This window comes from Aeromonas oralensis, assembly GCF_049665575.1.
In the GTDB taxonomy this organism is placed as follows: domain Bacteria; phylum Pseudomonadota; class Gammaproteobacteria; order Enterobacterales; family Aeromonadaceae; genus Aeromonas; species Aeromonas hydrophila.
Window position 1 is genome coordinate 4,235,001 of sequence record NZ_CP187186.1, and the last position, 57,303, is coordinate 4,292,303.

The following is a 57,303-nucleotide window of genomic DNA, read 5'->3' on the forward strand; positions in this document are numbered from 1 at the left end:
GGGCTGCCCTTGCCACGCTGTGGCTCACTATGGTGAGCTGGCTGCTGCTGCCCACCCCATGGGCCACCAGCCTCTACTTGCTTCCTCTATATATAGTGGCGGCCGTTTTGCACTTGTGGCGCCAATTGCGTTGGCGGCTGCCTTCCACTCTTGGCCAACCCCTCTTGTGGTCGCTGCACCTCGCCTACCTGTTTATTCCTCTCGGCCTGCTCGCCCTTGGTGCTCTGGCTGCCGGCCTGCCCATCAGCCTGTCGCTGGCCAGCCACCTGCTCAGTGCCGGCTGTCTGGGGACCATGATCCTGGGGATGATAGCCCGGGTCTCCCTTGGTCACAGTGGCCGGGCCTTGCAGGTGGGCCGCAGGATCCAGTGCGCATTCGCGCTGGTGATCATGGCCGCCCTGATCCGGGTCGTGATCCCGCAGCTTTGGCCGGCCTATACCCTGCACGGCTGGAACCTGAGCGGCCTGGCCTGGAGCCTGGCGTATGGCCTGTTTGTCTGGGTCTATGCTCCCATATTGACCAGCCCCCGGACTGATGGGCGCCCAGGCTAACCCGGGGGTCAAGATCTGCTGGCAGGATAGTGGATCAGATTGTGGAAGATGGCAGGGGCCACACCCAGATTGCGATAGCCATGGGGGCGGTCGGCCGCAAAACGCACCGCCTCCCCCTGCGTCAAGGAGCACCACTCCCCTTCCACCAGCACTTCCATCAGGCCACTGATGACGATGACATGTTCGGTCACCCCGGGTTCATGGGGTTCTGATTCTCGCTGATAACCGGGCAACAGGGTCAGCTCAAACAGTTCAAATCCAAAGCGCCCCTCATAAGGGAAGAGAGGGGCGACCTGCATGCCCTCTCCCGCCGGCTGCTGGCGAATCGCATCAGCGGTGCGATAGAGCACCTCCCCCTGCTCTGCCGGGGTCGGCTCGATGAAGCTGGAGAAAGAAACTCGAAAGCCGGTGGCAATCTTCCACAGGGTGGCCACCGTCGGGCTAGACTCCCCCGTTCAATCTGGCCCAGCATGGCCTTGCTCACTCCCGTCTCCCGCGCTGCTACAGCCAGGCTCCAACCCAGTTCGCTGCGCAAGCCCTTCAGACGTTGGGCCAGATGCTGATTCATCTCTTGCATGACTGCCTCTTTGTGGTGCTTGCTTGAATCACCTTGTGCGCTATAACGCACAGCGATATAGTCTGAGGCAATATTGTACGCAATAACGCACAAATCGTCACAGCCCCACAAGGACGTCACCATGCCCTTTGCCCTTCCTCATCTGGTCTCCGGCTTCATCGCCGTGATGGTCGGCTATACCAGTTCGGTCATCCTGATCATTCAGGCAGCCACGGCAGCGGGAGCCGATGCTGCCCAGCTCGCATCCTGGCTATGGACGTTGGGTATTGGCATGGGTATCAGCTGCATCGGCCTCTCCCTCTATTACCGCATCCCCGTCTTGACTGCCTGGTCGACCCCGGGGGCCGCCCTGCTAATCACCAGCCTGGGTAACTTCACCCTGGCCGAGGCCATCGGCGCCTTCGTTATCTCTTCTCTGCTGATCACCCTGTGCGGCATCAGCGGCTGGTTCGATCGGCTGATGCGCCATATCCCGGCCCAACTGGCGGCGGCCATGCTGGCCGGGGTATTGCTCAAGTTCGGGCTGGATCTGTTCAAGGTCGCCCCGGCAGATCCCTTACTGCTCGGCAGCCTGCTGCTGGCGTTCCTGCTCGGCCGCCATCTCTGGCCACGCTATACCATGGTGCTGGTACTGGCGACCGGCATCCTCATCTGCCTGCTGAGAGGCCGGCTGCAGCTTGACACCATCCACTGGCAACTGGCCGGCCCGGTCATGACCTGGCCCGAGTTTTCCCTTGGTGCCCTGTTCGGCATTGCCTTGCCACTGTTCATCGTTACCATGACCTCCCAGAACATGCCGGGCATTACCATTTTGAGGGCCCACGGCTATCAGCCTGCCACCTCATCCCTCATCACCTGGACCGGCCTGACCGGCCTGCTGCTGGCGCCCTTCGGCGGTTATGCCTTCAACCTGGCGGCCATCACTGCGGCTATCTGCATGGGGAAAGAGGTAGATCCGGACACCAACCGACGCTGGCCCGCGGCGGTGTGGGCCGGCAGCTTCTACCTGCTGACCGGCTGTTTCGGGGCCACGGTCGCGGCGCTGTTCACGGCCTTCCCGGCGACACTGGTAACCTGTGTCGCCGGGCTGGCGCTGCTTGGCACCATCGGCAGCAGCCTGCACACCGCATTACAGCACGACGATGCCCGCGAGGCCGCCCTGCTGACCTTCATCATCACCGCCTCCGGCATCAGCCTGCTCGGCATCGGTGCAGCCTGCTGGGGACTGCTCGTCGGCATCATCCTGTATCAAGTCAACCAGCGGAGAAACTGACCTGACCATCTGGGGAGCTCCCCGTGAGACACCGCACATAATTCAGAAAAATTGGTTCACAGCTGAAACTAATTGCCATTAAGTGGTGTCGAGGCACTTCTTCTTCCCCGATGCGTGCCTCATGTCAGACTCATAAACTGGAGAATAATAATGAGGAATCAGGCTGTCATTTTGTTACTGGCACTGCTGGGCGCCACCACCGCCCACGCTGCCGACACCGATCGGGAGCTGGCCCGCCAGCTCGCGCTGCAGCAGAAGAACCTGCTGCCGCTGCTGAGCAATCAGGAGTACCAGAGCCCGCTGCCCAACCTGTTGCAAAAGGCCAGCCCGCGCCTGAAACGCCAGGCCCGGGATGCCAACCAGGCAGCCATCAGCCGGCAAGGACTGGATGGCGAGGTCAAGGAGCTGATGCAGCTGCGACTGGCCAACCCGGAACAGGCCGCCGCGCTGCAGCAGGGTGTCGAACCGCTGGTCGCCTATGTACCGAGCGGAGATGAGAAGAGCTGGAGCGCCATCGAAGCCTTCGACAGCGCCGGCAACCCCGTCTATCTGGATGTGGACAAGGCACCGGCCCGTCCGGTCCTGGTCGTGGAGGCCGACCCAGTCAAGGCCAAGAACGCCGGCCTCAAGGTGATCCGCAAGGCGCTGGCGGCCGCCGACATGCAGGTGGCTCCCCGTGCGGCTGCCAGCACGGCACCGCTCAAGACCAGCATCCTGAAGAAAATTCGGTTGAAGGATGATCAGGAGCCCTGGCTGCTGGGTGCGGCCGAGGTGTATGCGGTGGTCGCAGGGGTCAACCCCAGCCGGGATGAGCCCGTGGTCGACATCGTCGACATGCCCTATCTCGACTATGACAACACCGACTATACCCCCAACCAGATCCTGGTCTACTGGGATCGCTATCGCTGGGGTGCCGTCGACATCGTCATGATGGAGCAGGACGACAACGTCAACTACAAGGAGCTGAGCGGCCTGTTCATCGATGCCCTCAAGCTGGCTTTCACTGCCGGCGGCGTGCCCGAGGCACTACCCTTCCTCGATCTCGGCGGTCGCATCGTCAAGGCACTGCCCGACTCCTGGATGACCAACAACGATGACTATCTGGATACCTTCTATACCCTGGAGCAGGACCAGAGCTATCACCAGTATCCCGGCGCCGCCGGCAATGCGGTGATCGATCTCGAACCCAAAGAGATCGCCCCTACCAGACCCTGATTGGTCGCCATGACAAAAAAGCCAATGAGCGACTCATTGGCTTTTTTTGTGCCCACGATCTGTTACGGCTGGCCTTTCGGCCTCACCCCCAGGGTGTGGCAGATGGCGTAGGTCAACTCGGAGCGGTTCAGGGTATAGAAGTGGAAATCTTTCACCCCTTCCTGACTCAGCACCCGCACCTGATCGATGGCGATGCTGGCCCCCACCATGTTGCGTGTCATCTGATCATCATCCAGCCCCTCAAAACGCTGATGCATCCAGCGCGGGATCTTCACGTTGGTGAAACCGGCAAACTTGGCCAGGGTCTGGTAGTTGGAAACCGGCAGGATCCCCGGCACGATTTCGGCATCGATGCCGATGGCGGCGCAGCGATCCCGAAAGCGCAGGTAGGTCTCGACGTCAAAGAAGAACTGGGTAATGGCGCGATTGGCACCGGCATCGATCTTGCGTTTGAGATTGAGCAGATCCGACTGCGCACTGCGCGCTTCCGGGTGCCCTTCCGGGTAGGCGGCCACCGAAATATCGAAGTCCGCTTCGGCCTTGAGCAGGGCCACCAGATCGGTGGCATACATCTCCGGCTTCTCCAGCCCCTGGGGCAGGTCGCCGCGCAGCGCCACGATATGGCGGATGCCACTGTTCCAGTAGTCACGGGCAATGGTGCGCAGCTCGTCACGGCTGGCGTCGATACAGGTCAGGTGCGGGGCGGCAATCAGACCGGTCCGCTCCTTGATGTCCTTGATCACCTTGTGCGTGCGATCCCGGGTACCCGAGTTGGCACCATAGGTCACCGACACAAACTTGGGCTCCAGCACTTTCAGGCGCTCGATGGATTGCCACAGGGTATTTTCCATCCCTTCGCTGTTGGGCGGAAAAAACTCGAAACTGACCGATATGTCGCCACTCAAATCTGCCAGACTCTGGTTGAGTGCCTCAACCTGACGTGCGCTGTGAAATCCCATCTGCTCTCTCCCTGCCCTGCAATCCATTTCTCTACGTCAAAACGGATGTTTGGACGTCTAAACGTCTTTCTATCTTTATGATAAAATGGCACAAAGTCAACACTGTTTTACAGCGAGAGGAAGGCCGCCGATTTTTATTTGGCAATAAAGCCAAAGTAACGATTGGCACCCCATCCCAAAATCCAGCGAGTCGCGTTATGATGAACGCAGATCGTCCTGGACGTTCTGAATCTGCGTGTGATTGTTTGGCCGGAGGTTTCTCCGGCCCCTTTTCAACCTCTTCCCCTTCCTGCCGATAACCAATTGAACCATTCGCAGGAGCATCATCATGGACACCCACCCCGGCTTTGCCACCGACTTGCTGTTCGATCGTTATCAAGGCAACGTGGTCGACCATGAGCAGTTCTGGGCCGTGCGCACCCCCGATGCTCCCGATTACTACTTCGGCAACTATCTGCTGCTCCCCTTTCCCCCCAGCGATCACGACAAGGGCTGGCTCGAGGCCAGTTTCGACAAGCTGATCGGGCAGGACCCCCGGGTCAGACACCGCACCTTCCAGTGGCCTCTCGCGGCCGGCCAGAACAGCCGGGTAGCCGGCTTCGTGGCGGAGGGATACCAGTACATGGAGTGCGTGGTGCTGGCACTGGAGGCCGCCGACTGGCAACCGCCAGCCGCGACGGTGGCTGCGCGCCCCTTTACCCCGGCCGACTGGGATGAGTGGCTGGCCTTTGAACTGGAGGAGCGGGATCCCGGTCACTCGGAGCAGAGCTACCTGCCCTATCTGCAGTCACGCCGCCAGTTGTACGAGGCGATGATCGGGGACGGGCTGGGTCAGTGGTGGGGGATCTGGCAGCAGGAACAACTGGTCGCCAGTTGCGGCCTCTTCTTCACCGATACTCTGGGCCGCTTCCAGCTGGTGCGCACAAGGCAGGCATGGCGCAATCAGGGGTTGTGCCGTCAGCTGCTGAGCCAGGTTGCCAGGTACGGGCTGACGCGGGTCGACCGGCTCATCATAGTGGCCGACGAGCACTATCACGCCCAGCGCGTCTATCGCTCGCTCGGGTTCACCCCGGTGGCCCGCATCGGCAGCCTCTGCCGTTGGCCCCACCCGGTACAGTGACGTCACTGACTGGCGGCAGCAAAGAAAACGGGAGGCTGATGCCTCCCGTTGTTTATCTGCCGGCAGCTATTGCTGCGGTGTTTCCAGCTCGTTGGAGAGCGCCTGCTCCACCTCGGCCGACGGAGCCGGCAACGGCGCGGCTGCCGCAGATGCTGCTGCGGCAGGCGTTGCTGACGGCGCCGGGGTGGCTGGTGTCTCTGTCACCGCCGGCGTCGCGGCGGATGCAGCGGCAGAAGGCTCGGTGGTCGCAGCGGCGGCCGATACTGCGGGCGCGGCGGCAGGGGCGTCACACTGGCAATCGGCTCCCCTCACCTTGTTGCCCTGATGAGGCGGATACCAGCCCTTCAGGCCCTGCTCCAGCCGATCGGCTGCCGCCTTGGGCTCCATCTTGCCAAGCAGCACGGCCTGACTCACTTCCGCCAATTCATCCCCCAGCTTGGGCGTACCGCGAGAGAGGATCTGGGTAGCTATCCGGATGGTGGAGTCGCACTGATCCCGCCACTCCATCATCTCCTTCGCCGCCGGGTTGGTGACTTCGAAGAAGTGGTTTGAGAGGGAGAAGAAGCCGGGCAGCGAGTTGGTATAGAGCTCGGCGAACTGGGGCGTGGTCAGCCACTGCAGGAAGGCCATGGCCGCCTCCTTGTTTTTGCTGGCCGGGTTCATGCCCATCCCGATGTCGGTGTGATCAGTAAAGAAGCAGCCATCACCCTGCTTCGCCACGGGCGGGCGCATCACGCCAAAGTCCACCTTGCCGGTGAAGGGGGCAATCTCCCAGGAACCCGCCACGTAGAAGGCGGCCTTGCCCGAGGTGAACAGTTCGTTGGTCGCGGCATAGTCGCGGCTCTCGCCGCCTTCGCCGAGGTAGGGGCGCCAGCGCGCCAGCTCCTCGAACACCTTGACGTAGGGCGGGTTGTCAAAACGCTCCTGCCCGCCGATCAACGCCAGCCGACCATCCTCCCCCTTCCAGTAGTTGGGACCTATGTTCTGGAAGCCGAGCTCGGAGGATACCCAGCTTTCCGAGCCGCTCATGGCGAGCGGCACATAGCGGCCATCGGCCTTCACCTTGTCCAGCGCCGCGAAGAAGGCATCCCGGGTTTGCGGCACGCTCAGCCCCAGCTCACTGAAAATCTTCTTGTTGTAGAAGAAACCGTGAATCACCGAGGCCATGGGCACGCAGAAGGTCTGGGCGCCGGAGTCGGTCTGCCAGGGTGACTGGGCAAAACTTGGGAAGTTCTCCATCCCCGACATCTCGGTCAGTTCCGCCAGATGGCCCGCCTTGAACAGGGCCAGGGAGTCGTCGAATGGCCGGCAGGTAATGAGATCCCCCGCTTTGCCCTCTTTCAGACTGGCCCACAGGGTCGGCATGTAGTCGACGTTCTGCACCCCGTTGAACTTCACCTGGATGCCCGGGTGGGAGGCCTCGAAGGCAGGAATGATCTTCTGCTCCCACAAAGCCTTGTCATCAATCCGCCAGCTCTCGATCACCAGCTCGCTGGCCATCAGCTGGCCACACAACAGGAGACTCAGGGCCCCGATCCACTTGTTAGACATAAGCCCTCCTAGACCTTGAAATGTGCGATCAATTGCTGCTGCTTGGCGACCAGATCCGCCAGCACTTCACTGCTGCCGGCCGACTCCCGCGCTTCCCGCTCGGTCTCGTAGGCCACCTCGGCGATGCCGGAGATATGGCGGGCCACCCCCTGGCTGACCGAGATCTGCTCCTGTGCGGCGTGCGCCACCTGATCCGCCATCGCCTTGATGGCGCTCATCCGGTCGGCGATGGATTGCAGGGCCGCATCCATCTCCCGGGTCTGCTCGACACAGTTGTGGGTCTGCTCCTGACTGCGCCCCATCACCTCCACCACCAGCTTGCTCGAGCTCTGCAGGTTCTCGATCATCGCCTGGATCTCTTCGGTCGAGGTCTGGGTCCGGTTGGCCAGTGCCCGCACCTCGTCTGCCACCACGGCAAAGCCACGGCCGGCATCGCCGGCCCGTGCCGCCTCGATGGCGGCGTTCAGCGCCAGCAGGTTGGTCTGCTCGGCGATGCTGCGGATCACGTCGAGGATGCTACCGATGTTGTTGCTGAACTCACCCAGCTTGTAGGTGATGCCAACGGCTTCTTCCATGGCGCCTGCCAGCTGCTCTGTGATGCGACGGGTGGTCGCCACCTTCTGGCGACCGCTGCGCGCTTCATCATCAGCCAGATCCACTTCCCGTTTGGTGCCATCGGTGGAACGGGCTACCTCGGTGGCACTCACCTCCAGCTCGGTGATGGCGGCAGCCACCTGATCGGTCTGACTCTTCTGATCCTGTACCCGGGACACGGCCCTTTCGCTGATCTCTGCGGCGCGGCTCGCCTCCTCCACCAGATGACGGGAGCCGGCATTGATCAGGGAGAGCAGCTCGCCTGTTTTGCCGGCCAGGGTATCGATGGAGCGGGAGAGTGCGCCAAATTCGCAGCTGCTGCGATAGTTGATGCGGCGGGTCATGTCCCCGGCCGCCATGTAGTCCAGCTCCTTGTTGATCATCTGCAGCGGACGCTGAATGCTGCGCGCCGTGGTATAGCCGATGATGAGGGCGGCGGCGGCCGAGATGGCGGCTACCACCAGGATCCAGAAGCTGGCGCTGCTGACCGCATCATCCGCCGTGGTGCGGCTCTGGCTGGCAATCGAGCCGGCCGACTGCCCCATCTCGTCGAGCAGGCCCAGGCTGTTGATCAGGCTGGCATCGAGTTGCTGATTGAGGGTCTGCAGCGAGGCGGCCAGCTGCTGGGCATTGCGCATGGTCGCCAGCAGCCCCTGCTGGCCAAGTGCCAGCTCCTGCATCCGGTCGAGGTTGGAGACGAAGCGCTGCTTCACGTCATCCGGCACCAGCACCCGATCGAGCCGCTTGCGGGCCATCTCGATGTCCTTGCTCAGCACCTTCTCCAGCTCATTGAGATCGGTCTTGGCATCGGCCCGTCGAATGTTCTTCAGATCGCGCGCGATGCCCGAAGTGATCAGCTCAGCCTTGTTGCGCATGGAGCGTTTGCTGGCGGTCTGCTGCAACAGTAGATCGGCAGCCCACTGGTAGGTGTCTTCCAGCCGGATGAAGGCAATTTCCAGCTTGTGGCGCTGATCCTGGGCATTGACCCATTGGCTGTGCTGGGAGAGCACCTGTTCAGCCAGGCCGTAGAACTGCTTGGTGGCGGTATCGACCTGCTGAAAACGAGAGCCGGCCTCGGCCACCCCGCTAAACCTGTCCATCTCCTGGCTCAGCTGACTGAAACGCGCCTGCTGCTCCTTGAACTGGCTGGCCAGCTGCGGCAGCTGGCTTGCATCCTCGTTGGTCCGGTAGACCAGCACCCAGCGGTTGCTGTCCTGCAGGGCGCCTTTCAGGCCGGCCACCGCAATCACCAACGGGGTCGCCCGGTCGGAGACCTGTGACAAGCCGTCGTTGATGCCCCTGATCTTCAGGGTGCTGATCACACCCAGCAGGATCAACAGCAGCAGCATCAACACAAATCCGGCGATGATCCGCTGCACAATAGATAAACCCATGGAGACATCCTCACTCGTGGGGGAAAGGTAACGTGAACATAGACACTATCGGCACAAGGGGCGAATTATAGAGGGGAGACCGAGGGTATTTTATTGATCTATATGGGGTTGGATCACAGTTGACGGGGGACGCTTTGCGCGTAAAAGGGCCCGGACTGTGCCGGGCCAAAGAGACATGCTAGCTGTAACGGCCCGTGGGAGGACCAACCCTGTGTCCTATCAGAAGCGATAGCCGACACCAAACATGAATGCCATGGGATCGATGGAGGTATTGATGGTCCCCACGGCGGTGTGCACGTCGGTATCGATATCCATGATCCAGGCAGAGGCGTTGACGAACCAGCGATCATTGATCGCCATGTCCAGGCCGACCTGACCGGCCATGCCCCAGGAGGAGTCCACGCTCACGTCGGTACCATCCAGCGCGCCGCGGCCCTGCTCATCGAAGAAGGTGGTGTAGTTGATGCCGGCGCCGATATAGGGGCGTACCTTGCTGTTGGCATCACCGAAGTAGTACTGCGCCATCAGGGTCGGCGGCAGGTGCTTGACCTTGGCCACTTCACCCAGGCCGGCGGTGGACACCGAGTGGGAGAAGGGCGTGGCTGCCAGCAGCTCGACACCCCAGTTGTCAGTGATCAGATAAGAGAGCGTCAGACCCAACTGCATATTGCTGTCGATTTCCAGCTCGCCGGTACCCAGTACGTTGTCACTGCTCGTTTGCGGAGAAACAAAGGCCAGACCACCACGCACCAGAATATCACCGGCCTGGTGGGCCATGGCGACGGGAGAAGCGAGAGCGGCCGCGATCATCAGAGGAAGGATCTTTTTCATCACGTTTTCCTTTTAGTTTTCGTTTTATATGTTGCAAGCCTGAAAACTATAAAGGGATGTGAATGCAGAGTTATTGATTTAGCTCAAACGTTACCAAGAAATAGATAGATGTGTACAGCAGCTTAAACACCTCTGTGCATGGCTTGAAACTGGTAAAATAAACAATAAAAACATATCGATACGCCAATTTAAAAGCAAACGACACACATTAAGAAATAATTTAAATGCATCTTATTGAGGCTTTAAACGGCTAAAAACGGTTGTTTCACTCGCTCAACCAGAGTATTTTTGCGAGCCATGTAGCCGGGCTGTAAGAAATTCTTTATGAAACCACAAACCAGAAGGGACAAAATAGTAGCCATACTGGCGGCCATCTGGGGTATTGGCTCCTTCCTGTTTATTTTATTGGGATTCGTTCTCGGCATGGCGCTATTAATTCTGACCCACTAGGCCGACTGGCTGGTGTGAGACGTCTGACACCGCAGCCACTCCCCTGCCACAATCTGCTCCGGGTCCAAATCCCACTGCGCCGGCCCCAGTTCCCCGCTGTATCCGCGCCAGCGATTCCTGCCCTCCTGCTTGGCCCGGTAAAGCGCCATGTCCGCCAGTTTGAAGCTCAGGTTCCAGAACGAATCCTCCAGCTCCCGATGCAGGGGGTAATCGCAGAATCCCAGTGAAACCGTCATCCAGAGCGGCAACTCTTCACGTCCGAACCGGCAGTCGGCAATCTTGCGGCGCAGACGCTCGACCCGCTGCGCAACCCGTGTCGGCTCATCGCCCGTCAGCAGCAGCAAAAACTCCTCGCCACCCAGCCGGATCAGCGGCTCCTCCTCAGCGAGAGCACCCCGCAACAACTCCGCCAGCTGGCATAACAGCAGATCGCCGATGTCGTGGCCGAAGCGATCGTTGACCTGCTTGAAGTGATCCAGATCCAGGATCAGCAACACCCTGCCTGCCGCCAGGTCATCGCCATTGAGCAACCATTCATCGAGGTAGCGCCGGTTGAAGGAGTGGGTCAGCGGATCCGTATAGGCGGCTGTCTCCATCCGGGATGAATAAGCTTGCAAGGCGCTGTGGTGCAAGCTGATCCTGGCCGCCATCTCCCGGAACTTGCGACTGAGCAGCGCCATCTCCTGACTGCTGTCGATGATCGGCAACACGTTCACGTCCTGCTTTTCGGCAAACTTGTGCAGCGCCCCCACCAGCTCGCCGATCGGCCCTAGCACGATGGCGTGCAAGCGGGCCAGCGCCATCAGAATACAGGCGAAGCTAATCAGCAGCATGCCGATGAAGGTCCAGATAGCCCCCTCCATCGCCCCCTGCAGCACGTCACGCTCTTCTTCCACAATCAGGGTCAAGACGGGAGTACCGTCGTTGTCGAGCAGCAGCCCCTCACCCCTGACGCGCTGCAACCCCAGATCCACCAACCGGTAGCTCATGTATGGCTTGAACGGCTTGAAAGAGCCCTTGTGCTCGCCAGATCTGGGCTGGGCAATGGTCAAGGCGAGCGCGGTCCGCGCCGCCAGATCGTTCAGATAGCGCTCATCCAGCCAACGGGTCGCCAGCAGATAGCCATTGGGTTTGGCATCGCTGAGGGTATTGGTCACCGGCTGCAGCGAGAAGATGAGCGGTCCCCATAACGAGCTTCTCACCCCGCTCAGACTATGGATCCCCCCTGCCGCGATTCACGCAGCAGTTGCAGCTTGAGGTCATCCAGAAAGAAGGGAAGCAAGGTGGTGTCCGTATCAGGCGCCTCCGGCAGCAGGGTGCGGGTCCAGATTTCAGAGCCCTGCAAATCCATATAACTCAGCACGTTGAGCTCAAAGTCCCGCATTGGCGTGTCGACCAACAGATTGGAGTGGATGTAGCCCTGATTGGGCCTGGCCAGGAAGTGGTAGCTCTCGTCCCAGATCCCCCAATCCCGAGTGAAGGCATTGATAGCATTGATGTCGCCCTGCACGGCCCTGACCACCCGTTGCAGATGATCCTGCATCCGCCGCTCCTCGACCCGCTGCGCCGCCGGCACCTGGGCCAACGCGATCACGATGAGCAGCATCAGGATGGCGCCGGCCCAGACGGGGAACATGGAGTAGGCCAGCAAATGATCGATGGAGCGGGACGGTTGAGCCATGGACGCCAATATCCTTTGGATGGCAATGCGAAACGGGAAGGGTCTTGCCTCAAGTATGGAGTATCGGCCCGTCTGGACGGTCACTGAATTACCACAATAAAAACAAGGGGCCCAGGGCCCCTTGTCACATTATTGAACGGATTATCGTGCCAGCAGCGGCGCCAGGAAGCGGGCCGTATGGGAGTCCTCGCAACGGCTGATCTGCTCCGGCGTCCCCGTCACCAGAATGCGGCCACCGCCGGCGCCCCCTCCGGACCCAGGTCAACGATCCAGTCGGCAGTTTTGATGACGTCCAAGTTGTGCTCGATGATGACAATGGTGTTACCGCGATCCCGCAACTGGTGCAACACCTTGAGCAGCTGCTGGATATCGTGGAAGTGCAACCCGGTGGTCGGCTCGTCCAGAATATAGAGGGTCTGACCGGTATCCCGCTTGGAGAGCTCCCGCGCCAGCTTGACCCGCTGCGCCTCACCGCCAGACAAGGTAGTGGCCGACTGACCGAGGCGGATATAGGAGAGGCCCACATCCATCAAGGTCTGCAGCTTGCGCGCCACCGCCGGCACCGGATCGAAGAACTCGCGGGCATCTTCCACCGTCATCTCGAGGATTTCGTGGATGTTTTTGCCCTTGTACTTCACCTCCAGGGTCTCGCGGTTGTAGCGCTTGCCCTTGCAGACGTCGCACGGCACGTAGACGTCCGGCAGGAAGTGCATCTCTACCTTGATGACCCCATCCCCCTGACAGGCCTCGCAGCGGCCCCCTTTCACGTTGAAGGAGAAGCGGCCCGGCTGGTAGCCGCGCGAGCGCGCCTCCTGGGTGCCGGAGAGCAACTCGCGGATCGGGGTGAACAGACCGGTGTAGGTGGCCGGGTTGGAGCGCGGGGTACGGCCGATGGGGCTCTGGTCGATATCCACCACCTTGTCCAGATGCTCCAGCCCTTCCACGCTGCGATAAGGCGCCGGGGTGGATTCGGTCGCCTTGTTGAGCTCGCGGTGAGCAATGCGGAACAGAGTGTCGTTGATCAGGGTCGACTTGCCGGAGCCGGAGACGCCGGTGACACAAGTCATCACCCCGATGGGCAGATCCAGGTTGACGTTGCGCAGGTTGTTGCCGCTCGCCCCCTTGAGCTTCAGCCACTTGCCGGTAAGCGGAGTACGCTCGGCAGGAATGGCGATCTGCTTGCGGCCAGAGAGGTAGTCACCGGTGAGTGACTCGGGATTGGCAATGATCTCTTCCGGCGTGCCCTGGGCGACGATGGCACCGCCGTGTACTCCGGCCCCCGGGCCGATATCGAGCACATGGTCGGCGAGGCGAATGGCATCCTCGTCGTGCTCCACCACGATCACCGTGTTGCCAAGATCACGCAGGTGAGTGAGGGTCTTGAGCAATCGCTCGTTGTCGCGCTGATGCAGGCCGATGGAGGGCTCGTCCAGCACGTACATGACCCCCACCAGACCGGCACCGATCTGGCTGGCCAGCCGGATCCGCTGCGCCTCGCCGCCGGAGAGGGTCTCGGCACTGCGGGACAGGCTCAGATAGTTGAGACCGACGTTCACCAGGAAGCCAAGCCGCTCGACGATCTCTTTGAGGATCTTCTCGGCGATCTGGGCGCGCTGGCCGGTCAGATTCAACCCTTCGAAGAAGGCCAGTGCATCACCGATGGACTGCTCGGCGATGGCCGGCAGGTTGCGGTTGTCGACGAAGACATGGCGCGCCTCCTCCCGCAGCCGGCTGCCACCGCAGCTGGTACAAGACTTGTTAGCGATATATTTGGAGAGCTCTTCACGCACCGAGTTGGACTCGGTCTCCCGGTAGCGCCGCTCCATGTTGTGCAGGATCCCCTCGAACGGGTGCTTGCGCACCACCACGTCGCCGCGATCGTTCATGTAGCGGAACTCGATCTCGGTGCGACCGGAGCCGCGCAGGATCACCTCTTGGGTCTTGAGTGGCAGATCCTCCCACGGCGTCTCCAGATCGAACTTGTAGTGCTCGGAGAGGGATTTGAGCATCTGGAAGTAGTAGAAGCTGCGCTTGTCCCAGCCACGGATAGCGCCATTAGCCAGACTGATGGCCGGATCGCCGATCACCTTGGCCGGATCGAAATATTGCTGCACCCCGAGGCCGTCGCAGGTAGGGCAGGCACCGGCCGGGTTGTTGAAGGAGAAGATACGCGGCTCCAACTCCAACATGGAGTAGCCGCACTCCGGGCAGGCGAAGTTGGCGGAGAAGGTCATGGGGGCGACCCCCTCCTCGCCATCCATCGGCACCACCAGCACAATGCCACCGGAGAGGGTCAGCGCCGTTTCGAACGACTCGGCCAGACGCAAGGCAAGGTCATCACGCACCTTGAAGCGATCCACCACCACCTCGATGGTGTGCTTCTTGTGCAGCTCCAACGCGGGCGGGTCGGAGAGATCGCACACCTCGCCGTCGATACGGGCACGGATGTAACCCTGAGCCGCCAGATTCTCCAGCAGCTTGGTGTGTTCCCCCTTGCGATCGCGCACCACCGGGGCCAGCAGCATCAGCTTGCTCCCCTCCGGCTGGGCAAGCACCTGATCAACCATCTGGCTGATGGTCTGGGCGGCGAGCGGAATGGCGTGGGTCGGGCAGCGCGGCTCACCGACCCGGGCGAACAGCAGACGCAGGTAGTCGTAGATCTCGGTGATGGTGCCGACGGTCGAGCGCGGGTTATGGGAAGTGGACTTCTGCTCGATGGAAATGGCGGGCGAGAGCCCCTCGATATGGTCGACGTCCGGCTTCTCCATCAGGGAGAGGAACTGGCGGGCATAGGCGGAGAGTGACTCCACATAGCGGCGCTGCCCCTCGGCATAGAGGGTATCGAACGCCAGAGAGGATTTGCCCGAACCGGAGAGGCCGGTGACCACGATCAGCTTGTCGCGGGGCAGGGTCAGATTGATGTTCTTGAGGTTGTGGGTGCGAGCACCCCGGACCACGATCTTTTCCATCTTGTTGCACGCTCGATACAGAAACCTGAGCGAGTCAGTATGGCATAGAGACTACTGGATGAATAGACAGGTTTTATCCATCATCCCCATCGATTTCAGAGATACTCCTTGGCCCAGCTCACCGCCTGCAGGCGGTTCTTCACGTTCAATTTCTTGAAGACATTGTAGAGGTGGGACTTGATGGTGTGCTCGCTCACGAACAGGCTGTCGGCGATCTCGGTATTGGAGGCACCCGTCATCAGGTAGCGGATGATCTCCTGCTCGCGCACGGTCAGCAGCGTCTGGTTGCGCAGGTAGTGTTCCCCGCCCTTGCGGTAGTAGTTGACCAGATCGCACAGCAGATGGCGCGGGATCCAGTACTCCCCCTCCAGCACCTTGCGAATACCAAGCACCAAGCGATCCAGCGGATCCTGACAGAAGAAGAGCCCGCTGGTATGGGGCCACATCAGCAGCAGCTCCCGATCCGTACTGGTGGGGGCATTGAGCAGTACGGTATTGGCTTCCCCGAAGTGGCTGGAGATCTCCCGTGGCCACCCCGTTTGCTGGCTCGACTTGAGGTAATCCAGATCCACCAGAAACAACGGATGCGGCTCGAGTTCATCCGCTTGAGGCAGGGCTTCCAGTGCACTCACCAGCAGGATGGGCAGAGCCAGCTGTTCGGCCAGGTAGCTCTGAAAGCTGGTCGCCTGCGCATTGTCTTCGGTTACCAATACGATGGGATATGGGGTGATCATGAAGCGCTGGTCCTTGAACATTCCGGCCATGGTGTTTTTTGGCAGCAGAGAGTACCAAGCCCCCCGCAGGCTGCAGCATTAAAAAAGTATTAGACGCTGATGCGCTCCCTTTGAAACTCACCAATTTTCCAAGCAATACAAATAACTAGCCGAGCCCCCCCATTTGGGTGAAATACTGGCACCTGGCCGGACAGGGGCTGTCACACCGGTCTTTGGCCCCCTTCTCGCCTCGACCGTTCGATGATATGACTCCCCGTTGCTGTTCACTTGCTGGCCAAGGCCGGCCTCGTGTAAGTTAATCCTTCGTTCGGTGGACATGGGATGGAGCGTCAGGAAGATGTGCGCTCTTTCTCCCCAACTGTTACTATTGCGGGCAAAATATGAAAACGGGGAAGTGGCCAACTGGCGCGCTGAACCGGACACAGTCATCACATGAGTGGCGGGGCAGCCCTGCAGCGTCGCCTATCTCACAGAAAACAAACGATATGTTGAATTGGCCCGGGCATATGGCCCGGCCGGTATATAAAGGGTGGAAGAGAGATTATGGCCAGTCGAGGCATCAATAAAGTCATTCTGATCGGTAACCTGGGGCAAGACCCGGAAGTGCGCTACATGCCGAGCGGCGGTGCCGTGACCAATATCACCCTGGCCACCTCCGACACCTGGCGCGACAAGCAGACCGGTGAGCAGAAAGAGCGCACCGAGTGGCACCGCGTCGTCTTCATGGGCAAGCTGGCCGAAGTGGCTGGCGAGTACCTGAAGAAAGGCTCCCAAGTCTATGTTGAAGGCAAGCTGCAGACCCGCAAGTGGCAGGATCAAAGCGGCCAGGAGCGTTACACCACCGAAGTGCTGGTCGATGGCTTCAGCGGCGTGATGCAGATGCTGGGTGGCCGTCCGCAAGGCGGCGCCGGCCAGGGCATGGGTGGCCAGTCTCAGGGCAACTGGGGTCAGCAGCAGGGCATGCAGTCCCAGCAGCCGATGAACCAGGCGCGTCCCGCCCAGGCTCCGCAGCAGAACATGCAGCAACAGGGCGGCTACGCTCGTCCGGCCCAGCAGCCGCAGTCTGCACCGCCGGTGTACAATGAGCCGCCGATGGACTTCGACGACGACATTCCGTTCTAAGCAACGTCAGATCCCGGAGGCCCTGTTCATGCAGGGCCTTTTTTTGCCTGATATTGACGCAGACATGGCACGCGATCGAGCCTCCTGGCCGGTCTTGCCAGCCATACGTCCCCATATCATTCGCCTTGGGATTATGATCGGGGCAGTCCAGTTGCCAGAGAGAACGCATGGGGTCTTGGTATCGAATCTTGTTGTTCGTGGTGGCTTGCGCCACCCTGTTGCTGCCATCCCTGCTGCTGGCCGGCGAGCCATTGCGAGTGGGGGTCAGCTTCGCCATCCCGCCCTATGTGATCGAGGAAGAGGGTCGCGGGATCGAGCTCGACCTGATGAGAGAGGCCTTTCGGGACAGCGGGTATGAGCCTCAATTCGAATATCTGCCGCTGGAACGCACCTTCCGCATGCTGGAGTCCGGCAAGCTCGATGCCATCATCAACGTCAAACCCGGCATGTTGCACGACGTCTTCCTGTCGCAGCCGGTGATCGCCTTCCACAACCGGGTGTTCACCCTCGGCAAAACCCACATCAGCACCCTGGACGACATGAAGACACTGAGGGTGAGTGCCTTCCAGCGGGCCCGTCAGGTGCTGGGTGGTGCCTTTGCCAGCATGGCTGACCAGAATCCCCGTTACGAGGAGGTCGCCAAGCAGCAGGGACAGGTGCACAGGTTGATGCTGGGGCGGGTGGATGCGGTGATCCTGGAACAGCGGGTTTTCTATTACTATCTGGCACAGCTGGCCAACAGCAAATATGGTACCGAGCTCTATGCCCCCGGCCGGGTCCGGCAATACGATCTGTTTGCGCCGACTCACTACCATTTTGCCTTTCGCCAGGCGGCGCAGCAGCGCTGGTTCGATCGCCAGCTCGATGCCATGCGGGCCGATGGCCGTTATCAGCAAATATTTACCCGCTACGGGGCTACGCCCTGAGCCTCCTGAAAACATAAAAGCCAGCCCGAAAAGGCTGGCTTTTTGTTACTGGCTCCAAAGGAACTACAGCATGGGGAGCGTTACTTCATCGCGCCGCCATTTTTCAGATCTGCTTTCTGACGTTTGGCTTCGCGCTTCTCTTTCAGTGACATCTGCGGTTTTTTCTTGGCATCTTTGCCGTTGTGATGTTCTTTGTTACTCATCATCAAACTCCAAAAATGTTACCCAGACAGTTGGAACCCAGGTTCCAGCATGCCATCCGAATCGTAGACTACAGTACGCTTTCAGTGACGATCCTGCGATCGCACTCAGTCCAGCATACCCCTAATCTTGCGCAAGAATCCACCCTCATCCCGTCCCCCAGTGGCAGCAGGCGTTCACCGGTTTCCGCTGACCCGCTACGGGCGGGGAATGAACGGCCGGAGAAGCGATATATTCCTTATAAAATAACGCCAAACAGATTTATTTCATGGCGGTATGAAATAAACCGCTGAATACCAAAATCAAATCTCTTTAAATAATGACAGATAATTTAGATAAGCATTCTCACTATCGCCAGAAACAAAAATTTACAACCCAAAGCAGCGCCACCCTGGACAAGCTGATATTATCCAGCCCTATTTGTGAAAATATTCCAGCGAGAATAAGGACATCCCATGACCAGAAAAACCAGAGCGGCCTTGGTCTCAGTTTGCTCCAATATCACCTTGATTATCATGAAGATATTAGCCGGCATACTGAGCGGATCCGTCAGTATTATTTCCGAGGCCATTCACTCGGCCATGGACCTGGTGGCAGCATTGATCGCGCTGGTGGCCGTACGCAAATCGGATATTCCCCCCGACCAACGCCACCCCTATGGTCATGACAAAATTGAAAATGTCTCCGGCGTGATCGAAGCGCTGCTGATCCTGCTGGCAGCCGGCTGGATAATATTCGAGGCCGTCAGCAAATTGATCACGCCAACCCCGATCGAGGGGGTGGGGCTCGGTGTGCTGGTCATGCTGTTCTCGGCGCTGGTCAACAGCGGCGTCTCCGCCTACCTCTACCGGGTGGCCAAGGAGGAAGAGTCCGTGGCCCTGGCCGCCGATGCGCTGCATCTGAAGGCTGACGTCCTGACCTCGCTCGGGGTCGCCGTCGGCCTGCTCGGTATCTGGCTCGCCGCCAGGCTGGGCTACAACCTCTATCTGCTTGACCCCATTGTTGCCATCTGTGTCGCCCTGTTCATCCTCAAGGAGGCGATCGCCATGCTGAAGCAGGCCTTCCAACCCCTGCTGGACCACAGCATGAACGAGGAAGAGCTGGCCATCACCACCAGAGTGATAGAGGAGTGCTGCCCGAAGCATGGCGGTTTTCATGACCTGCGCAGCCGCCAGGCCGGGCGCCGCCGTCACATCGACTTCCACCTGACCTTGCCAAAAGAGATGAGCATCGAGCACTCCCACGCCATCTGCGATCAGATAGAGCAGGGCATCATGCGACATCTGCCCCATGCCGTCGTGCTGATCCATGTTGAACCGAGCGGGCATGCTTAACGGCGCAGAGCCGTGCGAAGGGAATACGACGGTCCATTCCCTTCGGCAACGACCATCCGGTAGGCTGGTATTCGAAAACGGTGTCGATTGTGCAATAAACGGCCGGCAGGTGTGGTAGGGTGGACAATTCCCGCCATCAGGAGCACGCCGTGAAAAAGTTGGAAATGAAGGACCTCACCGACGCCGAAAAGGCCGAGATCACCCTGCTGCTCCAAAAAGCACAGGCCAATGCAGATCATCAATTGAGCAATGCCGAGCGTAACCGCATCCGCGAGGAAGGCAGACTCAAGATAGTCGCAGACCGTGCTGCCGCCGCCAAAGTGGCCGCCAAACTGGCACGGGAAAAGGCCAAGGAGCGTGCCAGCAAGCAGGTGTTGCCAGAGACATTCAGCTGGGTGGACTCCGTCAGCAACAAGTTTCGCAGCAAACGCTGACGGCCAATCCTCCCGCTCAAGCGCCACCTACCTCAACCAGCCGACTCACACCATGGTGGAGAACAGCTCTCTGCCATGGTGTGTCCAGCGACCTGCAACGCCGCAGGATCCTGCGCTGCAGACACCCACACCGGGAGTGGCTGCGTCGATATCCGACCACTCACAGCGAGATAAAATTTGCTTTAAGAAAATGGGCATGTTTTAATCTTTTGCGATGGTTCGGTAGTTCAGACCTGGTTATGTTAGGCAGTCATTTTAGTAAAGCAGCGATTAGTATAAGAATTATCCATGATTCTTCTTATCAAATAATTCTCCTTCTTTAGTGCTCCCCATACGTATTGCTGACGAAAAATCATAGATTGCCATTTGGCACTTTAAACACTATTTAAGGAAATTATCATGTCCAACAAAATGACTGGTACCGTCAAGTTCTTCAACGCCGAGAAAGGTTTTGGCTTCATCTCCCCGACCGACGGCAGCAAAGACGTGTTCGTTCACTTCTCCGCCATCCAGACCCCGGGCTTCAAGACCCTGGACGAAGGTCAGCGCGTTGAGTTCACCATCGAGCAAGGCCAGAAAGGCCCGGCTGCTGCTAACGTAGTAGCTCTGTAATTCAAGCCGGGGATCCGGTCCGCCTGCTCATGCCGGCTGGAACGATCCGCTGCAAGAATTGAAAAAACCCGCTTCGGCGGGTTTTTTGTTGTCTGCCGTTTGCCATTCCCCCTCTGCCGACCCTCTCAACCTTCTCTCTGTCCCGCCCCCGCTTCCTGTCACCTCGCCACAGTATCTGCTGGTGAGAAGATAACCGCACAATATTAATGAGATTAATTATCATTTACACATCATCCAGCGATCACTACAATGCCTGCCGACCGACTTGGTGATTATCCAATTGAACCTTTTCTGGTCATGGTTTCACGCGGGATGCGATGAGACCCCCCATCGATTCACCCAAAGGATGAATGCATCTTCTTACTAAAAGAGTTCAGGCCAACATGATAACAATGCACCGCAACAAGCTGACCACGCTCATTCTCGCCTCCCTCGCATCACACGCCTATGCCGCCGAGCAGGAGGTCATGGTCGTGACCGCCTCCGGCTTCCAGCAGAAGATCGAGGATACCGCCGCCTCCATCTCGGTGGTGACCCGCGAGCAATTGGAGAAACGCGCCTATCGCGACGTGACCGACGCCCTGAAGGATGTGCCCGGGGTGGTGATCACCGGCGGTGGCAGCAGCAGCGATATCAGCATTCGTGGCATGGGCTCTAAGTACACGCTGATGCTGGTCGATGGCAAGCGGGTCGACAGCCGTGGCACCCGTCCCAACAGCGACGGCCCCGGCATCGAGCAGGGCTGGCTGCCACCGCTGCAGGCGATCGAGCGGATCGAAGTGGTGCGTGGCCCCATGTCCTCCCGCTACGGCTCTGACGCCATGGGCGGCGTCATCAACGTCATCACCCGCAAGACCGCCAGCATGACGGCCTGGCAGGGCTCGCTGCATGCCGATTCGACCTTCCAGGAGAACAAGGAGTCCGGCGACATCTTCCAGACCAACGCCTATACCGCCGGCGCCCTGGTGGATGGACTGCTGGGGATGCGGGTGAACGGCCAGCTCTCCCACCGTGGCGAGGATCAGTTCCAGAACGGTTTCGCCGAGCAGGAGATGCGCAGCGGTACGGCCGTCTTCAGCCTGACCCCGGACGAGCACAACCGCTTCGATTTCGAGGCCAGTCGCGGCCTGCAGGATCGCAACCGCACACCGGGTGAATCTCTCTCGGCAAAAGCGAAGCCCAGTATCTATACCTACGAACGCACCAACTTCGCCATCACCCACGACGGCCGCTATGACTTCGGATCCTCCACCAGCTACTTGCAGCGGGAAGAGAACACCAACCCCGGCCGCCAGATGAAGCTCATCAACACCATCGCCGATACCCACACCCAGTTTGAACTGGGGGATCACTATCTGAGCGTGGGCGGCCAGTATCGTTATGAAGATCTTCAAGATCAGCAAAACCAGCTCAACGTGGCCAACCGTGCCAATCAGCTGACCCGCTGGAGCTGGGCCATGTTCGTGGAAGATGAGTGGTCGCTGACCGACACCTTCGCCCTGACCGGCGGCGTGCGGATGGATCAGGACCAGAACTACGGTACCCACTGGAGCCCACGTCTGTACGGGGTCTGGCACCTGGCCGAGTCCTGGACGCTGAAAGGGGGCGTCTCCACCGGCTATCGTTCACCGGATCTGCGCATGTCGGCCGCCAACTGGGGCCAGGCCACCGGTGGCGGCACTCAGGACGGCATGCTGGTCGGCAGCCCTGAACTGAAACCGGAAACCAGCGTGAGCCAGGAGATCGCCCTGCTGTGGGATGGTCAGCAAGGCTTGAACACAGGGCTGACCCTGTTCAATACCGACTTCGAGGACAAGATCTCCGAGATCCGCCGCTGCACCAGCAAGAACGACCCCTCCTGCACCCTGAACGGTCACACCTATGACTTCATCAGCGACCGCATCAACGTCGACAAGGCGAACATGCGCGGGGTGGAAGGCACGGCCAACTGGACCATCAATGACGCCTGGTCGCTGGCCTCCAGCTACACCTTCACCCAGTCCGAACAGAAGAGTGGTGCAATGGAAGGCAAGCCGCTGAACCAGATGCCGCGTCACATGTTCAACACCACGGTCGACTGGCAGACCACCGAAACCGTCAGCCTCTGGTCACGGGTCAACTTCCGCAGCAAGACCTCCGATTACCTGAGCCGGGTCAAGATGGCCGAGGGAACCCCCTCCTACACCTTCTTCGACACAGGTCTGGTCTACAAGGCCAACGAACATCTAGATGTCACCGCCGGTGTCTACAACCTGTTCGACAAGACAGTGGATTACTCCAGCTTCGGTACCGTGCTGGATGGTCGCCGCTACACCCTGGGCATGACCTACAACTTCTGATGACACACCGCCGCCCGCTCTGGGCGGCGGTTTTTTATTTCCCCCCTCGCCAGCCGCCTCTTTCACGTAGCTGGCCGCCCGCCAGGTGTTGCGCCCCTGCGATTTGGCGCCATACATCAGCCGATCCGCCTGCAACAATACCCGGCTACCTTCCGCCCCGCCCCCCGCCGGTACCCACACTGCCCCCGTGCTGATGGAGATGCCGAGCGCCCCGGCGCTGGTTGGCAACTTGTGGCTATTGACCTCCCGCCCGATCCGGGCGGTCCACTGCTGCAGCGTCGCCATGTCCGCCACCAGCAGGCTGATGCAAAACTCCTCCCCACCGATGCGGGCAAACAGGGCGCTGGCAGGCAGCACCCGCTGTACCTGCGCCACCATGGCCGACAACACCTCGTCCCCGACCCCGTGGCCGAAGTGATCGTTGATCCCCTTGAAGCGATCGAGGTCAAACAGCAGCAGGCCCGAGGCCTGACCGCTGGCCAGCCGCTGCTCCAGCAGCGGCAAAAAGGCCCGCCGGTTGAGGATGCCGGTCATGGAGTCAGTGCCGGCAAGGCGCTCCAGCCTGGTGTTGGCCTGGATAAGCTCGGCGGTGCGGCTCGCCACCGCCCGCCGCAACTGGATGATGTAGGCCATCAGCACCAGACCGCCGATGGCCAGCAGCCAGGGCCAGAGATGGACCGGATAGACGGTCTCGATGTGCATCCACTTGCGGATGATCCGTTCCCGATCCGCCTCGCCGATGCGGGAGAAGCCCTGCTCCAGCTCATTCAGCAGTGCCTGGTTGCCCTTGGCGACAGCGAAACGGATCTCGTCGCTGTAGAGGTGGCGTACCGGGATGAAGCGGGTGGGATCCGCCGAGGTATAGATGTAGAAGTTGGCCACCTGCAGATCGGCGATGAAGGCATCCAGCTCGCCGCTGAAGGCTGCGCGCAGCATGGCATCGTTGTCATCAAAGGTACGCAGCCGGGTATTCGGGAAGTACTTGTGGGCGTAGTACTCCTCGTAGCCCCCCGTCACCACCCCCACGCTCTCGTGCAGCAGGTAGTAGTTCACGTCCGAGCCGCGCAGGGAGTTGGCAAAGAAGAGCTGGGAGTCGACATGGGAGAGGGCCTGACCGTAGTCATAGACCAGATTGCGCTCCGGCGACCAGAGCAGGCCACCATGGACATCGGCCTGACCATTGCGAACTAGGTCCAGCGAGGTCTGCCAGTCCACCAGCTTGAACTGGATCGGGCGGCCGGTAACCCTGCCATATTCGCGCCACAAATCGATCAGCAGGCCATCGGGCTGACCCTCTTCATTGAGGTAGGAGAAGGGCTGCCAGGCCTTGGAGTTGGTCACGATGAGCGGCTTGGGCGGCGTATTTGCCAACACGGGCCACGCCTGTGCCAAGAGCAACAACCACACCCCGCACCAGACTCGCCACCGAAAACCAGAATCGCCCGCCATCCCTGCACCAACCTTGCTGTTTGGCCGTCTGTGCGGCCATCGATTATCGCCACCTTCAGCATAGAAGAACAAGCATGAGCGAGTATGAAATAGGCGTGATTTCAGTCAGATAAGTGCAAGATAAAAAACGGGGAGGAGGCTGGTCGCCCCCATCCCCACCCTGCTTCCACCGCTCTTACAGCGGCAGGCTGATGCGCGCTTCCAGCCCGCCCTGTTCCCGGTTTTGCAGGGTCAGCTCGCCGCCGTGCTGGTGCACCAGGGTGCGGGCGATGGCGAGCCCCAACCCCACGCTGCCAGATTCGGTATTGCGGGCCTCGTCGAGCCGTACGAACGGCTTGAATACGTCTTCCAGCCTGGCCGGATCGATGCCGGGCCCCTGATCGCAGACCCGGATCACCAGCTCGCTGTCAGTGCGCTCCAGCGACACCTCGGCACTGCCGGCGTACTTGATGGCGTTGCCGATGAGGTTTTGCAGCACCCGCCGCAAGGTATTGGCGCGGCAGGCATAGACCTGCTTGCCTTCCGCCAGGCAGGTGACCGGCTGGCCGGTGTCGGCATAGTCGTCGCACAGGCTCTCCAGCAGGCTGACCAGATCCAGCTCCCGGGTCGCCTCCTGCAGCCCCTCCTCCCGGGCAAAGCTGAGGGTCGCCGCCAGCATCTGCTCCATCTGTTGCAGGGTCTGCTGGATCCGCTCCTTGTCCTCCCCCTCATCCAGGAATTCGGTGCGCAGCCGCAGGCTGGTGATGGGGGTACGCAGATCGTGGGAGATGGCCGCCAGCATCCGGGTTCTGTCCTGCACGAAGCGATCGAGCCGGGTGTGCATGCGGTTGAAGGCCTGGATGGATTCACGCACCTCGGTCGGCCCCTCTTCTCGCAGCGGCTCTATGTCCTCGCCACGACCGAGCCGATCCGCGTTGGCGGCCAGCTGCTTGAGCGGCAGAGTGGCGCGGCGGAACAGCCAGATCATCAGGCCGATCACCAGGCTCGCCACCAGCATCAGGTTGAGGGTGGTCTGCCAGGACCAGCTGGCCGACTCCTTGTCCACCAGCGAGCTGAACTGCAGCCAGCCACCGCGCGGCAGCTGGATGGAGCCGTACAGCCGCATGTCCTGCGGCGGCGGCATCCCCTTGCGATCCTTCATCATCCGGCTGTGGTGCTGCCAGGCACGGCTGCGTTGGGCATCCTGCTTGAGCTCGGCGCTGATCTCCACCATCAGGGTCGAGGGGTAGCCCAGCCGGGAGCGCACCAGCTGCTCGAAACGGGGGCTGCGGTTGTCCGGTTGCAGCGGCTCGTCGGCGATGCGCAGCAGCAGGGTCTCGCTGCGGCTCGCCTTGATGATCTCGTCATAGAGGGAGGGAGGCGAGAGGGCCAGCAGCCGCACCACGGAGACGATGCGCTGCATGGCGTTGCGGCTGTTGATGTAACCGAGCGCCTCCTCCCTGTCCGAGCGGTAGATCTGGATGCTGAGCAGCTGGATCAACACCAGCCCGGCCAGCGCCACCAGGATGATCTGGCCGGTCAGCCCCTTGGGCCACAGCTTCGACCAGCCACGCTTGAGGATCCCCACGGCCTTATACCTGGGTCACATCGGCGGCGAACAGGTAACCACCGCCCCAGATGGTCTTGATCAGCTCCGGGTTCTTGGGATCCCGCTCCAGCTTGCGCCGCAGCCGGCTCACCAGGGTGTCGATGGCCCGGTCGAACGCCACCGCCTCGCGGCCACGGGCCAGATCCAGCAGTTGATCCCGGCTCAGCACCCGCTGCGGCCGCTCCAGAAAGACCCGCAGCAGGTCGAACTCGGCGGTGGAGAGGCTCAAGCCCACCCCTTCCTCATCCACCAGCTCGCGCCGGTTGATGTCGAGCAGCCAGCGATCGAAGCGCAGATCCCGGGTCAGCGTCTCCGCCGCCGGCTGCGGCTCGACCTGGGTGCGGCGCATCACCGCCTTGATGCGGGCCAGCAGCTCGCGCGGATTGAACGGCTTGGCGAGGTAGTCATCGGCCCCCATCTCCAGCCCTATGATGCGGTCGGTCTCCTCCCCCATGGCGGTGAGCATGATGATGGGCAGGCTTGACTTGGCCCGCAGCTCGCGGCAAAGGGTCAGGCCGTCTTCCCCCGGCATCATCAGATCCAGCACCAGCAGATCGAACTCCCGCTCCTCCAGCAGCCGCTTCATCTCCTTGCCATCCCGGGCACAACTGACCCGCAGGCCGTGCTGTTCCAGAAAACGCTTCAGCAGATCGCGGATCTCGCTGTGATCGTCGACCACCAGAATGTGGGTGCTGCTTTGGTTCATGAGGCCTCTCCTGTTAGAGCTGGCACGAGTATACGAAAATCTGCCGGGCGGTTTGTGTCAAAGTGTGCCAGATCAGCAAGATGCCACACTCTGCTACAAAAAAGCGCCCGTTCGGCAAAGTTGAGACACAAGCCGGCTGTTTACTGTGGCCATCCAATCGGTTGCAGGAGTAGACAGGCCATGCTGGCCCTCACCACCCCCTTGCTGCTGGCCTTTGCCGCCAGCGAAGCCCTTGCCAGAAAGGCGAGCGGCAGCTCACCCCAACCGGCGAGCCCACCGGACAACAAGCAGACATCCCCCGCCGACAGGGCCCCCGGCCGCGGCGACGCCAAGGGAGCGACCGAACCCCCTTCGTCATGATGTGCGGCTGCCAGGCGGCGCTGCGCACCCTGACCTTTCTGCCGCCATCTTGCGGCGAGTCATACCAAGGAGACCAATATCATGATCAACAAGAGCCTGACTCTGTTAATGCTGGCCGGTCTGGCCCACACCGGCCTGGCCCAGGCAGCCCTCCCCGCCGACGTCAGTGCCGCCCCCAGCCTGCTGTTCGTCAACTGGCACGATGCCGTCAGCAGCAATGAGGCACACCCCACCCTGGTGATCCGCAACGCCACCGGCGACGTGCTCAAGCGGGTGCCTGCCACGTTGCAGGGGATGCAGCAGGTGCGTTTGCCGATGCGGGCCCAGGGTGACCTGACCCTCAGCCTGGACGGCGAGAGCAGCAGCTATCGCATGCCCTACAGCGTCGGCAGCGGTCGCCAACGCTAAGCCGGCCACAGCCTAAAAATACCCCGCCAGCGGGCGACGCTGACGGGGTATTTTTATTTCCCGTCCGGCATGCGTCCGGTCAAGCCCTGTACAGCGTCACCGTGTCACACTCTGCTACAAAATAGGCTTCAACTGGCAAAGTTCAGACACCAGTCTGGTGTTTACTTGAGGTCAAGGCGAGCAAGCCGACCCCGAACTCAATCCGCAAGGAGATAGACCATGAAAAACCTGTCCAAGACTCTGCTGACCGCCACCCTGATCCTTGGCCTGCCGCTCGGCGCCTATGCCGCCAGCGAAGCCGTCACCACCGCCCAGCCCGGCATGATGACCGACTGCCCGATGGATGGCAGCGGCATGATGGGCGGCAAGCACCATGGCGGCCGCCACGACAAGATGGCCCGCATGCAGAACATGACGCCGGAGCAGATCCAGACTCACCTGCAGCAGCGCTACGACAAGATCGAAGACCCGGCCAAGAAGGCTGAATTCGTGAAAAACCTGAGCCTGCGCGCCGACGGCATGACCAAGCACGCCGAAGCGATGAAGCAGTTCGCCGAAGCGCATCAGTAATTCGACAAGCAGCAAAAAGGGGCCCGTGGGCCCTTTTTTTCATGCACGTCTTTCAGACTCAAGCCTTGGTCTTGTCGACCAGGTTCAGGGTCTTGACGGTCTCGCCTTCGAACTTGATAAGCACGTTCTTCTGAGCGGCTTCGGCATCCTTGAACAGGGTCTTGGAGGTCTCTGCCAGCATGGGAGATACCTTGTTCAGAGCGCCCAGGTCATAGGTCCACACTTCCAGACCGGCTTCGGTCTTGGTGCTGGCCGGTGCGCCCAGCTTGTCCTTGATGGCCTGCTTGTTGGAGCCGCCTTCCTTGATGTCCAGCGCCTTCTTGATCGCTTCATTGGAGGCGCTGTCCATGGCGGTGCCGGCCATCTCTTTGGCAGTGCTGGTCACGCTGCTGGTCACTGTGTCGGTCAGGGAATCCATCAGACCGGCGTTGGCCATCAGGGGCAGTGCAGTCAGGGCAACCAGGATGCTCTTTTTCATCATTTCATCTCTCGCGGGGGATTAAAGAGCGCGCATCAGACCAGCGTACTCGTACGGAGTCAAGATGAGGGTGCGGTCAAGACGCATTCGGGGGGGATAACCAGAATAATCCGACATGGCGGCGAGCTCACCGGACGGGCCGACGCCGGCTATGGACGGACTACTCGCAGATCTGGTTCTTGCCTGTCAGCTTGGCCTGATAGAGGGCACGATCCACCCGCACCATCAGCTGACTCATGGGCTCGTCCGGCTGGTACTCGGCCAGCCCGAAGCTCATGGTGATGTCGAAGTGCTGGCAGACCCGCGACTGCACCAGCAGCTCCCGCAGCTTGTCGGCGACCAGCCGGCCATCGGCCCGGCCGGTATTGGGCAGCACCACCATGAACTCGTCACCGCCCCAGCGGGCAATCAGATCTATTTCACGGATGTGGCTGCGCACCAGCGCCACTATGTTGATCAGGGTCTGATCTCCGGCATGGTGACCGTGGTTGTCGTTGATCAGCTTGAAGTCATCCACGTCCATGGCGATGACGCAGAAGGGCTGTTGGAAGCGCTTGGCCCGCTGACACTCCTGGCGAATAGCCCGCTCCAGCCGGTAGCGACTGGCGGCACCGGTCAGGGTATCGGTCTCCGCCAGCTGGCGGTTCTCCTCCGCCTTCTGCTGCAACGCCTCGTTGAGCCGCACCAGTTCGGCGGTGCGCTCGGCAATCTGCTGCTCCAGGGTATGATTGCGCCGCTCCAGCTGCTCCAGCAGCAGCTTCTGGGCATGGATGTTGCGGTGGGCGCCGATCATCCGGGCCACCGACCCATCCGGGTTGCGGGCGATGATGCGGCCATAATCCTCGATCCAGAGGTAATCACCATCCTGCCTGCGGCAGCGATACTCGACCCGGTAGTCAGGAGCGGCGCCGCTCAGATAGGCATCGAAGCTGGTCATCACCCGATCCATGTCGTCGGGGTGGATCACGCTCTCCCAGGTGAAGACGTTGTTGCCCAGCGTATGGGGCTCGTAACCCAGCATCTGATACCAGCCCGGGTTGCGATAGACGAAGCCGGTATTGGCATTCCAGTCCCAGATCCCGTCGCTCACCACCGCCAGAATACCGTGTATCACGGCCTCGCTGACGTCCGAGATCCTGATCGTATCGCTGTCCTGCAGCATGGAGACCATCCTTGTCTTGCCGCCCCGCAGGGTACGGGGCATTCCAGTCTGATGTTGAGAAATGACAGCGGCAGACGGCTGCACAGCCCGCTATCCGTTGATCGATGAAAACCGCCCCGCTTGTTCCGGTTATCGGCCGCAATCGGGTTCGTCTGAATAACAGTAGCAACCAGTGTGGCTCAATATTTCACCCTTGTCCGGTTTTAAAGGCGGGATGATGCAGGCTGCGATAGTGGCTGGGCGCCAGGCCGTGCTGACGTTTGAAGGCAGTGGAGAAGTGGTACTCGTTCTTGAAGCCGCACTGCTCGGCCAGCAGCTTCACCGAGTCGGCCCGGCTGGCCAGCAAGAGCGCCGCCCGTTGCAGCCGCAGCCGTTGCAGCAGCGCCATGGGCGCCAGCGCGAAGTGCTGCTGGCAGAGCCGGTAGAGCTGGCGCTCGGAGAGGTGCAGGGCACCGGCCATGCGCGCTATGTCCCACGACTCGGTCAGCGCCTCTTTGAGCAGCAGTTCGAGGCGCAGCGCCAGCCGCTCGCCACGCCGCTGCCCCTCCCCTTTTTGCAACAGACGGCGCAGGTAAAAGCCAAGCTGCTCTACCAGCAGGGCGCTGAGCAGCGGGTCCTGATGGCGCTCCTGCTCCGCATAGAGGTTCTCGATCGTGCGCAGCACGGTGGCCTGCTGGGAGGTGCAGCCAAGCCGGGGGTGGCTGGCGAAGGCATCCCAGGGGGAATCCTTGCGCAGCAGCAGCCACACCAGCGCCCACTCGTCCGTCTCACTCAACGGCTGATCCAACGGCTCATTAACCTGCTCACCAAGCTGGTAGCAGAGCGGCTCCCCGGCCGGGATCAGCGCCCACTCGCCCACCTGCAACCGCTCGCGGCGATCGCCCACCAACACCTCCCCCTCTCCCCCCAGAGTCAGCAGAAAACAGTGCATATCGGCAAAGCGGCGCGCGATGCGGTAGCGGGTCTTGAGGCGGGAATAGCCCGCCAGCCACACCTGCTCCTGCGCAAGGGCCGGCAGCAAGCTGTCACAGCAGATCTGCTCGCGGCAGTCGGGGGAGACATCGACAAGTTCGGTGTTGGCAGTTTCAGACATCATCAGGACGGGTTCAGCCATGTCGAAGGATTAGGCCCCAGCATAGCATCAAGGGCATCGAGTCACAGGAGACCAGCCATGCATATCCATCATGTCGCCATCTGGGCGCAGGATCTGGAGGCGCTCACAACATTCTACTGCACCCTGTTTGGCGGGCAGGCCAATGAGCGCTACCACAATCCAAGCAAACAATTCAGCTCTTACTTCGTGCGCTTCGAAGGGGGCGCCAGCCTGGAGCTGATGCACACCCCCATCCTGTTTCCGGCGGATCTCAGTCTGCCACACCCGTTGCAGGGGCTGGCCCATCTCGCCTTCTCCCTCGGCAGCGTGGAGGAGGTGGACAAGATGACCGCCCGCCTCAAACTGCTCAAGGGCGCCGAGGTCAAACACCTGGACGGCCCCCGCTGGACCGGCGACGGCTATTACGAGAGCACCTTCCTCGACCCGGAAGGCAATCGGCTGGAGCTGACCATCTAATACCTGAATGATCCCCTCACCCTGCCCTCTCCCAAAGGGAGAGGGGATAAAACCGCATCGGGGATATGATCGCTCACCACACCGATTTGGCTAACCGCAATCCATCGGCCATGTAGGTTCGATTAGCGAAGCGTAATCGGACAGCGGTAACGGCATTGCTCCCTTCTCCCATTTATTAAAAAAAGAGGAGAAGGGTTGGGGGTGAGGGGGAAGAAAAAAGAGATTACGCGGTAAACGTTGGGCTTCGCTACGCTCAGCCACAACCTACACAAGCAGTAGGTTGGTGCTGAGCCTGCGAAGCCCAACATACGAGATTTTATTATTTCACCTGGGGTAGTGAATATTCAACATTTAAAAATGTTTGAGTTATAAAATCATCCCAAGTTTTATAGCATCGAATGCTCATATCTTTTACCTCTGGAGCACCAGACGTCACCTTTAATCTTTCTGATAACAACCACATTGTTTGTGATATTTTTTTAGTCTGCGAGTATGGGGCTAAATTGGGTATAATATTGGCATCAATAAATCCTCGGCCAATACTTCGCTCTCCCCTAACTGCATTTTCTTTCCAAAATGAAGCTTCACGTTCATTTCTAGGCTTTACAACTCCACTATAATAGTCAGCATACCATTGATTAAAATCCTCTCTAACTCTTGAGAAAAGACTTTCACTGACTATGAAAAAGTCTAGGTCAGAATGAGAGCCAAATTTCTTACCTAGTTGCTTTGGTGATAGCGACTGCCCTAACCTGCCACTACCAGTAATATTAATGCTCTTTGGTTCAACATTTAGTCGAATACTCAACCATGATCTCACAGACTCATATATCAAGGGAGCATCTTTAAACGCATAAGGAACCCCCTCAGAAAGCCACTGAGTAGCGATCGCTTGTTTAGCAAACTGACCTCCAGACATAACAGCATCAGCTATATGTGCTGCATCAGGATATGTGCCAACGATATTTCTTAATGTTGATGGATTTTTAAATGGTTCCATTTAAACACCGTGCCTGTTAATGAATTTTCCCACAATATGAACAGATCTTCGTTTTATCTTTGCATCTTGGATTTGGTTATGGAATCTAGGCTGAGGATATTTCAATCTGGCAATCAAATCAGCTGCATCAACAAGGCTCAAGTTTCTAATGTTTATCTTTAGCTTGATAGATGCATCAATAGCACCATGCATGTCCCAACCGAAATAAGCCAATTGAAGATATTTACTCAATATTTTTTCTCTGCCGTAGATGCGTGTAATTTTCTTTGCTAGAAAAATCTCAATCACTTTTCTCTTTAATGTTACTTGATAGTTAGATGTAATAACTCTAACTAATTGCATCGCAATTGTAGAACCACCTTCTCTGTTTTTAAAGGCACCGGTTTTAACAATGGCTCTTAATAAAGAAAAATAATCCACTCCAGAGTGGTTCCAAAAACGATGGTCCTCTCCCACAACCAACGTATTTTTTAACAAACGAGGGAATTCGAGGCAGCATTCATCCGCCATCGCTTTTTCTATCAGCTTCCACTCTCTCGAAAATATATATTTCATGCTCAATTTAACAACCTCTCCGCCAATCCGGAATAACGCTCGGTCTTTTTCCGCACCGCTTGGGCCAGCAGGGCGCGATCGCCGTAGAGATCGAGCCGCGCCTTGGCGCGGGTGATGCCGGTATAGACCAGCTCGCGAGTCAAAAGCGGGCTGGGGCTGTCGGGCAGCACCAGCACGGTATGGGCAAACTCGGAACCCTGGGATTTGTGGATGGTCATGGCGTAGACGGTTTCGTGGGGCGGCAGCCGACTGGGCAACAGGGCGCGCAATGTGCCATCCGGCTGCTCGAACCATACCTTGAGCCGCCCAGTTTCATCGGGCAGGCAGAGCCCCATATCGCCGTTGTAGAGGCCGACGCCGTGATCGTTGCGCACCACCATCACCGGGCGGCCGGCATACCAGTCGCCATCGCGGGCAATCAGCCCAGCCCGTGACAGGGCCAGTTCGAGCCGCTCGTTTAGCCCCAGCACGCCGAACGGGCCATCGCGCAGGGCACAGAGGATCTGGAAGCTGTTGAATGCCTTGAATACGGCGGCGGGGGCTTCCCCTGCGCGGGCCGCCTTCAGATAGCTGCCGTAACCGGCTACCCCCTGGGCAATCAGGGCATCGTAGGCCTCCCCCGCCCAGGGGTGCAGGCTGATATCGGCAAAGCCCATGCCCCAGACCGCCTCCACCGCCGTGGCATCGCCGCTGTTGCAAGCGCGCGCCAGCTGGCCGATGCCGGAGTGCTGATCAAAACGCCAGCTCTTGGCCAGCAAACAGAGGCTGTCGCGCACCGGTGCCCCCGCGGGCGTGCCCTGCAAGCGGTAGCCGGTCTGGCGGGAGAGCCAATCCGCCTGCGCCGGGCTGATGCCCTGTTCGATAAAGCTGCAGATATCGCCGAGCACGGCCCCCGCCTCCACCGAGGCGAGCTGATCCTTGTCGCCGAGCAGGATCAGGCGGGCGTGACTTGGCAACGCATCGAGCAGGCGCGCCATCATCGGCAGGTCGACCATGGAGGCCTCATCCACCACCAGCAAGTCAAGGTGCAGCGGGTTGCCCGCATGGTGGCGGAACTGGCTGCGCCCCGGAATGACCCCGAGCAGCCGGTGCAGAGTGCCCGCCTCGGTGGGGATCGCCTCCACCCACTCGGGGGGCAGATCGAGGGCCTGCAGGGCAGAGCCGATACTCTCGGTCAGGCGCGCCGCCGCCTTGCCGGTGGGGGCCACCAGCCGGATCGCCGGCGCCTTGCCCGCTTGCAGGCCGGTCTCCACCAGAATGGCGAGCAGTTTGGCCACCGTGGTGGTCTTGCCGGTGCCGGGGCCACCGGAGATCACCGCAAAGGGGCGCGCCGCCGCGGTGGCCGCCGCCAGCTTCTGGCCGTTGCAGCAGAGCGCCTCGGGCACCAGCGCATCCAGTTTACTCAAGTCGCTCGCCGCCTGGGCGCTGGCCAGCAGCCCTTCGATGGCGAGCCAATCCACTTCATTGGGGAACACCAGATCCAGATACTTTTCGATAAAGTGGCGGGCCGAGAAGTCGGGGGCGAGGCGGGCTTTGAGCAGCGCCGCGAACACGAGGCCGTAATCGCGGGCAAACAGCCGCGACAGGGCGGGAGCAATCTCCGGCCATTCGGCTCGTTCACTCAAGGCGCGCAGATGGCGGGCCACCCCCAGTTCAAAATCGTGGTAACGGGTGAGGTAGAGCCGCCCGTGCCACAGCCGCAGCGGCCAGCGCGGGGCGAGCCCCTCATCCTGCTCGGTGCCAACCAGGGGACTGGCCGCAAACAGAGCGGGCCAGCGGGCAGGATCCGCCAGATCGGCCAGCAGATCCCGGCTCTGATCCGGATCCAGCCCGAAGGGGCGCGAGGATCCCTGCCCGTCACCGCCCTGAGCGAGCATCGCCAGCGGCAGACAGACATGGCCGCGGCCCAGCTCAAAGCAGGCGAGCGCCGCCCCCAGCACCAGCTCGGGGCTGCCGCCCAGGTCGGCCACCAGCCTGGCAAATTGCAGATCCAGCTGGCGGATACGGCCAGCCAGCGCCAGGGCCTTGAGCCGTTCAATCATCATGGTGCCGTTCATGCTTCTACCCCGTTATCCGATACCCCGGCGAGGGCGGGCGCCGCCCCCTCGCTAAACAACCGATCCAGCCCCAGCACCAGCTCACGGCTGGGGCGGGTATGGAAAATGCCCCCCTGCGGCATGCCGCGCAGGAACAGATAGAAAACGCCGCCAAAGTGCTGCTCGAAGTCGTAGCCCGGCAGGCGCAGGGTGAGCAGCCGGTGCAGCGCCAGCGAGTAGAGCTGGTATTGCAGGTCGTAGCGGTGCTCCGCCATCGCCCGCTCCAGCGCCGGACGGCTGTAATCGGCGGGGCTCATGCCGAGGTGGTTCGATTTGTAGTCGAGCAGATACCAGCGCCCCTGCCACTCGAACACCAGGTCGATAAAGCCCTTGAGCATCCCCTGCACGGTGGCAAAGCTGAGCGGCTTGTTGCCGCGTGACAGCGGGTCGTGCTGCTGGCAGAGCGCGGTGAGTGCCGGTGCCGTCACCCGCCCCATGGGCAGGAAGAATTCCAGCTCCACCTGCTTGCGCTCGGGGGCCAGATCCCGCAGCCGCACCGGCTCGCCAAAGCCTGTCTCCAGCGGAGTATCGAGCACCGCCTCCACCTGCTGTTGCAGCACTTGGGCCCAGCTCTCGTCGAAGCCGTCTTGCAGCAACAGACTGGCGATATGCTCTGCCAGCGGCTCGCCGCTGGCGCTTTGAAAGTCGATGGTCTCGAACAGACTGTGCAGCAGGGTGCCGGGGCGCGCCCCTTTCGGGAAAGTAAAGATGGAGGGCGGGGGCGCCTCTTCCTGTTGTGCTGTAGACAGGTCGGCAGCCAATGCAGCCGTCTCGGTCACCACCTCGTCATCGAAGCCGGGGTTGGCCAGCACCCCCTTGCTGTGGCCATGACCCTGCGCCGCCAGCCCGGAGTAGGAGCTGATCCACCAGTCCCGCTCAAGAGAGCCGCTAAAGTGGCGCACCTGCGGCTCGCCCAACTGCTCCTCCTCTGGCGGCAGCGGGGCCGGACGGGTGAGCGAGGGCTCACCGACAGCCACCCCGGGCAGCGCCTGCGCCAGCTCGGTCAGGGCGGTCGCCAGCGTCTGTGCATCCCCCTCTTCACCCTTTTGCAGCAGGTAGCCGATGGCGGTCTGGTGCAGGTCGGTCTTCTCCGACTTGCCCGCCCCCGCGCGCACCGGCGCCAACCCCAGCCAAGTGGCGTAGACGCCCCGGGTCAGCGCCACGTAGAGCAGCCGCAAATCTTCGGCAAGGCGCTCGCGGTCGGCCTCGGCCAGGGACTCTTCGGCACCGGTGAGATCGAGAATGGTGCGATTGCCTGCGCCGTCCGCTTCGTGGAACAGCGGGGTATCGGCAGCGCGGTGGCTGCAGATGAAGGGCAGGAACACCAGCGGATACTCCAGCCCCTTGGATTTGTGGATGGTGACGATCTGCACCAGCTTGCGCTCGGATTCGAGCCGCAGTACCTGCTCCGCATCCTGGCCGTCGGGGCGACTCGCCGCCTCCCCCAGCCAGCGCAGCAGGGCATATTCACCATCCAGCTCGCAGCTCACCTGTTGCAGCAGCTCGCCGAGGTGGAGGAAGTTGGTCAGCCGCCGCTCGCCGTTCGGGCTCGCCAGCAGGGACGAGGCAAGATTGCGCCGGTGCAGCAGGGCGCGCAGCATGGCCAGCACGCCACGGCGGTGCCAGATCTTGCGGTACTCCATAAACTCCTGCACCGCGCTCTCCCACGCCCGCTCGTCACTGGCGAGCTCGTCGAGCGCCTTGGCGTCCAGATCGAACAGCCCGGTGGCGAGCGCCGCCCGCAGGCTGCGCTCCTCCCCCGGGTTCTGGCAGGCGTGCAGAATCAACAAAATCTCCCGCGCCTCCACCTGCGCCAGCACACTCTCGCGGTTCGATAGATAGACGGAGGCGATGGCGAGCCGTGCCAGCTCCTGCTGCACCAGCTTGCCCTCGGCGCCGGTGCGCACCAGCACGGCGATATCCCCCGCTTTCACCGGCAGCTCGCCGATCTGCGCCTTGCCCGCCCGGGCCAGGGTCAGCAGGCGGTGGATCTCCACCGCCGTGGCGCGGGCCATCCGGCTCTGGTAATCCCCCTTGTTGAAGGTGGGTTGGCCGGTGAGCTGCCAGCAGTGGAGCACGGGGGCGGCTTCGCCATCCAGCAGCAGCGCCTTGCTCTTGCCCTGCGCCTCCACCGGCAGGAAGGGGATATCCGCCTCGTAGATAAAGGGATCTTTCGCCCGCTCGAACAGGCCGTTGACCGCCGCCACCAGCGCGCGGCTGGAGCGCCAGTTACGCCCGAGGGTGTAGTGGGCGCTCACATTTCGCCGCGCCTGAATGTAGGTAAAGATGTCGGCGCCGCGAAAGCCGTAGATGGCCTGCTTGGGGTCACCGATCATCAACAGCGCCGTGTCTGTGTGACCGCCGTAAAGCCGGTGGAAGATGCGGTACTGCTGGGGGTCGGTATCCTGAAATTCATCGATCATCGCCACCCGGTAGGTGGCGCGAATGCGCTCGCACAGCCGCTCGCCAAGGCCGGAGCCGAGTGCACCGTCGAGGTCTTTGAGCAGGTCATCGAACGAGAGCTGATGAGCCTGGCGCTTGCTGGCCTGCATCCGGCTGCGCACCACCACCGCCGCCCGTTGCAGGATCAGATCCCGAATGCCGGGGCGGCTCGCCAGCAGCTGGTCGATCTGGCTAAAGAGCGGCAGGGTCGGCACCGCGCCCCCTTCTTGAGGTTCTCCTCCAGCACCGCCTGGCCGAAGCGCTCCAGCTCCTTGGGGATGGTGTAACCGCTGTGCTCGTCCTGCGCCCAGTCGGCTATCTTGGCCAGCCAGCCTTCGTAGTTCTTGCCGGTGTAGCGGCTTATTTGCCCATCGGTCTGGCGGCGGATCTCGTCCGTCTGCGCCAGCCACTCGCGCTTCACCGCCTCAATGCGGGCCATGGCAACGCTGTGCCGCGCCGCGAGGGTCTCGTCCCCCGCCGGCGGGCGCATCTCCAGCTCGCAGTTGTCGAGCCAGCTGCCCATCTCCCGCAGCAGGGCGGCGGGGCTCGGCCAGAGCGCACGCACGGCGCTGGCGAGGGGCTTGTCGACCGGATAGAACTCGGATCGCCAGTAGTCGCTCACCGCCTGCAGCCTGAGCTGGCTGTCGTCGGTGAGAAATTCGGTTTCAAAGAGAGCGCCCGACTCGAAGGCGTTCTGTTTCAGCATCCGCTGGCAGAAGCCGTGGATGGTAAAGACCGCCGCCTCATCCATCTGCCGCTCGGCAGCCAGCAGGCGGCGGGCCGCCAGCTCGTGATCCTCCACCTCGGCCAGCAACTGGGCCAGCAGGGCATCATTGCTATGGCCGCGCATAAAGGCGAGCCGCGCCTCGTGAATGCGGCCGCGGATCCGTCCGCGCAGCTCGGCGGTGGCCGCCTCGGTAAAGGTCACCACCAGGATCTCGGTCACCGAGAGCGGCCGCTCGTGGGCGCTGGGTTGACCGGCATCGGCGCCTTCTTCAATGAGCGGGCCGTGGCCCAGCAGCAGGCGCAGGTAGAGACCGGCGATGGTGTAGGTCTTGCCGGTGCCGGCGGAGGCTTCGATCAGCCGCTCTCCATAAAGGGGAAAACGCAGGGTATTGAGCGGGTTGGTCATTATTGCAACTCCTCCAGGCTCTTGAGCAGCGGGGTCAGGTGTTCACGGGCCAGCGCCTGCAACTGGGCCAGCACGGCCTCGTCGAGTTCCGGGAAACAGCGGGCGACATAGGCGTCTTCCCCCTCCCCCTTGGCCATGTAGCCGCCGTTGAAGCGGGTGAGAGCCGCCTTGTCGGCCGCCTCCGGTTTCTCCGGATCCTTCTCGATCGCCTTGAGCCAGTCCCAGGCGGTGCTCGGGAAGAAGGGCAGCGGCCGCTTCATCCCCTGCATCCAGAGCGCCACCAGCGCCGCCAGCTTGGGCCGCGCCTCGTCGGGCCGGGAGCCTGGCCAGCCGCAGACTCTGCTTGGCATCAAACAGCAGGGTGTCGCCGGGGGCATCGCTCAGGGCGAGGCAGAGGTGCTGGATCCAGCCCAGCAGCAGATCCTTGCCGTTGAAGCTGCCGGGCTTGATCACCAGCAAGCGCCCCTTCTGGGTGTCGATCCACCCTTGCAGCTGACCCTGAGCCAGCGCGATATCAATCTCCACCGCCTGTTTCTCTGCCTCATTGGCCGCCACCCAGGGCCGCAGCCGATCCGCCAGCTTGCCCATCTGCTCGTCCAGATCCTCCAGCAGCAGGCTGCCGAACCACCTTTGCGGCAGCAGGCCGGTGAGCTGCAGCCGCTCGCGCCGCATGGCGCTGTCCCCCTCTGCCAGGTGAGCATCGAGCAGCAGATCTTTCAGCTGATAATGTTGCAGACCGTCCAGCTCGAACGGTTCGCTCTCCTCGATGTTGGCTTCGTTCAGCTCGAACCACACCTTGAGACGGCGGTTGAGGAAGTAGCGGGCGGGCTGGCGATAGAAGCGCAGCAGCTCCGCCAGCTCCAGTCCCTGCTCCTTGCCCCATTCGGGAGGTAAGGGCAGCTCGCCGCTCTGGAAGTTGGCCGCGCCGCGCTGCGGATGGAGGGCCGGCAGCCAGTCGGCGGCATAGGTAAAGAGGCCGGAGCCTGCCGCTGGATAGAAGTAGGCGTGGCTGTAAGGGGTGAGCGGATGCTGGGTGATCAGGTGCGCCAGCAGTCGCTTGCCGGAGCTCTCGTCATCGAGCTTCTCATCCCCCGCCAGCACGAAGCCCTGCCGCACATAGTCGATGAGTTCGGCCAGCAGCACAGAGGGCACCTTGTCGCTGTTGTCCTGGGCGCTGAAACCCTGATAGCTGATATAGAGCCCCTGCTGGGCGCTGAGCAGCGCCTCGAGGAACAGGTAGCGGTCGTCATCGCGACGGGAACGATCCCCCCGCCGGCCCGCCACCGCCATCAGGTCAAACCCCATGGGTGGCAGGGTGCGCGGGTAGACGCCGTCGTTCATGCCGAGCAGGCAGACCTGCTTGAAGGGGATGGAGCGCATCGGCATCAGGGTGCAGAAGTTGACCTGACCGGCGAGGAAGCGCTGGCTGGAGCGGGACTCCCCCAGCACGCTGCCGAGGTAATCCTGCAGCAAATCGGCACTGATGGGCTGCTCGAAGCGGGCTTCGCCAAGCTGGGCAAACCAGTCGGCCAGCTGGCTGCGGATCAGCTGCAGCTGGCGCTCTTCATCCTCGTCGGCCAGATAGAAGCGCTCCAGCAGCGCGTTGAGGCAGGCAACCCACTCCCCCAGCGGCTGCGCCTGTTGCAGGCGGGGCAAGAATTCGGCCAGCGAGTCGACAAACCAGGCGAGCTTGCCGAGCGCCAACCCCTGCTGACCCTCGATATCGGCGTAAGGCAAAATGCCGGCCACCGGCTCGCCGTCGCCCATGGCAAAGCCGAGCAGCATGCGGCGCAGGCCAAACAGCCAGCTGTTGCCAGAGAGGCGTGGCAGATCGAAGCGCTCTGGGTAGCCGTCATCCAGCCCCCAGCGGATGCCGGTCTCCTGCACCCAGACCCGCAGCTGGTTGAACTCCTCGTCATCCAGCTCGAAACGGCGCAGCACTGCGGGTACCTCGAGAATGGCGAGCAGCTCGCCCGCTCCGAAGCGGGCGTTGGGCAGCCTGAGCAGGGCTAGGAAGCTCTGCAGCAGCGGGCTCTCCTGACTGGCCGCCCGATCCGAGACCGCGAAGGGGATCTGGCCCCGCGCGCCGAACACCGCCTGAATGTAGGGGCCGTAGCTGTTCACGTCCGGCATCATCACCACCACGTCTTTCGGGGTGAGGGAGGGGTCCTGCTCGAACAGCGCCAGCAGCCGGTCGTGCAGCACCTCGAGTTCGCGCATCGGGCCATGACAGGCGTGGATCTGCAGGGATCCATCCGCCGGATCGATGGGGCTCTTGTGATGGCTGCTGTCGAGATCGAACTGACCGGCGCCCCGTTCTGCCAGCTCCAGCACATCCTTCTGGATGGCGTGCAGCAGCTTGATATTGCCCTTGCCATCCATCTCCTCGATATCGACGAAGGCCTCGATTTGCGGCACCTCCAGCTCCATCAGCTGATGCAGGTAGTCTCGCCCCAGCTTGCCCATGGAGGCGAGCAGCGGGTTGGCGGGGCCCTGCAGGGTCTCGATGTCGGTGCCGGGCTTGAGCTTGTTCTCCAACCGCGCCAAGGTTTTCCTGTCCAGCAGATCACCCCAGTAGTAGCGGCAGGGGTTGGTGACGAACAGGTGCACCTCCACCTCCGGCCGGCTGCCGAGGGCCAGCAGCGCCTCCACATAGCGCGGCGGCAGCGCCGAGATGCCGAACACAAACACCCGTTGCGGCAGCTTGCCCGGCAGCGTGGCGGTACGCTGCAGCTCGTGGATGAACTCCTCGTAGAGGTTGGCACGGTGGTAGCCGCTTGGAGAGAGCGCCAACGTGCGGGCCACCAGCTCGCGCCACAGCTCCGGCTGCCAATCCTGACCGCTCACTCCGGCCAGCTCCTGGCTCAACCCCTCCCCCTGTTCCCAGCGGGCGATCCAGTCCGGCCGGTAGACCAGATACTGGTCGAACAGATCCGCTACCTTCTGGCAGAGCTGCCACAGCCGCACCTGCTCGGGATCCTTGGCAGGATCCGCGTCCTCCCCGCCCAGATAGGCGGCCAGTGGCGCAAAGGCCGGGCGATCGAGCAGGGCGGGCAGAATGGTCATCAGCTGCCAGCTCATGGAGCCCTTGTTGTAGGGGCTCTGGCGCGGTACGTCCGCCAGCACCTGGGTAAACATCTCCCAGATAAAGCTGGCGGGCAGCGGAAAGTCGATATTGGCGGCAATGCCGAAGGCTTTGGCCAGCTCCAGCTTGAGCCACTGGGCCATGCCCGGGCTCTGCACCAGAATTTGCTCGCGCTCGAAGGGGTGAGCGAGGGGGGCCTGCCGGATGCGGCTCACCAGCAGCTCTTTGAGCAGATCCGGCAGATTGGAGTGGTAGAGGGTAAACATGGGCAATTCCCGCCAGAGCAAAAGAGGGGTCAGCGCGGGAAAACCTCAAGGATCCCCGTCACTTCACAGGTATCGGGATTGTCGGGGATCGGGGGGGAAGATGCAAAAGGCGCTTGTTGTCGCCGATCACGTCGCCGTCATCTAGCGCAGGCAAATGTGACGAACATAAAAAAGCCGGTGCAGTTGCACCGGCCAAAAGGCGTTGGAAAACTCGAACCTGCGGGGTTTACCAGTTCTTGCCGAAGCGGGCATCCAGGCTGAAGGCCCCTGCACCGGCCGCAGCCAGGGCCAGGAAACCACCGGCCACGGAGACGTTCTTCATGAACATCAGCATCTGCATCTGGTCGGCAGGCTGATAGTGGAAAATAAAGGCGGCCATCAGGGTGAAACCGGCCATCAGCACGGAGAGGCTGCGGGTAAACAGGCCCAGCATGATGGCGAGGCCACCGCCCAGCTCCAGCAGGATCACCAGCGGCAGGATGAAACCGGGTACGCCCATGGCTTCCATATACCCCTGGGTACCGGCGTAACCGCCGATCTTGCCCCAGCCCGCAATCACAAACATCAGAGCCAGCAGAACGCGACCCACCAGCAGTGCCAAATCTTTCATCTTGTCCATTTCAATATCCTCGTTTTGCGTCACATCACCGCTGACTGCTTCAGGGTAGGTCAAATAACAGGGCTTGGCTGGCACTCGCGGCCACCAGATCCCATTTGGGCTCATCACGACTGAGAACCCCGTCGCCGGGTCGGGCAGCCAGACCGTTGGCGGTCAGTTCCCCTGAAATCATCTGCAGGTAGCCGTGTCGGCCGGCCAGCTCCCAGGTGAGGCTCTCACCCGGTTCAAGCTGCAACCGCCAGACGCGGGCCTGCTGGCGGATCCTGAAGGATCCTGCTTCGCCGTCCGGTGACGCCACCAGCGTCATGCCCGGATTGGCTTCAATCTTCTTCTGCTGATAACCGGGTGTCGTGCCGTGTTCGTTCGGCTCGATCCAGATTTGCAGCAGGGAGAGCGGCTCGGTCTGCGAGGGGTTGTACTCGCTGTGCCGGATGCCGGACCCCGCGCTCATCAGCTGGAAATCCCCCGCCGGGATCTGCTCGGCATGGCCGAGGCTGTCCTTGTGCTCTATGGTGCCTTGCAGCACGCAGGTCAGGATTTCCATGTTGGCGTGAGGGTGGGTCGCGAAACCGCCACCCGGCGCCACCAGATCCTGATTGATGACCCGCAGCACTGAATGCCCCATCCAGTCCGGGTCGTAGTAGTGCCCGAAGGAAAAGCTGTGGCGCGCATCCAGCCAGCCGAAGTTGGCCTTACCGCGCGCTTCTGCGGCTCTCAATTTCATCATGGTGTGCTCCTCACGTACCGATACGGTTGATTAACGCTGCTTGCCGCTACCGATGCCGAACGGAATTCGGTAGTCGCTGCTCTGCTCACCCAGGCTCACGGTCAGGTTGCCCTGGGTGCGGCTCGGGATCTGTACCTGCTGGCTGCCCATCAGGTTGGCGTGGACGGAGGCAACCAGGTCGCCAGACTCGTCACGCACTTCCAGCATGGGGTTGCCCTTGCCTTCCACCGCGGCGGTGGCGTGCCAGTTTACAAACAGCACGCCCGGGGCGGCGTTGAAGTCAGCCGGAACGGAAGCCTGGGCGAAACCTGCGGTCATCAGGCCTGCAACGGCCAGCATCTTGATTACGTTTTTCATGTTCATTCACTCTCTTGGTTTTATGTCATTGCCAAGGCCGCTGTGGCCAGAATCAATGCATCCATGCAAGAGGTCATTCAAATAGTGTGTTGTTCTTTCACCGAAGTCAGACTCCCTGATTGATGGAGTCACAGTCTGGAACTACCCGTTTATTTGGCTGCTTGGCGTTCCTGCCTAAGCGTTGATTGAATATTAAAGACACTTGGCCTAACTTGTTAGCGAGATAAACTGGCAAACATGTTCAAAAAAATTGAAGGCAATTTATGGCCAAGGAACTGAACAAGGAACGGGCGCTGACCCTGGAAGCCATCCGGGTGCTGGATGCCATCGACCGCCGTGGCAGCTTCGCGGCGGCGGCCGACGAACTGGGCAAGGTGCCCTCGGCGCTGAGCTACACGGTGCAGAAGCTGGAAGACGAGCTGGACGCCATGCTGTTCGACCGCAGCGGCCACAGAACCAAGTTCACCCCGGCGGGCCGCATGCTGCTGGAGCGCGGGCGGGTACTGCTGGAGGCGGCCGAGCACCTGGTGGGCGAAACCCGGGCGCTGGCCCGCGGCTGGGAGACCGACATCACCATCGCCGTCGATGCCCTGGTGCCGCTGCAGGCGCTCTACCCGCTGGTGGAGCGGCTGGCCGAACTGACCGATACCCGGCTGAGGTTTCGCGCCGAAGTGCTGGCGGGCAGCTGGGAGTGTCTAGAGGATGGCCGGGCCGACCTGCTCATCTCCTCCCTCAATCCCGACATCATGATGACCGGCATCAAGCACCAGCCGCTGCAGGAGGAGGTGATGCTCTACGTCGCCCACCCGGATCACCCCCTGCATCAAGAGCCCGAGCCCCTGGCGGACGATACCCTGCGCCGCTACCGGGCCATTGCGGTGGCCGATACGGCGCTGCGCAAGCCGGTGCTCACCTATCGCCTGCTCGACAAGCAGCCGCGCCTGACTGTCAGCACCATGGGCGAGAAGCGCGACGCCCTGCTGGCGGGGATCGGGGTCGGCACCATGCCGCTGAGCTGGATTGAAGAGGACATCAGGGCCGGACGGCTCAAGGTGATCAGCCCCGAGTATCGCCACCAGATCCAGGTCGTGCTGGCTTGGCGGCGCGATACCATGGGAAAGGCCAAGAGCTGGCTTATTCGGGAGATCCCCAAGCTGTTTCCCTGCAAGGGAGAGTAGACGGGCGGTAACAGAAAGGAGGGGGCAAGCAGCGACAGTGGGCTGCCGGTGCCCCGCCGCTTGACGGCGGGCGCAAATTCGGAGAAAAGAAAAAAGCGGCCCTCTTGCGAGTTCCGCTCAATGCCAGGAAAGAATAAAAACCTTGCGGTTTAAAAAACCCTTAAATTGGAAGCAAACAATCGATTTCTCAACCAGGAAGGTCTTGAATCCGATTCGTGTTGAATTATGCGCGATGTTTTATGCGCCACCAGCAAAATGTTGAATGGTTGAAGGATATGCACCGCAGAGTATCACTATCTGCAACCTTCGAGCACGACTGGTCTGGCCATTTCAATCGATTAGGTCGGGTTTGTTTCCTCTGGTTTTTTAAAGTGTCAGTATCTGAGCCCACAACGACAAAAGAACTCAACTTCTGACACAACATAAAAATGCAGATAAAGGAATAGTTGCATGACCTACAGCCAGACCCTGGCCAACAATATTCTCGACACCCTGAAGAAGACCCTGACCGACAAGGGGATCCGCTATCAGACCCTGGCGGAGGCGATGGGGGTCTCCATCGCCACCGTCAAACGGATGATGAACAAGCCCTCCCTGCCGTTCGATACCCTGCTGGAGATCTGCCACCTGGTGGGGCTGTCGTTCGAGGAGCTGCTGGACCGCACCCAGGACGCCCAGAGCCGCCGTGCCGTCTTCACCCAGGAGCAGGACGAGGCATTCCACAAGGAGCCCGGCCTCTACGCCTTTCTCGCCAACATCTTCTGGCGCGACAAGACGTTAATCGATCTCAAGCGGGAGTACGGCCTGACCGATGCCTCCTGCTACCTCTATCTGCGCAAGCTGGAGAAACTCGGCATCCTGCAGCTCGGCATCGACAACAGCTACCACTTCCTCATCAGCGAGCGGATCAGCTTCGAGCAGCACAGCCGCTTCGCCCGCCAGCAGGCACGCCAAGCCATGTCCGTGCTGGGGGACTATCTGGTGGAGAACATGCACAAGTCCAACAACTACATGGCCCTGTGCCAGCTCCACCTGGACGAGAGCGAGGCGATGACGCTGATCGAGCGGATGAAGGAGTACTGGCACCAGGAGCTCAAGCTCAATCGTCCCGCCATCGGCCAGCGGGAGGGCAGCAAGACCTACACCATGTCACTGCAGCTGGCCGACTGCGGCTACCAGAGCTTCGACGACTTGATCCCCAATATCGACAACTGATCCCGGCGGATCCCGCGGGATCCGCCTCCCCTACTTTTCACGCAGGCATGGCCCGCCAGAGCGCGCTGGATCACCCCTGATCCGCGAGCAGGATCTGCGCCGGCCTGTCGAATGCAGGCGGCTGCAATGCTCGCGTATCGAGGCAGATTCGAATTGCATCCGGCCGCCAGTGCTCGATGTCGCAATCCACCAGAGCGCCCCGCTCGTCGTAGTTGACCCGCACCAGCCGCAGCACGGCGCTCCCCTCCGCCAGATTGAGGGCGCGGGCGATGGCCCCCCGCGCCGCCGAGGGGGTGATCTCGAGACTCGCCCCACCCTGGCCTATGCCATAGCGCTGCTGATAGAGCTCGGTGAGGGAGCTGGCCAGCGGTGCGCTGGCGATATCGGGAAAGCGGCTGGCCAGCAGATGGTGGCTGACGTGCAGTACCGGGCGGCCATCGATCAGCCGCTGGCGGCGGATTTCATAAAGTGGGGTGAAGGGTTCCAGCCCCATCCAGCGGCAGAGCTCGCTGCTGGCGAGCTCGCTGCCGTGGGCGAGCACCCGGGTTTCGGCGGTGCGCTGCTGCTCGCCGATCCACTGGTGAAAGTGGGTGTGGATGGCGGGATCGTAGGTGAGGCGGGGCGGGGCCACGAACCAGCCACGCCGCTCGGCCCGGTAGATAAGGCCATCCGCCTCGAGGCTGGAGAGCGCCTCCTTGATGGTGATGCGGGTGGTAGAGAAACGCTCGCTCAGGGCCCGTTCGGCGGGCAACTGCTGCCCCGCCGCCAGCTGGCCGCTGCCGATATAGCGGCGCAGGGTTTGGCAAATCTGTTCACACTTGGAGGCGCGGCCCTCTGCCGCTAGCCGTTCGCTCAATCTCGGTTCAATCACGCTCATGTCCCTGTCGCTCATTCTGGCTGTACGGGCTGGCCTGGCCCTTGTTGGTTCAGCCCTTGCTGGAGTAGTCCAGCTTCACTTGGGTTCAGAGTTTTAACCGCAGTGGATGACAGCGACATGACAGGGAAATTGTCATCAAACTGCCATCAAAGCGCCCCGCGACCGTCATATTTCCCCTCTAGCATCCCTCTCGAACCTTAACTGACCTAGTCCAGAGGGATGGGATGATGAAAAGCGTGATCGCAAGTGCACTGGCTCTGGTGGCCATCAGTCAGCCACTGTTTGCCGCCGAAAATATCGCAGATCTTGAGAAGGCTGCTCGCGGCGAAGGGCAGCTCAGCAGTATCGGCATGCCCGACAGCTGGGCCAACTGGAAGGATACCTGGCAGCAGCTGGGCAATATCTACGGCATCAAGCATCAGGATACCGACATGAGCTCGGCGCAGGAGATCGCCAAGTTCGCCGCCGAGAAGGCCAACGCCACCGCCGACATCGGCGACGTGGGCGGCGCTTTCGGCCCGGTTGCGGTCAAGCAGGGGGTCACCCAACCCTACAAGCCCTCCACCTGGGCTGACATTCCCAACTGGGCCAAGGATGCGGATGGTCACTGGATGCTGGCCTATACCGGCACTATCGCCTTCCTGATCAACAAGGATCTGGTCAAGGCCGCCCCCACCAGCTGGCAATCCCTGCTGGGTGGCAACTACAAGGTGACTCTGGGTGACGTGGGTGTCGCCTCGCAAGCCAACAACGGCGTGCTGGCGGCGGCCTATGCCACCGGTGGCAGCGAGAAGAATCTCAAGCCCGCGCTGGAGTTGTTCGGCAAGCTGGCCCAGCAGGGTCGCCTGTCGCTGAATGACCCGACCATCGCCAACATCGAGAAGGGCGAGGTGGAAGTGGGGGTGCTGTGGGACTTCAACGCCCTCAACTACCGCGACCAGATCGACCCCAAGAAGTTTGAAGTGGTGATCCCGAGCGACGGCTCCGTCATCGCCGGTTACACCACCATCATCAACAAGTGGGCCAAGAACCCCAACGCCGCCAAGCTGGCGCGGGAATACATCCTCTCCGACGCCGGTCAGATCAACCTGGCCCGTGGCTATGCCCGCCCGATCCGCAGCAACGTTGCGCTGCCGGATGACGTGAAGGCCAAGCTGCTGCCGGCCGAGCAGTATGCCAAGGCCAAGCCGGTGCAGGATCACGCCGCCTGGGAGCAGAGCTCCAAGGCCCTGCCGCGTCAGTGGCAAGAGAACGTCATGATCTACATGCAGTAAGGAGCGGCCAGTGCAACACAAGGTGATAGTGGTACTTGTGGATGGCCTCTCTGCCGGGGTAGCCCATGGAATGGGCTACCTCGCAGGCATGGTGGAGGCGGAGCGCGGCCTCTATACGACCCTCAGCTGCGCCCTGCCATCCCTCTCCCGGCCTCTCTACGAGTGCATCCTGACCGGCCTACCGCCGGTGGCGAGCGGTATCACCCACAACGGGGTGAGTCGCCTCAGTCTGCATGACTCCATCTTCCATCTGGCCCGCGCCGCGGGTAAACGCACCGCAGCGGCGGCCTACCATTGGGTGAGCGAGCTCTACAACAAGAGCCCCTGGCTGGCGGCCCGCGATCGCTTTACCCACGATGAGCTGCTGCCGATCCAGCACGGCTGCTTCTACTGGGATGACAACTACCCCGACAGCCATCTGCTGATGGATGGCGAGTGGCTGCGCAGCCAGTACGACCCCGATTTTCTGCTGATCCACCCGATGGGGGTGGACGATGCGGGCCACAAGTTTGGCTTCGACTCCCGCCAGTACCGCAATCAGGCGCGCCGGATGGACAGCCTGCTGGCCGACCTGCTGCCCCAGTGGCTGGCGGAGGGGTATCAGGTGGTGGTCACCTCGGATCACGGCATGAACAACGACCTGAGCCATGGCGGCACCCTGCCTGAAGAGCGCACCGTGCCGCTCTGGCTGTTTGGCGATGCCTTTATCGAGCGCTGGCCGGATGGGGTGGTGATCGCCCAGACCCAGCTCTGCGCCCTGATGGCGGATCTGCTGGGCATTTCCCACGACAAGCCGGCAGCGCCACCGCTGCTCAAGGCGGCCTTTATGCGTGAGGTGCACTGATGATGCCTGCAACCACCGAGATCCTGGTGGATCAACCCGTGGCAACCAAGCAGAAGGTGCGCCGCCACTGGCTGCCCGCGCTGGTGATGCTGCCCTTTATCCTCTTGATGATCCTGTTCCAGCTCGCCCCCATGGTGTGGGTGCTGGTGGGCAGTTTCCAGACCCCGGATGGCTGGGGCCTCGACTACTATCGGGAGATTTTGAGCTCCCCCTTCTACCTGCAATCGTTCGGCAACTCGCTGCGCATCGCCGGTATCGCCAGTCTGGCGGGGCTGGCTATCGGCACCCTCGGGGCAGCCGCGCTGCGCCACAGCGGCGAGCGGGTCAAGCGGGTGCTGCTGGCCTTCGTCACCATGACCGGCAACTTCAGCGGTGTGCCGCTGGCATTCGCCTTCATCATCATTCTCGGCATCAACGGTGCAGTGACCCTGCTGCTGAAATCCTGGGGATTGATCGACGGCTTCAACCTCTATTCGGGGTCGGGCCTTATTCTCATCTACACCTACTTCCAGATCCCGCTCGCCCTGCTGCTGCTCTATCCGGCCTTCGATGCGCTGCAGGATGAGTGGCCGCAAGCGGCCGCGCTGCTCGGAGCTAGCAAGGGGCAGTATGTGTGGCACGTGGCGCTGCCGGTGTTGACGCCTGCGCTGCTCGGCACCCTGATCATCCTGTTTGCCAACGCGGTGGGGGCCTATGCCTCTGCCTACGCCCTCACTACCGGCAACTTCAATCTGGTGACCATCCGGGTGGCCAGTCTGGTCTCCGGCGACATCTTCCTCGAGCCCAATATGGCGGCGGCGCTGGCGGTGATCCTGATGGTGCTGCTGGGAGTGGTGACGGCCGCCAACCAGTGGTTGCTGAAAAAGAGCTATGTGAACAAGGGGCAATCCCATGCATGATTTGACGCCGCGCTGGCCAAAGTGGGTGCTGGGTGGGCTGGTCGCCACCCTGCTGCTGCCGCTGCTGGCCACCTTTCTCTACTCCATCTCCACCCGCTGGGGGGCGACCCTGCTGCCAGATGGCTTCACCCTCGACTGGTATCTCAAGCTGTGGGGCGATCCGCGCTTTCTGGCGGCGTTTGGCCGCAGCCTCCTGGTCTGCTTCGCAACCCTGCTGCTGGGGACCCTGGTGCTGGTACCGACCGTGCTGGTGGTGGCCTACTACTTCCCCAAGCTGGATCCCTGGATGAACCTGTTGATTCTGCTCCCCTTCGCGGTGCCGCCAGTGGTCTCTTCGGTGGGGCTGTTGCAGATCTATGCCGATGGCGTGCTGCCGATTATCGGCACGCCGTGGATCCTGATCGGCACCTGGTTCACCGTGGTGCTCCCCTTCATGTACCGGGCGTTGGCCAACAGCCTGCAAGGGGTGCCGCTGAAAGATCTGATGGATGCCGCCCACCTGCTGGGGGCGAGCAGCCGCCGCGCCTTCCTGCTGGTGGTGATCCCCTGTCTGCGCAAGGGGCTGCTGGCGGCGCTGTTTCTGTCGCTCTCCTTCCTGCTCGGCGAGTTCGTGTTTGCCAACATGCTGGTGGGCACCCGCTACGAGACCCTGCAGGTCTACCTCTACAACATGCGCGCCACCTCGGGCCACTTCACCAGTGCGCTGGTGATGAGCTACTTCCTGCTGACCCTGCTGCTCACCTGGGCGGCCAACAGATTTCATCGGTGAATCAATATGTTCCATCTAGAAGTGAATCAACTGCACAAATCCTACGGTGACACCAAAGTGTTCGAGGGGATCGAATTCGGTATCCGCAAGGGGGAGCTGGTGACCCTGCTCGGCCCATCCGGCTGTGGTAAGTCCACCCTGCTGCGGGCGCTGGCCGGGCTCACTCCGGTGGATGGCGGTCAGGTGCGGGTGGCCGGTGAAGATATCACCTGGCAGGAGCCCCAGAAGCGCGGCATCGGCATGGTGTTCCAGAGTTATGCGCTCTTCCCCAACATGACGGTGTGGGACAACGTTGCCTTCGGCCTCAAAATGAAGCCCCAGCCGGGGCGGGATCTCGCCGTCAGCGTGCAGGAGGCGCTTGAGCTGGTGGAGCTGACCGGCTTCGAGCGCCGCTATCCGGCCGAGCTCTCCGGCGGCCAGCGCCAGCGGGTGGCGCTGGCCCGCGCTCTGGTGGTGCAGCCGCGGATCCTGCTGCTGGATGAGCCGCTCTCGGCGCTGGATGCCCGTATCCGCCGCAGCCTGCGCCAGCAGATCCGCAAGATCCAGCAGCGCCTTGAGCTCACCACCATCTTCGTCACCCACGATCAGGAGGAGGCACTGACCATGTCGGACAGGATCTTCCTGATGAACAAGGGATCCATCGTCCAGAGCGGTACGCCGGAGGAGATCTATACCCGTCCCGCCAGCGAGTTCGTGGCGAGCTTTATCGGCAACTACAACCTGCTTGGCGCAGAGCAGGGCAAGTCGCTGTTTGGCCCCCGTTTTCAGGGCAAGCTGGCGCTGCGACCCGAGTCTCTCTCCCTGCTGCCAGCCGGCGCCCGCAGCGATGAACCTCACCTGCCGGGGGTCATCAGCGGGCAACAGCTGCTTGGTAACGTCATCCGCTATCAAGTGACCTGCGAGGCAGGCGTACTGACGGTGGATTGCCTCAACCGCTCGGCCCGCGAGCTGCTGCCGGTGGGGCGCGCCGTGACGCTGGTAGTGGCCCGGGATCAGCTCTGTGAGGTAGCATGACGCCGCATTTCATTTCCATTTTCACTGCGAGGAGCGCCCATGGCACTGGCACTGTTTGATCTGGACGAGACCCTGATTGCCGGGGATTCCGCCAGCCTCTGGCTGGAGTACATGGTGGCCGAGGAGCTGGCTCCGGCCAGCATGATCGCCGAGGAGCAGGGGATGATGTCCCTCTACCATCAGGGCAAGATGGACATGCACCAGTACATGGCCTTCACCCTGCAACCGCTGGCGGGCAAGACGCGCCAGTGGCTCGACTCGCTCTGCACCCGCTTTGCCGAGCAGGTACTGCGCGAGCGCCTCTACCCCGAGGGGGTTGCACGCATCGAGTGGCACCGCCAGCGCGGCGACGAGCTGGTGCTCATCTCCGCCTCCGGCGAGCATCTGGTGGCCCCCATGGCGCAGATGCTGGGGATGGATCACTGCGTGGCCATCCTGCTCGACGAGGAGGCCGGCATGCTCACGGGCCAGACCCGCGGCACCCTCAGCTTTCGCGAGGGCAAGGTGGCCCGCATCAACCAGCTGTTTGCCGCCAGCGCCAACCCCTGGCGAGAGAGCCACGGCTACAGCGACTCCCACAACGACCTGCCACTGCTGCAGGCGGTGACCCACCCCCACGCGGTGAACCCTGCTCCCGGTCTGCGCCAGATCGCCATCGAGCAGGCCTGGCCCACCCTCGACTGGCAGCTGGCCTCCTGAATGAAGAAGAGGCCCTCAGGCCTCTTCCTTGCTCAGCAGTGCATCGTCGGCAGGGGGGGCATCCTCCTGCCTCTTTGCCTCGGGCCTTCCCAGATAGATGCGGTTCTTGCCGTCGCGTTTGGCGCGGTACACCTCGGCATCTGCGATCTCCAGCAGCGTCTTGCCATCCCCTCCCGCCTGACTGGCCACCAGCCCGCCGCTGAAGGTGATCCTGAGCTCGGGCTCGCGCCAGTCCAGTGACTCCACCCCCTTGCGGAACTGCTCCAGCAGCATCTGGCAGAAGTGGATGTCCGGGTTGACCAGCAACACCACCAGCTCCTCGCCACCGTAGCGACAAACCCAGCCGTGATCCCCCAGCAGTCGCATGCCCAGCTTGGATACCCGCTTGAGCACCACGTCCCCGGTCTGATGGCCGAAGGTGTCGTTGACCCGCTTGAAATCGTCCAGATCCACCATGGCCAGACAGAACGGCTGATGCTCGAACAGCAGACGATTGAGTCGTTCGTCGAAGAAACGACGGTTGTAGAGGCCGGTCAGCTTGTCGAGGTTGGCCTGCTGGCGCGCCTCGTGATAATCCTTGCTCACCTCCGCCAGCTCGGCATAGACGTGTCTGAGCTCGCGCATCCCCCCTGCGGCACGTCATCGGGCTGCATCCGACTCGCCCGGATCATGCTGGAGATCTCGTCGAGCATGCGGCGAAAATAGCGGGACCAGACCAGCGCCAGCATCACGTAGAGCACGCAGGCCAGCGCCACCATCAGCTGCACGTTGAGGGAAACCCGCTCCACCACCGCCATCACGCTGGCCGCCGGCTGCACGCTGATCAGCACCCAGTTGCGCTCGGGCAGCTTGCTATAGGCCACGAACTGGCTGGAGGCCTTGTCCAGAAAGATGCCGTCCTCCTGGCTGAAGCGGGAGAGCCATTCGGGATGGGCCATAGGCTTGAGCAGCTGGGCGGTGTCAGGATGTGCCAGCACCTTGCCGGACTGGTTGACGACCATCTGGTAGCCATCCCCCAGCTGGCGATTCAGCTGGGCGGAAAAGGGGGCCAGGATGGCATCCATCGCAAACACCCCGCGCACTCTACCATCCTGGTCGGTCAGGGCTCGCGCCAGGGCGATCACCAGATTGCCGTTGGTATAGTCGTAATAGGGCTCGGTCCAGACCATCTTGCCCACGTGCTGGCTGGCCAGCTGATACCAGGGGCGAACCCTGGGATCGAAGTTGGCATCCGCCTGCCAGGCGGGGTAGATCAGCATCTGGCGTTCGGCTGTGCCGATGTAGATGTAGACCAGGTCGGCCATGACCCCCTTGTAGAGCTGCCACTCCTTCAGATAGGTCTCGGTGTTGTGCAGACGGGGGCCGCTGATGTCCGCCACCTGCACCTGATCGTAAATGAGGGTGAACTGGCGCTCCATCTCGTGCAGATAGGGTTCGATGAAGACGTGGCGCAGCTGGTGATTGGTGGCTAGCAGACGCTGCTGCAACTCGTTTTGCAGGCTGCGCTCCATGTGCAGGTAGTAGATGCCCCCCAGCATCAATACCGGGATGAACAGCAGAAGCAGGCCCAGACGCATCCGGGCAACCAGGGACCAGGTTTTTTTGGAAACCGCTCGTTTATCCAATCCTGACTCCTGCTATTGCCAGACAACGCGTAGTGTCAGAATATCAGCAGCGCGAGATGGCGTCCAAAGGGAAGCTGACCATCTGCTCAAAGAGAGGTAATCGACAAGGATGCTGAACCCGGATCTGTTGATGGCGCTGCACTACTGCGCCGTGATCACCCTGACCGGAGCGATCACCTCCGAATATTTTCTGTTTCGTCGCGGCATGTCCATCGAGCAGGTACGCAAGCTGCTGCTGGCCGACGGCCTGGCGGCGCTGGCCCTGTTGCTCATCTTCATCACCGGGGTGTTGCAGGTGCTCGCCCACCCCGACGAGCCGTCCGTGCTGCTCGCCAATCCGGGCTACCGCACCAAGCTGCTGCTGTTCTGCGTGATGGCCATCAGCTTTGGCTATCCCAGCCGTCTCTTCTACCGCTGGCGCCGCTCCCTGCGCCAGGGGCGCGCCCCCATGGTCTCCATCCAGCAGCAGTTCTGGGTGATCTGGATCCTGCGCGGCAACCTGCTGCTGCTTGCCCTCATCCCCCTGCTGGCCGGCATTGCCAACGGTTGAGCCGCTCGAGCTGCGGCAAGACCTTGGGATAACCGCTCACACTGCCAACCTCATCGACAGCTAAAGACAAATCCCCCCGCGCACGGTTATCTTGGAGGCTGGCGCTTTGCGGCACGGCCCTGTCCGTCCGTCTTTCAGGGATGAATCTATGCGTTCGAACATGATGTTATTGATGGCTGCCGCCATCTGGGGGCTGGGCTTCGTGGCCCAGCGACTCGGGATGGACCACATGGGGCCTTACACCTTCAATGGCCTGCGCTTTCTGCTGGGGGCCGCCTCCCTGCTGCCGCTACTGTGGTGGCTCAAGTCCCGCCAACCCAGATCCCAGCCCGGTGATCGGCGCCTGCTGCTGACCGGCGGCCTCATCGCCGGTACCGTGCTGTTCAGCGCCGCCTCGCTGCAACAGGTGGGGCTGCTCTACACCACGGCAGCCAAGGCGGGCTTCATCACCGGTCTCTACATCATACTGGTGCCGGTGATCGGGCTCGCCCTGCGCCACAAGACGGGAGCCAACACCTGGGTTGGCGCCCTCATCGCCATGGCGGGGCTCTACTACCTCAGCGTCACCGAAGATTTCACCATCGGCTACGGCGACCTGCTGCAGGTGGTGGGCGCCCTGTTCTGGGCCGTACACCTGCTGGTGCTGGATCACTACTCGAGCCGGGTCGCCCCCATTCGCCTCGCCGGCGTTCAGTTCGTGGTGTGCGGCCTGCTCAGTCTGGGCACGGCGCTGGTCATCGAGACCCCCAGTCTGAGCGGCGCGGTGGCAGGCTGGCAGGCCCTGCTCTATGCCGGTCTGGTGTCGGTCGGGGTAGGTTACACCCTGCAGGTGGTGGGTCAGCGCGGCGCCCATCCGGCCCATGCCGCCATCATCCTCAGTCTGGAGACGGTGTTCGCCGCCATCGGTGGCGTGCTGTTGCTGGGGGAAACCCTCGACGAGCGCGCCATGGTGGGCTGCGCCCTGATGCTGGCAGGCATGCTGATTTCCCAGATCCGCCTGCGCTGGTGGTGGAAATCCCGGCGGGACAAGGTGCCCAGCCAATCCTAGCCGAGCAGGCCAGCTTCGACCTGTCGTCTGATGCTGCCCACATGCCTGATCTCCCAGATCTGGCTGCGTTGGTGGTGGAAGTCCCGGCGGGACAAGGTGCCCAGCCAACCCTGATACGGTCGCGGCCGACAGCGCAAGCGACCGGTCTCCATCCCAAACAAAACGAGGCGCCCAGGGCGCCTCGTTTTATGGCCGCACACCTAGCGCACGCTGGAGCAGAAGCTCACGTCGTCGCGCAGAGGATCATTGCTCACGCTGTGGTAGAGCTCGAAGCAGGGGCCGCTGCCGAACTCCAGCCCGGCTGCCACTATGTCACCCACATGCTCCTGCCAGCGTGGTCCATACTGGCTGCGATCGGTGATGAGGTAGCGGGACTGGGCATAACGGCCGGCCGGGATGAGCTGGGTCTCCACCTCTGCCTCACCCCGGGTCTGGGGCGGCACAGTGATGCCGATGTCGGTGCGGCACTGGGCCGGCGGCGTCACCTCCGGGTTGTCGTGGTAGATGAAGATCCACTCCCCGCCCTCCAACCCGCGCGCGGCGGCCCACTGGTGCAGGCGGCCACAGACGGCATCATAACCCTCGCCATAGGGACCGGTGACCCGGATATAGGCCAAGGTGCGGGCGTCCATCTCGACAGTTTTCATAGTGTTGCTCCTTGCTGATGAGTGGCCTTCAGCATAAGGGGACGGCCCATCCCATGCGTGTCCATCCTTGCTCTCCAGGTGTCCATTCTTGCTCTTGTCACTGCGAAACGCGCCCGGTGTGCAGCCATAGTAGCGACGAAAGGCCTTGGCAAACGCCTGGGAGCTGCCTAGCCCCGCCCCCAGCGCGATGGCGGTGATGCTGGCATCGGTGTAGCGCAGTTGCCAGGCCGCCCGCTGCATACGCAAGCGCCGGCACATCTCCCCCGGCGCTTCGCCCGCCACGGCGGTGAACACCCGGTGAAAATGGTAGAGGGAGAGGCAGGCCCGCTCCGCCAGCGCTTCGATGGAGAGATCCGGATCCTGCTCCAGCGCCCGCAGCACCGGGATGAGCCGGCGGCGATAGTCGATCATGGGCGGATCCTCGCCATGTAGAGGGCATCCACATACTCACCCTGGCGGAAAGCGTAGCCACGGGCCAGCCCCTCCTCGACGAAACCGAACTTGCGATAGAGCGCCAGTGCCCCCTGATTGTCGGTGTAGACGGTGAGCTCGACGCGTTGCAGGTTGAGCCAGTTGTCGGCCATCTCCAGCGCGGCCCCCAGCAAGGCGGAGCCCACACCCTTGCCAGCCCAGTCATCCCGCACCCCCATGCCGATACAGGCCACGTGCTTGCGCCTGGGATTGGGCTCCATGTGCAGCGAGAGCTGGCCCACCAGCAGGCCGTCGACCTCGGCCACCAGCGCCACCACGCTGCCGCTCTCCAGCCGCTTCTGCCAGACGCCCAGGGTTGGATAGGGCAGTTGCAGGGTGCCCGCCTGGGCGTTGGGCATGGCATAGAGATCCCGCAAGGCGGCGGCATCGGCGGGTTCGGCGTGACGAATGGTGATCTGCATCTGAGGCTCCTTCTCGAAAACCTCATCATGCAGCATCACAAGGGTCCGGTCATCCCCCAGCCCCACCCATTTATGATGCCTATCAAAGGGCGAGGGAGGGCCCATTGGTGCCCTGGTTTTTCCTTGTTATAGACTCAAGGCTCACCAACAAGGAGAAGCACCATGAACGACAAGACCCTGCACAGTGCCAATGGCGCCCCCGTTGTCGACAACAACAACAGCCTCACTGCCGGCCCCCGCGGCCCGGTACTGATGCAAGACATCTGGTTGATGGAAAAGTTAGCTCACTTCGATCGGGAACGGATCCCGGAGCGGGTGGTTCACGCTAAAGGCT

Annotated in this window: 45 protein-coding genes and 7 pseudogenes (2 of these 52 running past the window's edge); 25 read left to right on the forward strand and 27 right to left on the reverse strand. The window is 61.6% G+C overall.

Annotation, left to right across the window (positions count from 1 at the left end):
• Window positions 1–551, forward strand: partial view of an NnrS family protein gene (locus tag ACPDZI_RS19885; protein ID WP_438833663.1) — the end only. 646 nt of this gene lie to the left of the window's left edge; the window shows 551 of its 1,197 coding nt (coding positions 647–1,197); the start codon falls outside the window, past its left edge; it ends in the stop codon at window positions 549–551.
• 8 nt (window positions 552–559) lie between these two features.
• On the opposite strand, the pseudogene ACPDZI_RS19890 reads toward ACPDZI_RS19885, so the two are convergent.
• Window positions 560–1,128, reverse strand: a pseudogene (locus ACPDZI_RS19890) (helix-turn-helix domain-containing protein).
• Between the two features lie 121 nt (window positions 1,129–1,249).
• Between ACPDZI_RS19890 and ACPDZI_RS19895 the strand changes: the two are divergent.
• Window positions 1,250–2,401 carry a benzoate/H(+) symporter BenE family transporter gene (locus ACPDZI_RS19895; RefSeq protein ID WP_438833664.1) on the forward strand — a complete coding sequence of 384 codons (1,152 nt, stop codon included), beginning with the start codon at window positions 1,250–1,252 and terminating at the stop codon, window positions 2,399–2,401.
• Window positions 2,402–2,551: 150 nt separating this feature from the next.
• Window positions 2,552–3,616 carry a DUF3103 family protein gene (locus ACPDZI_RS19900; protein ID WP_011707631.1) on the forward strand — a complete coding sequence of 355 codons (1,065 nt, stop codon included), beginning with the start codon at window positions 2,552–2,554 and terminating at the stop codon, window positions 3,614–3,616.
• A gap of 62 nt (window positions 3,617–3,678) precedes the next feature.
• Here the strand turns inward: ACPDZI_RS19900 and metF are convergent, their stop codons facing one another.
• Window positions 3,679–4,575: a methylenetetrahydrofolate reductase gene (gene metF / locus ACPDZI_RS19905; protein WP_005306036.1), complete on the reverse strand. Its 897-nt coding sequence runs from the start codon at window positions 4,573–4,575 to the stop codon at window positions 3,679–3,681.
• 328 nt (window positions 4,576–4,903) lie between these two features.
• Between metF and ACPDZI_RS19910 the strand changes: the two genes are divergently transcribed.
• Window positions 4,904–5,695, forward strand: a complete 792-nt coding sequence (locus tag ACPDZI_RS19910) for a GNAT family N-acetyltransferase (protein WP_438833665.1) — start codon at window positions 4,904–4,906, stop codon at window positions 5,693–5,695.
• Window positions 5,696–5,761: 66 nt separating this feature from the next.
• Here ACPDZI_RS19910 and ACPDZI_RS19915 read toward each other — a convergent pair whose 3' ends face one another.
• The 6 genes and pseudogenes from ACPDZI_RS19915 to ACPDZI_RS19940 form a co-directional block, all read right to left on the reverse strand.
• Window positions 5,762–7,246 (reverse strand): ABC transporter substrate-binding protein, encoded by a 1,485-nt coding sequence (locus ACPDZI_RS19915; RefSeq protein ID WP_438833666.1) that lies wholly within the window; start codon window positions 7,244–7,246, stop codon window positions 5,762–5,764.
• An 8-nt stretch (window positions 7,247–7,254) separates the two neighbouring features.
• Window positions 7,255–9,234: a methyl-accepting chemotaxis protein gene (locus tag ACPDZI_RS19920; protein ID WP_438833667.1), complete on the reverse strand. Its 1,980-nt coding sequence runs from the start codon at window positions 9,232–9,234 to the stop codon at window positions 7,255–7,257.
• Between the two features lie 219 nt (window positions 9,235–9,453).
• On the reverse strand, window positions 9,454–10,065 hold the full coding sequence (locus ACPDZI_RS19925; RefSeq protein ID WP_011707635.1) for an OmpW family outer membrane protein: 612 nt from the start codon (window positions 10,063–10,065) through the stop codon (window positions 9,454–9,456).
• A 446-nt stretch (window positions 10,066–10,511) separates the two neighbouring features.
• Window positions 10,512–12,196, reverse strand: a pseudogene (locus ACPDZI_RS19930) (diguanylate cyclase).
• A gap of 141 nt (window positions 12,197–12,337) precedes the next feature.
• A pseudogene (uvrA, locus tag ACPDZI_RS19935) lies at window positions 12,338–15,165 on the reverse strand (excinuclease ABC subunit UvrA).
• A 95-nt stretch (window positions 15,166–15,260) separates the two neighbouring features.
• Window positions 15,261–15,920 (reverse strand): LuxR C-terminal-related transcriptional regulator, encoded by a 660-nt coding sequence (locus tag ACPDZI_RS19940; protein ID WP_438834597.1) that lies wholly within the window; start codon window positions 15,918–15,920, stop codon window positions 15,261–15,263.
• Between the two features lie 522 nt (window positions 15,921–16,442).
• Here ACPDZI_RS19940 and ACPDZI_RS19945 point away from each other — a divergent pair.
• Together ACPDZI_RS19945 and ACPDZI_RS19950 are read left to right on the forward strand one after the other, a co-directional pair.
• Window positions 16,443–17,021, forward strand: a complete 579-nt coding sequence (locus ACPDZI_RS19945; RefSeq protein WP_011707639.1) for a single-stranded DNA-binding protein — start codon at window positions 16,443–16,445, stop codon at window positions 17,019–17,021.
• Between the two features lie 167 nt (window positions 17,022–17,188).
• Window positions 17,189–17,947 (forward strand): substrate-binding periplasmic protein, encoded by a 759-nt coding sequence (locus ACPDZI_RS19950; protein ID WP_438833668.1) that lies wholly within the window; start codon window positions 17,189–17,191, stop codon window positions 17,945–17,947.
• Window positions 17,948–18,027: 80 nt separating this feature from the next.
• Here ACPDZI_RS19950 and ACPDZI_RS19955 read toward each other — a convergent pair whose 3' ends face one another.
• Window positions 18,028–18,150, reverse strand: a complete 123-nt coding sequence (locus tag ACPDZI_RS19955) for a hypothetical protein (RefSeq protein WP_011707641.1) — start codon at window positions 18,148–18,150, stop codon at window positions 18,028–18,030.
• 453 nt (window positions 18,151–18,603) lie between these two features.
• Between ACPDZI_RS19955 and ACPDZI_RS19960 the strand changes: the two genes are divergently transcribed.
• The 4 genes from ACPDZI_RS19960 (at window position 18,604) to ACPDZI_RS19975 (ending at window position 22,867) form a co-directional block, all read left to right on the forward strand.
• A complete protein-coding gene (locus tag ACPDZI_RS19960) occupies window positions 18,604–19,482 on the forward strand; it encodes a cation diffusion facilitator family transporter (protein ID WP_438833669.1) in 879 nt (292 codons plus the stop codon).
• A 149-nt stretch (window positions 19,483–19,631) separates the two neighbouring features.
• A complete protein-coding gene (locus ACPDZI_RS19965) occupies window positions 19,632–19,916 on the forward strand; it encodes a DUF3811 domain-containing protein (RefSeq protein ID WP_024946369.1) in 285 nt (94 codons plus the stop codon).
• A 399-nt stretch (window positions 19,917–20,315) separates the two neighbouring features.
• Entirely contained in the window at window positions 20,316–20,528 is a 213-nt protein-coding gene (gene cspE / locus ACPDZI_RS19970; RefSeq protein WP_011707644.1) for a transcription antiterminator/RNA stability regulator CspE, read from the forward strand.
• A gap of 392 nt (window positions 20,529–20,920) precedes the next feature.
• Window positions 20,921–22,867, forward strand: a complete 1,947-nt coding sequence (locus tag ACPDZI_RS19975) for a ligand-gated channel protein (RefSeq protein WP_438834598.1) — start codon at window positions 20,921–20,923, stop codon at window positions 22,865–22,867.
• A 39-nt stretch (window positions 22,868–22,906) separates the two neighbouring features.
• On the opposite strand, the pseudogene ACPDZI_RS19980 reads toward ACPDZI_RS19975, so the two are convergent.
• From ACPDZI_RS19980 to ACPDZI_RS19990, 3 genes and pseudogenes are all read right to left on the reverse strand, one after another.
• Window positions 22,907–24,388: pseudogene (locus tag ACPDZI_RS19980) on the reverse strand (transporter substrate-binding domain-containing diguanylate cyclase); the annotation flags it as partial.
• A 103-nt stretch (window positions 24,389–24,491) separates the two neighbouring features.
• Complete coding sequence (locus ACPDZI_RS19985; RefSeq protein ID WP_202012590.1) at window positions 24,492–25,883, reverse strand: ATP-binding protein; 1,392 nt, start codon at window positions 25,881–25,883, stop codon at window positions 24,492–24,494.
• 4 nt (window positions 25,884–25,887) lie between these two features.
• Window positions 25,888–26,610, reverse strand: coding sequence for a response regulator (locus ACPDZI_RS19990; protein WP_011707648.1), 723 nt, complete (start codon window positions 26,608–26,610; stop codon window positions 25,888–25,890).
• 180 nt (window positions 26,611–26,790) lie between these two features.
• On the opposite strand from ACPDZI_RS19990, the gene ACPDZI_RS19995 reads away from it, so the two are divergent.
• From ACPDZI_RS19995 to ACPDZI_RS20005, 3 genes are all read left to right on the forward strand, one after another.
• Window positions 26,791–26,970: a hypothetical protein gene (locus ACPDZI_RS19995; RefSeq protein ID WP_438833670.1), complete on the forward strand. Its 180-nt coding sequence runs from the start codon at window positions 26,791–26,793 to the stop codon at window positions 26,968–26,970.
• 81 nt (window positions 26,971–27,051) lie between these two features.
• Window positions 27,052–27,378 (forward strand): hypothetical protein, encoded by a 327-nt coding sequence (locus ACPDZI_RS20000; protein ID WP_438833671.1) that lies wholly within the window; start codon window positions 27,052–27,054, stop codon window positions 27,376–27,378.
• Between the two features lie 219 nt (window positions 27,379–27,597).
• The gene (locus ACPDZI_RS20005) at window positions 27,598–27,948 is read left to right on the forward strand and encodes a hypothetical protein (RefSeq protein WP_438833672.1); all 351 of its coding nucleotides are present in this window, start codon (window positions 27,598–27,600) and stop codon (window positions 27,946–27,948) included.
• 58 nt (window positions 27,949–28,006) lie between these two features.
• Here the strand turns inward: ACPDZI_RS20005 and ACPDZI_RS20010 are convergent, their stop codons facing one another.
• The 3 genes from ACPDZI_RS20010 to ACPDZI_RS20020 form a co-directional block, all read right to left on the reverse strand.
• Window positions 28,007–28,426: a hypothetical protein gene (locus ACPDZI_RS20010; RefSeq protein ID WP_016352223.1), complete on the reverse strand. Its 420-nt coding sequence runs from the start codon at window positions 28,424–28,426 to the stop codon at window positions 28,007–28,009.
• Window positions 28,427–28,586: 160 nt separating this feature from the next.
• On the reverse strand, window positions 28,587–29,588 hold the full coding sequence (locus ACPDZI_RS20015; protein WP_438834599.1) for a sensor domain-containing diguanylate cyclase: 1,002 nt from the start codon (window positions 29,586–29,588) through the stop codon (window positions 28,587–28,589).
• 187 nt (window positions 29,589–29,775) lie between these two features.
• The gene (locus ACPDZI_RS20020) at window positions 29,776–30,684 is read right to left on the reverse strand and encodes an AraC family transcriptional regulator (RefSeq protein WP_438833673.1); all 909 of its coding nucleotides are present in this window, start codon (window positions 30,682–30,684) and stop codon (window positions 29,776–29,778) included.
• A 75-nt stretch (window positions 30,685–30,759) separates the two neighbouring features.
• Between ACPDZI_RS20020 and ACPDZI_RS20025 the strand changes: the two genes are divergently transcribed.
• The gene (locus ACPDZI_RS20025) at window positions 30,760–31,158 is read left to right on the forward strand and encodes a VOC family protein (RefSeq protein WP_146061146.1); all 399 of its coding nucleotides are present in this window, start codon (window positions 30,760–30,762) and stop codon (window positions 31,156–31,158) included.
• Window positions 31,159–31,477: 319 nt separating this feature from the next.
• On the opposite strand, the gene ACPDZI_RS20030 is transcribed toward ACPDZI_RS20025, so the two are convergent.
• From ACPDZI_RS20030 to ACPDZI_RS20065, 8 genes and pseudogenes are all read right to left on the reverse strand, one after another.
• Complete coding sequence (locus tag ACPDZI_RS20030; protein ID WP_227263234.1) at window positions 31,478–32,158, reverse strand: hypothetical protein; 681 nt, start codon at window positions 32,156–32,158, stop codon at window positions 31,478–31,480.
• On the reverse strand, window positions 32,159–32,713 hold the full coding sequence (locus ACPDZI_RS20035; protein ID WP_438833674.1) for a biosynthetic peptidoglycan transglycosylase: 555 nt from the start codon (window positions 32,711–32,713) through the stop codon (window positions 32,159–32,161).
• 2 nt (window positions 32,714–32,715) lie between these two features.
• Window positions 32,716–34,770: an exodeoxyribonuclease V subunit alpha gene (gene recD / locus ACPDZI_RS20040; RefSeq protein ID WP_438833675.1), complete on the reverse strand. Its 2,055-nt coding sequence runs from the start codon at window positions 34,768–34,770 to the stop codon at window positions 32,716–32,718.
• A pseudogene (gene recB / locus ACPDZI_RS20045) lies at window positions 34,767–38,383 on the reverse strand (exodeoxyribonuclease V subunit beta). The gene recD and the pseudogene recB overlap by 4 nt, the downstream one beginning before the upstream one ends.
• Window positions 38,383–41,734: pseudogene (gene recC, locus ACPDZI_RS20050) on the reverse strand (exodeoxyribonuclease V subunit gamma). Before recC ends, recB begins: the two co-directional pseudogenes overlap by 1 nt.
• A gap of 226 nt (window positions 41,735–41,960) precedes the next feature.
• Window positions 41,961–42,353: a DoxX family protein gene (locus tag ACPDZI_RS20055; protein WP_016352231.1), complete on the reverse strand. Its 393-nt coding sequence runs from the start codon at window positions 42,351–42,353 to the stop codon at window positions 41,961–41,963.
• 40 nt (window positions 42,354–42,393) lie between these two features.
• Window positions 42,394–43,080: a pirin family protein gene (locus ACPDZI_RS20060; RefSeq protein WP_016352232.1), complete on the reverse strand. Its 687-nt coding sequence runs from the start codon at window positions 43,078–43,080 to the stop codon at window positions 42,394–42,396.
• A gap of 30 nt (window positions 43,081–43,110) precedes the next feature.
• Entirely contained in the window at window positions 43,111–43,443 is a 333-nt protein-coding gene (locus ACPDZI_RS20065; protein WP_378008847.1) for a hypothetical protein, read from the reverse strand.
• Between the two features lie 257 nt (window positions 43,444–43,700).
• Here ACPDZI_RS20065 and ACPDZI_RS20070 point away from each other — a divergent pair, with 257 nt between their 5' ends.
• Both ACPDZI_RS20070 and ACPDZI_RS20075 read left to right on the forward strand, forming a co-directional pair.
• Window positions 43,701–44,615, forward strand: coding sequence for a LysR family transcriptional regulator (locus ACPDZI_RS20070; protein WP_016352233.1), 915 nt, complete (start codon window positions 43,701–43,703; stop codon window positions 44,613–44,615).
• Window positions 44,616–45,065: 450 nt separating this feature from the next.
• Complete coding sequence (locus ACPDZI_RS20075) at window positions 45,066–45,830, forward strand: helix-turn-helix domain-containing protein (RefSeq protein ID WP_158196518.1); 765 nt, start codon at window positions 45,066–45,068, stop codon at window positions 45,828–45,830.
• 70 nt (window positions 45,831–45,900) lie between these two features.
• On the opposite strand, the gene ACPDZI_RS20080 is transcribed toward ACPDZI_RS20075, so the two are convergent.
• Window positions 45,901–46,707, reverse strand: coding sequence for a UTRA domain-containing protein (locus ACPDZI_RS20080; protein WP_438833676.1), 807 nt, complete (start codon window positions 46,705–46,707; stop codon window positions 45,901–45,903).
• A 227-nt stretch (window positions 46,708–46,934) separates the two neighbouring features.
• Between ACPDZI_RS20080 and ACPDZI_RS20085 the strand changes: the two genes are divergently transcribed.
• From ACPDZI_RS20085 to ACPDZI_RS20110, 6 genes are read left to right on the forward strand one after another with little or no spacing between them, the layout of a single operon-like run.
• Window positions 46,935–47,981, forward strand: a complete 1,047-nt coding sequence (locus ACPDZI_RS20085) for an ABC transporter substrate-binding protein (protein WP_033115526.1) — start codon at window positions 46,935–46,937, stop codon at window positions 47,979–47,981.
• 10 nt (window positions 47,982–47,991) lie between these two features.
• Window positions 47,992–48,825, forward strand: coding sequence for an alkaline phosphatase family protein (locus ACPDZI_RS20090; protein WP_438833677.1), 834 nt, complete (start codon window positions 47,992–47,994; stop codon window positions 48,823–48,825).
• Window positions 48,825–49,724 carry an ABC transporter permease gene (locus tag ACPDZI_RS20095; protein WP_438833678.1) on the forward strand — a complete coding sequence of 300 codons (900 nt, stop codon included), beginning with the start codon at window positions 48,825–48,827 and terminating at the stop codon, window positions 49,722–49,724. The genes ACPDZI_RS20090 and ACPDZI_RS20095 overlap by 1 nt, the downstream gene beginning before the upstream one ends.
• Window positions 49,717–50,493, forward strand: coding sequence for an ABC transporter permease (locus tag ACPDZI_RS20100; protein ID WP_042648076.1), 777 nt, complete (start codon window positions 49,717–49,719; stop codon window positions 50,491–50,493). Before ACPDZI_RS20095 ends, ACPDZI_RS20100 begins: the two co-directional genes overlap by 8 nt.
• Window positions 50,494–50,499: 6 nt before the next feature.
• Complete coding sequence (locus tag ACPDZI_RS20105; RefSeq protein ID WP_438833679.1) at window positions 50,500–51,507, forward strand: ABC transporter ATP-binding protein; 1,008 nt, start codon at window positions 50,500–50,502, stop codon at window positions 51,505–51,507.
• A gap of 39 nt (window positions 51,508–51,546) precedes the next feature.
• Entirely contained in the window at window positions 51,547–52,206 is a 660-nt protein-coding gene (locus ACPDZI_RS20110) for an HAD family hydrolase (protein ID WP_438833680.1), read from the forward strand.
• A gap of 15 nt (window positions 52,207–52,221) precedes the next feature.
• On the opposite strand, the pseudogene ACPDZI_RS20115 reads toward ACPDZI_RS20110, so the two are convergent.
• Window positions 52,222–53,831: pseudogene (locus ACPDZI_RS20115) on the reverse strand (sensor domain-containing diguanylate cyclase).
• 109 nt (window positions 53,832–53,940) lie between these two features.
• On the opposite strand from ACPDZI_RS20115, the gene ACPDZI_RS20120 reads away from it, so the two are divergent.
• Together ACPDZI_RS20120 and ACPDZI_RS20125 are read left to right on the forward strand one after the other, a co-directional pair.
• Complete coding sequence (locus tag ACPDZI_RS20120) at window positions 53,941–54,381, forward strand: DUF2214 family protein (RefSeq protein ID WP_011707672.1); 441 nt, start codon at window positions 53,941–53,943, stop codon at window positions 54,379–54,381.
• A 148-nt stretch (window positions 54,382–54,529) separates the two neighbouring features.
• Window positions 54,530–55,429 (forward strand): DMT family transporter, encoded by a 900-nt coding sequence (locus ACPDZI_RS20125; RefSeq protein ID WP_076362794.1) that lies wholly within the window; start codon window positions 54,530–54,532, stop codon window positions 55,427–55,429.
• Between the two features lie 200 nt (window positions 55,430–55,629).
• Here the strand turns inward: ACPDZI_RS20125 and ACPDZI_RS20130 are convergent, their stop codons facing one another.
• Window positions 55,630–56,487, reverse strand: a complete 858-nt coding sequence (locus ACPDZI_RS20130; RefSeq protein WP_408756232.1) for an AraC family transcriptional regulator — start codon at window positions 56,485–56,487, stop codon at window positions 55,630–55,632.
• Entirely contained in the window at window positions 56,484–56,969 is a 486-nt protein-coding gene (locus ACPDZI_RS20135; RefSeq protein WP_207138439.1) for a GNAT family N-acetyltransferase, read from the reverse strand. The genes ACPDZI_RS20130 and ACPDZI_RS20135 overlap by 4 nt, the downstream gene beginning before the upstream one ends.
• A gap of 162 nt (window positions 56,970–57,131) precedes the next feature.
• On the opposite strand from ACPDZI_RS20135, the gene ACPDZI_RS20140 reads away from it, so the two are divergent.
• Window positions 57,132–57,303: the start of a catalase gene (locus ACPDZI_RS20140; RefSeq protein WP_438833681.1), read on the forward strand. 1,277 nt of this gene lie beyond the right edge of the window; 172 of the gene's 1,449 nt are visible here — the first part of the coding sequence; its start codon is at window positions 57,132–57,134; its stop codon lies beyond the right edge, outside the window.

Excerpts from the sequence above, each read along its gene's own strand:
- ACPDZI_RS19995 (WP_438833670.1), top strand. The coding sequence starts at position 26,791 with ATGCTGGCCCTCACCACCCCCTTGCTGCTGGCCTTTGCCGCCAGCGAA.
- ACPDZI_RS20010 (WP_016352223.1), bottom strand. The coding sequence starts at position 28,426 with ATGAAAAAGAGCATCCTGGTTGCCCTGACTGCACTGCCCCTGATGGCC.
- ACPDZI_RS19920 (WP_438833667.1), bottom strand. The coding sequence starts at position 9,234 with ATGGGTTTATCTATTGTGCAGCGGATCATCGCCGGATTTGTGTTGATG.
- ACPDZI_RS20055 (WP_016352231.1), bottom strand. The coding sequence starts at position 42,353 with ATGGACAAGATGAAAGATTTGGCACTGCTGGTGGGTCGCGTTCTGCTG.
- ACPDZI_RS20105 (WP_438833679.1), top strand. The coding sequence starts at position 50,500 with ATGTTCCATCTAGAAGTGAATCAACTGCACAAATCCTACGGTGACACC.
- ACPDZI_RS19990 (WP_011707648.1), bottom strand. The coding sequence starts at position 26,610 with ATGAACCAAAGCAGCACCCACATTCTGGTGGTCGACGATCACAGCGAG.
- ACPDZI_RS19900 (WP_011707631.1), top strand. The coding sequence starts at position 2,552 with ATGAGGAATCAGGCTGTCATTTTGTTACTGGCACTGCTGGGCGCCACC.
- ACPDZI_RS20130 (WP_408756232.1), bottom strand. The coding sequence starts at position 56,487 with ATGATCGACTATCGCCGCCGGCTCATCCCGGTGCTGCGGGCGCTGGAG.
- ACPDZI_RS19940 (WP_438834597.1), bottom strand. The coding sequence starts at position 15,920 with ATGTTCAAGGACCAGCGCTTCATGATCACCCCATATCCCATCGTATTG.
- metF (WP_005306036.1), bottom strand. The coding sequence starts at position 4,575 with ATGGGATTTCACAGCGCACGTCAGGTTGAGGCACTCAACCAGAGTCTG.
- ACPDZI_RS20030 (WP_227263234.1), bottom strand. The coding sequence starts at position 32,158 with ATGGAACCATTTAAAAATCCATCAACATTAAGAAATATCGTTGGCACA.
- ACPDZI_RS20075 (WP_158196518.1), top strand. The coding sequence starts at position 45,066 with ATGACCTACAGCCAGACCCTGGCCAACAATATTCTCGACACCCTGAAG.
- ACPDZI_RS19915 (WP_438833666.1), bottom strand. The coding sequence starts at position 7,246 with ATGTCTAACAAGTGGATCGGGGCCCTGAGTCTCCTGTTGTGTGGCCAG.
- ACPDZI_RS20035 (WP_438833674.1), bottom strand. The coding sequence starts at position 32,713 with ATGAAATATATATTTTCGAGAGAGTGGAAGCTGATAGAAAAAGCGATG.
- ACPDZI_RS20080 (WP_438833676.1), bottom strand. The coding sequence starts at position 46,707 with ATGAGCGTGATTGAACCGAGATTGAGCGAACGGCTAGCGGCAGAGGGC.
- ACPDZI_RS20085 (WP_033115526.1), top strand. The coding sequence starts at position 46,935 with ATGAAAAGCGTGATCGCAAGTGCACTGGCTCTGGTGGCCATCAGTCAG.
- ACPDZI_RS20015 (WP_438834599.1), bottom strand. The coding sequence starts at position 29,588 with ATGCTGCAGGACAGCGATACGATCAGGATCTCGGACGTCAGCGAGGCC.
- ACPDZI_RS20100 (WP_042648076.1), top strand. The coding sequence starts at position 49,717 with ATGCATGATTTGACGCCGCGCTGGCCAAAGTGGGTGCTGGGTGGGCTG.
- ACPDZI_RS20120 (WP_011707672.1), top strand. The coding sequence starts at position 53,941 with ATGCTGAACCCGGATCTGTTGATGGCGCTGCACTACTGCGCCGTGATC.
- cspE (WP_011707644.1), top strand. The coding sequence starts at position 20,316 with ATGTCCAACAAAATGACTGGTACCGTCAAGTTCTTCAACGCCGAGAAA.
- recD (WP_438833675.1), bottom strand. The coding sequence starts at position 34,770 with ATGAACGGCACCATGATGATTGAACGGCTCAAGGCCCTGGCGCTGGCT.
- ACPDZI_RS20125 (WP_076362794.1), top strand. The coding sequence starts at position 54,530 with ATGCGTTCGAACATGATGTTATTGATGGCTGCCGCCATCTGGGGGCTG.
- ACPDZI_RS20025 (WP_146061146.1), top strand. The coding sequence starts at position 30,760 with ATGCATATCCATCATGTCGCCATCTGGGCGCAGGATCTGGAGGCGCTC.
- ACPDZI_RS19960 (WP_438833669.1), top strand. The coding sequence starts at position 18,604 with ATGACCAGAAAAACCAGAGCGGCCTTGGTCTCAGTTTGCTCCAATATC.
- ACPDZI_RS19975 (WP_438834598.1), top strand. The coding sequence starts at position 20,921 with ATGCACCGCAACAAGCTGACCACGCTCATTCTCGCCTCCCTCGCATCA.
- ACPDZI_RS20135 (WP_207138439.1), bottom strand. The coding sequence starts at position 56,969 with ATGCAGATCACCATTCGTCACGCCGAACCCGCCGATGCCGCCGCCTTG.
- ACPDZI_RS20005 (WP_438833672.1), top strand. The coding sequence starts at position 27,598 with ATGAAAAACCTGTCCAAGACTCTGCTGACCGCCACCCTGATCCTTGGC.
- ACPDZI_RS19950 (WP_438833668.1), top strand. The coding sequence starts at position 17,189 with ATGGGGTCTTGGTATCGAATCTTGTTGTTCGTGGTGGCTTGCGCCACC.
- ACPDZI_RS19925 (WP_011707635.1), bottom strand. The coding sequence starts at position 10,065 with ATGAAAAAGATCCTTCCTCTGATGATCGCGGCCGCTCTCGCTTCTCCC.
- ACPDZI_RS20095 (WP_438833678.1), top strand. The coding sequence starts at position 48,825 with ATGATGCCTGCAACCACCGAGATCCTGGTGGATCAACCCGTGGCAACC.
- ACPDZI_RS19910 (WP_438833665.1), top strand. The coding sequence starts at position 4,904 with ATGGACACCCACCCCGGCTTTGCCACCGACTTGCTGTTCGATCGTTAT.
- ACPDZI_RS20020 (WP_438833673.1), bottom strand. The coding sequence starts at position 30,684 with ATGATGTCTGAAACTGCCAACACCGAACTTGTCGATGTCTCCCCCGAC.
- ACPDZI_RS20065 (WP_378008847.1), bottom strand. The coding sequence starts at position 43,443 with ATGAACATGAAAAACGTAATCAAGATGCTGGCCGTTGCAGGCCTGATG.
- ACPDZI_RS20110 (WP_438833680.1), top strand. The coding sequence starts at position 51,547 with ATGGCACTGGCACTGTTTGATCTGGACGAGACCCTGATTGCCGGGGAT.
- ACPDZI_RS20060 (WP_016352232.1), bottom strand. The coding sequence starts at position 43,080 with ATGATGAAATTGAGAGCCGCAGAAGCGCGCGGTAAGGCCAACTTCGGC.
- ACPDZI_RS20070 (WP_016352233.1), top strand. The coding sequence starts at position 43,701 with ATGGCCAAGGAACTGAACAAGGAACGGGCGCTGACCCTGGAAGCCATC.
- ACPDZI_RS19955 (WP_011707641.1), bottom strand. The coding sequence starts at position 18,150 with ATGAGTAACAAAGAACATCACAACGGCAAAGATGCCAAGAAAAAACCG.
- ACPDZI_RS19945 (WP_011707639.1), top strand. The coding sequence starts at position 16,443 with ATGGCCAGTCGAGGCATCAATAAAGTCATTCTGATCGGTAACCTGGGG.
- ACPDZI_RS19895 (WP_438833664.1), top strand. The coding sequence starts at position 1,250 with ATGCCCTTTGCCCTTCCTCATCTGGTCTCCGGCTTCATCGCCGTGATG.
- ACPDZI_RS20000 (WP_438833671.1), top strand. The coding sequence starts at position 27,052 with ATGATCAACAAGAGCCTGACTCTGTTAATGCTGGCCGGTCTGGCCCAC.